This is a genomic window from Couchioplanes azureus (assembly GCF_014648355.1).
In the GTDB taxonomy this organism is placed as follows: Bacteria; Actinomycetota; Actinomycetes; order Mycobacteriales; family Micromonosporaceae; genus Actinoplanes; species Actinoplanes azureus.
Genome location: NZ_BMQY01000004.1, coordinates 581,571 through 639,241, shown reverse-complemented (window position 1 = coordinate 639,241; position 57,671 = coordinate 581,571). Strand labels below are relative to the sequence as shown.

At 74.1% G+C, this 57,671-nt stretch carries 42 protein-coding genes (1 of these 42 only partly in view); 25 read left to right on the top strand and 17 right to left on the bottom strand.

Features of this window, described 5'->3' with window-relative positions; all coding sequences use genetic code 11:
* Both IEY99_RS17970 and IEY99_RS17965 read left to right on the top strand, forming a co-directional pair.
* Positions 1 to 6,835, top strand: partial view of a non-ribosomal peptide synthetase gene (locus IEY99_RS17970; RefSeq protein WP_189204574.1) — the 3' end only. It extends 8,516 nt beyond the left edge of the window; 6,835 of the gene's 15,351 nt are visible here — the last part of the coding sequence; its start codon lies off the left edge, out of view; the stop codon is at positions 6,833 to 6,835.
* Positions 6,832 to 7,053: an MbtH family protein gene (locus IEY99_RS17965; RefSeq protein WP_189204573.1), complete on the top strand. Its 222-nt coding sequence runs from the start codon at positions 6,832 to 6,834 to the stop codon at positions 7,051 to 7,053. The genes IEY99_RS17970 and IEY99_RS17965 overlap by 4 nt, the downstream gene beginning before the upstream one ends.
* A gap of 60 nt (positions 7,054 to 7,113) precedes the next feature.
* Here the strand turns inward: IEY99_RS17965 and IEY99_RS17960 are convergent, their stop codons facing one another.
* The gene (locus IEY99_RS17960) at positions 7,114 to 8,910 is read right to left on the bottom strand and encodes an ABC transporter ATP-binding protein (RefSeq protein ID WP_189204572.1); all 1,797 of its coding nucleotides are present in this window, start codon (positions 8,908 to 8,910) and stop codon (positions 7,114 to 7,116) included.
* Between the two features lie 35 nt (positions 8,911 to 8,945).
* The gene (locus tag IEY99_RS17955) at positions 8,946 to 10,658 is read right to left on the bottom strand and encodes an ABC transporter transmembrane domain-containing protein (protein WP_189204571.1); all 1,713 of its coding nucleotides are present in this window, start codon (positions 10,656 to 10,658) and stop codon (positions 8,946 to 8,948) included.
* Between the two features lie 226 nt (positions 10,659 to 10,884).
* Between IEY99_RS17955 and IEY99_RS17950 the strand changes: the two genes are divergently transcribed.
* The 4 genes from IEY99_RS17950 (at position 10,885) to IEY99_RS17935 (ending at position 14,771) form a co-directional block, all read left to right on the top strand.
* Complete coding sequence (locus tag IEY99_RS17950; RefSeq protein WP_189204570.1) at positions 10,885 to 11,931, top strand: FecCD family ABC transporter permease; 1,047 nt, start codon at positions 10,885 to 10,887, stop codon at positions 11,929 to 11,931.
* A gap of 62 nt (positions 11,932 to 11,993) precedes the next feature.
* On the top strand, positions 11,994 to 13,019 hold the full coding sequence (locus IEY99_RS17945; protein WP_373293383.1) for a FecCD family ABC transporter permease: 1,026 nt from the start codon (positions 11,994 to 11,996) through the stop codon (positions 13,017 to 13,019).
* Between the two features lie 82 nt (positions 13,020 to 13,101).
* Entirely contained in the window at positions 13,102 to 13,947 is an 846-nt protein-coding gene (locus tag IEY99_RS17940) for an ABC transporter ATP-binding protein (protein WP_229798930.1), read from the top strand.
* Positions 13,941 to 14,771, top strand: coding sequence for an inositol monophosphatase family protein (locus IEY99_RS17935; protein ID WP_189204567.1), 831 nt, complete (start codon positions 13,941 to 13,943; stop codon positions 14,769 to 14,771). The genes IEY99_RS17940 and IEY99_RS17935 overlap by 7 nt, the downstream gene beginning before the upstream one ends.
* Here IEY99_RS17935 and IEY99_RS17930 read toward each other — a convergent pair.
* Complete coding sequence (locus IEY99_RS17930) at positions 14,727 to 15,167, bottom strand: DUF1707 SHOCT-like domain-containing protein (RefSeq protein WP_189204565.1); 441 nt, start codon at positions 15,165 to 15,167, stop codon at positions 14,727 to 14,729. The two genes, IEY99_RS17935 and IEY99_RS17930, sit on opposite strands and share 45 nt — an antisense overlap.
* A gap of 173 nt (positions 15,168 to 15,340) precedes the next feature.
* Here IEY99_RS17930 and IEY99_RS17925 point away from each other — a divergent pair, with 173 nt between their 5' ends.
* On the top strand, positions 15,341 to 15,964 hold the full coding sequence (locus IEY99_RS17925) for a DUF6518 family protein (RefSeq protein WP_189204563.1): 624 nt from the start codon (positions 15,341 to 15,343) through the stop codon (positions 15,962 to 15,964).
* On the opposite strand, the gene IEY99_RS17920 is transcribed toward IEY99_RS17925, so the two are convergent.
* Positions 15,961 to 16,851: a LysR family transcriptional regulator gene (locus IEY99_RS17920; protein WP_189204561.1), complete on the bottom strand. Its 891-nt coding sequence runs from the start codon at positions 16,849 to 16,851 to the stop codon at positions 15,961 to 15,963. The two genes, IEY99_RS17925 and IEY99_RS17920, sit on opposite strands and share 4 nt — an antisense overlap.
* Before the next feature lie 79 nt (positions 16,852 to 16,930).
* Between IEY99_RS17920 and IEY99_RS17915 the strand changes: the two genes are divergently transcribed.
* Entirely contained in the window at positions 16,931 to 17,851 is a 921-nt protein-coding gene (locus IEY99_RS17915) for an EamA family transporter (protein WP_189204559.1), read from the top strand.
* On the opposite strand, the gene IEY99_RS17910 is transcribed toward IEY99_RS17915, so the two are convergent.
* Positions 17,832 to 19,379 carry a long-chain-fatty-acid--CoA ligase gene (locus IEY99_RS17910; RefSeq protein WP_189204557.1) on the bottom strand — a complete coding sequence of 516 codons (1,548 nt, stop codon included), beginning with the start codon at positions 19,377 to 19,379 and terminating at the stop codon, positions 17,832 to 17,834. The two genes, IEY99_RS17915 and IEY99_RS17910, sit on opposite strands and share 20 nt — an antisense overlap.
* A 165-nt stretch (positions 19,380 to 19,544) precedes the next feature.
* Here IEY99_RS17910 and IEY99_RS17905 point away from each other — a divergent pair, with 165 nt between their 5' ends.
* On the top strand, positions 19,545 to 21,617 hold the full coding sequence (locus IEY99_RS17905) for a GGDEF domain-containing protein (RefSeq protein ID WP_189204555.1): 2,073 nt from the start codon (positions 19,545 to 19,547) through the stop codon (positions 21,615 to 21,617).
* Positions 21,618 to 21,856: 239 nt separating this feature from the next.
* Positions 21,857 to 23,377 carry a M1 family metallopeptidase gene (locus IEY99_RS17900; RefSeq protein ID WP_189204553.1) on the top strand — a complete coding sequence of 507 codons (1,521 nt, stop codon included), beginning with the start codon at positions 21,857 to 21,859 and terminating at the stop codon, positions 23,375 to 23,377.
* Between the two features lie 85 nt (positions 23,378 to 23,462).
* Here the strand turns inward: IEY99_RS17900 and IEY99_RS17895 are convergent, their stop codons facing one another.
* From IEY99_RS17895 to IEY99_RS17880, 4 genes are read right to left on the bottom strand one after another with little or no spacing between them, the layout of a single operon-like run.
* On the bottom strand, positions 23,463 to 24,734 hold the full coding sequence (locus IEY99_RS17895; protein ID WP_189204552.1) for an extracellular solute-binding protein: 1,272 nt from the start codon (positions 24,732 to 24,734) through the stop codon (positions 23,463 to 23,465).
* Positions 24,735 to 24,747: 13 nt separating this feature from the next.
* A complete protein-coding gene (locus IEY99_RS17890) occupies positions 24,748 to 27,447 on the bottom strand; it encodes a caspase family protein (RefSeq protein ID WP_268245127.1) in 2,700 nt (899 codons plus the stop codon).
* A 17-nt stretch (positions 27,448 to 27,464) separates the two neighbouring features.
* Positions 27,465 to 27,845, bottom strand: coding sequence for a hypothetical protein (locus IEY99_RS17885; RefSeq protein WP_189204548.1), 381 nt, complete (start codon positions 27,843 to 27,845; stop codon positions 27,465 to 27,467).
* Positions 27,846 to 27,892: 47 nt separating this feature from the next.
* Complete coding sequence (locus IEY99_RS17880) at positions 27,893 to 29,041, bottom strand: DUF2786 domain-containing protein (protein ID WP_189204882.1); 1,149 nt, start codon at positions 29,039 to 29,041, stop codon at positions 27,893 to 27,895.
* A gap of 129 nt (positions 29,042 to 29,170) precedes the next feature.
* Here IEY99_RS17880 and IEY99_RS17875 point away from each other — a divergent pair, with 129 nt between their 5' ends.
* Together IEY99_RS17875 and IEY99_RS17870 are read left to right on the top strand one after the other, a co-directional pair.
* Complete coding sequence (locus tag IEY99_RS17875; protein ID WP_229798873.1) at positions 29,171 to 29,791, top strand: RraA family protein; 621 nt, start codon at positions 29,171 to 29,173, stop codon at positions 29,789 to 29,791.
* A gap of 21 nt (positions 29,792 to 29,812) precedes the next feature.
* Positions 29,813 to 30,295 carry an SLOG cluster 4 domain-containing protein gene (locus IEY99_RS17870; protein WP_189204546.1) on the top strand — a complete coding sequence of 161 codons (483 nt, stop codon included), beginning with the start codon at positions 29,813 to 29,815 and terminating at the stop codon, positions 30,293 to 30,295.
* 45 nt (positions 30,296 to 30,340) lie between these two features.
* On the opposite strand, the gene IEY99_RS17865 is transcribed toward IEY99_RS17870, so the two are convergent.
* Positions 30,341 to 32,524 carry an MMPL family transporter gene (locus tag IEY99_RS17865; protein WP_189204544.1) on the bottom strand — a complete coding sequence of 728 codons (2,184 nt, stop codon included), beginning with the start codon at positions 32,522 to 32,524 and terminating at the stop codon, positions 30,341 to 30,343.
* Positions 32,525 to 32,667: 143 nt separating this feature from the next.
* Between IEY99_RS17865 and IEY99_RS17860 the strand changes: the two genes are divergently transcribed.
* The 4 genes from IEY99_RS17860 to IEY99_RS17845 are packed head-to-tail and all read left to right on the top strand — an operon-like array spanning position 32,668 to position 36,526.
* The gene (locus tag IEY99_RS17860) at positions 32,668 to 33,966 is read left to right on the top strand and encodes a sensor histidine kinase (RefSeq protein WP_229798927.1); all 1,299 of its coding nucleotides are present in this window, start codon (positions 32,668 to 32,670) and stop codon (positions 33,964 to 33,966) included.
* Positions 33,963 to 34,640, top strand: coding sequence for a response regulator (locus IEY99_RS17855; protein WP_189204540.1), 678 nt, complete (start codon positions 33,963 to 33,965; stop codon positions 34,638 to 34,640). The genes IEY99_RS17860 and IEY99_RS17855 overlap by 4 nt, the downstream gene beginning before the upstream one ends.
* Positions 34,641 to 34,681: 41 nt before the next feature.
* Positions 34,682 to 36,133: an ATP-binding protein gene (locus IEY99_RS17850; RefSeq protein WP_189204538.1), complete on the top strand. Its 1,452-nt coding sequence runs from the start codon at positions 34,682 to 34,684 to the stop codon at positions 36,131 to 36,133.
* A gap of 30 nt (positions 36,134 to 36,163) precedes the next feature.
* Positions 36,164 to 36,526 (top strand): DUF2203 domain-containing protein, encoded by a 363-nt coding sequence (locus IEY99_RS17845; protein ID WP_189204536.1) that lies wholly within the window; start codon positions 36,164 to 36,166, stop codon positions 36,524 to 36,526.
* 32 nt (positions 36,527 to 36,558) lie between these two features.
* Here the strand turns inward: IEY99_RS17845 and IEY99_RS17840 are convergent, their stop codons facing one another.
* Positions 36,559 to 38,610: a PAS domain-containing sensor histidine kinase gene (locus IEY99_RS17840; RefSeq protein WP_229798871.1), complete on the bottom strand. Its 2,052-nt coding sequence runs from the start codon at positions 38,608 to 38,610 to the stop codon at positions 36,559 to 36,561.
* Positions 38,611 to 38,695: 85 nt separating this feature from the next.
* Positions 38,696 to 39,496: a DinB family protein gene (locus tag IEY99_RS17835; RefSeq protein ID WP_189204535.1), complete on the bottom strand. Its 801-nt coding sequence runs from the start codon at positions 39,494 to 39,496 to the stop codon at positions 38,696 to 38,698.
* A 57-nt stretch (positions 39,497 to 39,553) separates the two neighbouring features.
* Between IEY99_RS17835 and IEY99_RS17830 the strand changes: the two genes are divergently transcribed.
* Positions 39,554 to 40,027, top strand: coding sequence for a nitroreductase/quinone reductase family protein (locus IEY99_RS17830; RefSeq protein WP_189204534.1), 474 nt, complete (start codon positions 39,554 to 39,556; stop codon positions 40,025 to 40,027).
* 9 nt (positions 40,028 to 40,036) lie between these two features.
* Here IEY99_RS17830 and IEY99_RS17825 read toward each other — a convergent pair whose 3' ends face one another.
* The 3 genes from IEY99_RS17825 to IEY99_RS17815 all read right to left on the bottom strand — a co-directional run bounded on the left by IEY99_RS17825 (position 40,037) and on the right by IEY99_RS17815 (position 46,243).
* Complete coding sequence (locus IEY99_RS17825; protein ID WP_308427059.1) at positions 40,037 to 42,238, bottom strand: putative bifunctional diguanylate cyclase/phosphodiesterase; 2,202 nt, start codon at positions 42,236 to 42,238, stop codon at positions 40,037 to 40,039.
* A gap of 78 nt (positions 42,239 to 42,316) precedes the next feature.
* Positions 42,317 to 44,557: a putative bifunctional diguanylate cyclase/phosphodiesterase gene (locus tag IEY99_RS17820; protein WP_308427058.1), complete on the bottom strand. Its 2,241-nt coding sequence runs from the start codon at positions 44,555 to 44,557 to the stop codon at positions 42,317 to 42,319.
* 57 nt (positions 44,558 to 44,614) lie between these two features.
* Positions 44,615 to 46,243 carry an acyl-CoA dehydrogenase family protein gene (locus IEY99_RS17815; protein WP_229798869.1) on the bottom strand — a complete coding sequence of 543 codons (1,629 nt, stop codon included), beginning with the start codon at positions 46,241 to 46,243 and terminating at the stop codon, positions 44,615 to 44,617.
* An 83-nt stretch (positions 46,244 to 46,326) separates the two neighbouring features.
* Here IEY99_RS17815 and IEY99_RS17810 point away from each other — a divergent pair, with 83 nt between their 5' ends.
* The 4 genes from IEY99_RS17810 to IEY99_RS17795 all read left to right on the top strand — a co-directional run bounded on the left by IEY99_RS17810 (position 46,327) and on the right by IEY99_RS17795 (position 49,425).
* Entirely contained in the window at positions 46,327 to 46,938 is a 612-nt protein-coding gene (locus IEY99_RS17810) for a hypothetical protein (protein WP_189204532.1), read from the top strand.
* An 82-nt stretch (positions 46,939 to 47,020) separates the two neighbouring features.
* A complete protein-coding gene (locus tag IEY99_RS17805) occupies positions 47,021 to 47,854 on the top strand; it encodes a hypothetical protein (protein ID WP_189204531.1) in 834 nt (277 codons plus the stop codon).
* 160 nt (positions 47,855 to 48,014) lie between these two features.
* Positions 48,015 to 48,773 carry an MBL fold metallo-hydrolase gene (locus IEY99_RS17800; RefSeq protein WP_189204871.1) on the top strand — a complete coding sequence of 253 codons (759 nt, stop codon included), beginning with the start codon at positions 48,015 to 48,017 and terminating at the stop codon, positions 48,771 to 48,773.
* A gap of 31 nt (positions 48,774 to 48,804) precedes the next feature.
* Positions 48,805 to 49,425, top strand: coding sequence for a TetR/AcrR family transcriptional regulator (locus tag IEY99_RS17795; protein ID WP_189204530.1), 621 nt, complete (start codon positions 48,805 to 48,807; stop codon positions 49,423 to 49,425).
* A 226-nt stretch (positions 49,426 to 49,651) separates the two neighbouring features.
* Here the strand turns inward: IEY99_RS17795 and IEY99_RS17790 are convergent, their stop codons facing one another.
* Positions 49,652 to 51,106, bottom strand: a complete 1,455-nt coding sequence (locus IEY99_RS17790; RefSeq protein WP_189204529.1) for a helix-turn-helix transcriptional regulator — start codon at positions 51,104 to 51,106, stop codon at positions 49,652 to 49,654.
* 122 nt (positions 51,107 to 51,228) lie between these two features.
* On the opposite strand from IEY99_RS17790, the gene aceA reads away from it, so the two are divergent.
* The 3 genes from aceA (at position 51,229) to IEY99_RS17775 (ending at position 55,768) form a co-directional block, all read left to right on the top strand.
* Positions 51,229 to 52,518, top strand: a complete 1,290-nt coding sequence (aceA, locus tag IEY99_RS17785) for an isocitrate lyase (protein ID WP_189204528.1) — start codon at positions 51,229 to 51,231, stop codon at positions 52,516 to 52,518.
* Between the two features lies 1 nt (position 52,519).
* Positions 52,520 to 54,136, top strand: coding sequence for a malate synthase A (gene aceB, locus IEY99_RS17780; protein ID WP_189204526.1), 1,617 nt, complete (start codon positions 52,520 to 52,522; stop codon positions 54,134 to 54,136).
* 159 nt (positions 54,137 to 54,295) lie between these two features.
* Positions 54,296 to 55,768: a mannitol dehydrogenase family protein gene (locus tag IEY99_RS17775; protein ID WP_189204524.1), complete on the top strand. Its 1,473-nt coding sequence runs from the start codon at positions 54,296 to 54,298 to the stop codon at positions 55,766 to 55,768.
* A gap of 78 nt (positions 55,769 to 55,846) precedes the next feature.
* Here the strand turns inward: IEY99_RS17775 and IEY99_RS17770 are convergent, their stop codons facing one another.
* A complete protein-coding gene (locus tag IEY99_RS17770) occupies positions 55,847 to 56,623 on the bottom strand; it encodes a DUF2267 domain-containing protein (protein ID WP_268245124.1) in 777 nt (258 codons plus the stop codon).
* A 254-nt stretch (positions 56,624 to 56,877) separates the two neighbouring features.
* Here IEY99_RS17770 and IEY99_RS17765 point away from each other — a divergent pair, with 254 nt between their 5' ends.
* The gene (locus IEY99_RS17765) at positions 56,878 to 57,615 is read left to right on the top strand and encodes a lytic polysaccharide monooxygenase (protein WP_189204520.1); all 738 of its coding nucleotides are present in this window, start codon (positions 56,878 to 56,880) and stop codon (positions 57,613 to 57,615) included.
* The last annotated feature ends 56 nt before the right edge of the window (positions 57,616 to 57,671 follow it).

Sequence of the window (57,671 nt, the reverse complement as noted above, 5' to 3'; positions counted from 1 at the left end):
CCGGTACGACGTGGTCTTCGGCAGCACGGTCGCCGGACGTCCCGCCGACGTGCCGGGCGCGGAGAGCGCCATCGGCATGTTCCTCAACACCGTCCCGGTACGGATCGCGATGGACCCGCAGGAGTCGGTGCTGCAACTGCTGCGCCGCCTGCAGTCCGAACGCACCGCGCTGATGAACCACGAGTACGTCGGGCTCGGTGAGATCCAGCGGGCCAGCGGGCACCAGCAGCTGTTCGACACGCTCTACGTGCTGCAGAACTTCGGCGACGCCGACACCCTCACCGCCCTGCGGGAGCGGCACGGCATCACCGGCATCGGCAGCGCCGACGCCACCCACTACCCGATGACCCTGGTCGTCACCCCCGCGCGCGACGTGCGGGTGGCGCTGAACTACCGGCCGGACGTCGTCGAACCGGCAGTGGCGGAGAACCTGCTCGAACGGTTCACCTTGCTGCTGTCGCGGCTGGTCGCGGACCTGTCGGCCCGGGTCGGCACCCTCGACCTGCTCACCGAGGACGAGCGGGCCCGGCTCGCCGCGGAGTGGGACGCCACCCGCCGTCCGATGCTGAGCGACACGGTCGCCGACCTGCTGGCCGCCCAGGCGGCGCGGACCCCGGACGCCCTCGCGCTGGTCTGCGGCGACCAGCGGCTCAGCTACGCCGAACTGGACGGCCGGATCAACCGGCTCGCCCGGCTGCTGCTGGCCCGCGGCGCGGCGCCGGAGCGGGTGGTGGCGCTCGCCCTGCCGCGTTCCGTCGAGATGGTCGTGGCGCTGTTCGCCGTGCTGCGGACCGGCGCGGCGTACCTGCCGCTGGACCTCGACCACCCGGTGGACCGGCTGGAGATGATGATCGAGGACACCGGCCCGATGTGCGTGCTCTCCACCGCCGCGGTGGCCCGCTCGCTCACCGGCCCGGCCGTCTGCGTCGACGACCCGGCCGTCCGGGCCGAGCTGGCCGCGCTGCCGGCCACCCCGATCGACGACGAGGAACGGCCGCACTTCGCGCGCAGCCGCCCCGACCGGCTGGAGCACCCGGCGTACATCATCTACACGTCGGGCTCCACCGGCCGGCCCAAGGGCGTCGTCACCCCGTACCGGGGCCTGACGAACATGCAGCTCAACCACCAGGAAGCCATCTTCGGGCCGGCGATCGCGGCGGCCGGCGGGCGGCGGCTGCGCATCGCCCACACGGTCTCCTTCGCCTTCGACATGTCCTGGGAGGAGCTGCTCTGGCTCGTCGAGGGCCACGAGGTGCACGTCTGCGACGAGGAACTGCGCCGCGACGCCACGGCCCTGGTGGCCTACTGCGAGGCGCACCGCATCGACGTGGTCAACGTGACGCCGACCTACGCCCACCTGCTCATCGAGGAGGGGCTGCTGTCCGGCCACGTCCCGCCGCTGGTCCTGCTGGGCGGTGAGGCGGTCTCCGACGCCGTGTGGACGCGGCTGCGCGACACCGAGGGGACGTACGGCTACAACCTGTACGGGCCGACCGAGTACACCATCAACACCCTGGGCGCCTCCACCGAGGACAGCGCCGTCCCGACCGTCGGGCGGGCCATCTGGAACACCCGCGCCTACGTCCTCGACGCGCACCTGCGGCCGGTCCCGCCGGGCACCCCGGGTGAGCTGTACATCGCCGGGATCGGCCTGGCCCGCGGCTACCACCGGCGCTTCGGGCTGACCGCCGAGCGGTTCGTCGCCGACCCGTACGGCCCGCCCGGCGGACGGATGTACCGCACCGGCGACCTGGTGCGGTCGCGGCCGGACGGCATCCTGGACTTCCTCGGCCGCACCGACGACCAGGTCAAGATCCGCGGCTACCGGGTGGAGCTGGGCGAGATCGCCGCGGTGCTGGAGTCGCATCCCGCGGTCTCCCAGGCGGCGGTGGTGGCGGACGGCGCCGGTCCCGGCGGGGCCAAGCGGCTGCTCGGCTACGTCGTCGCCGCCGATGACCCGTCCGAGGCGCTCCCGTCCGAGCTGCGCGAGTACCTCAAAAACCGCCTGCCGGACTACATGGTGCCGGTGGCGCTGACCGCGGTGGACCGGCTGCCGCTGACGGTCAACGGCAAGCTGGACGTGCGGGCGCTGCCCGTCCCGCAGGTGCGCGGCGGCGACAGCCGCCCGCCCGCCTCGGCCGAGGAGGAGCTGCTCTGCGCGCTGTTCGCCGAGCTCCTCGGCGTGCCGCAGGTGGGGGTCGACGACAGCTTCTTCGACCTCGGCGGCCACTCCCTGCTGGCCACCCGGCTGGTCAGCCGGGCCCGCGCCGCGCTCGGCACGGAGCTGGCGATCAGGGACCTGTTCGAGGCACCGACCGTCGCGGAGCTCGCCCTGCGGGCCGCCGGTGCGCGAGGTGCGCTCCGGCCCGCGCTGGTGGCCGGTGAGCGCCCCGACGAGCTGCCGCTCTCCTTCGCCCAACAGCGGCTCTGGGTGATCCAGCAGCTGGAGGGTGCGTCGGCGGCGTACAACTTCCCGCTGGTGATGCGGCTGCGCGGCGCTCTCGACGTGGACGCGTTCGCCGCGGCGCTCGGCGACGTGGTCGCCCGGCACGAGGCACTGCGGACCCTGTTCGGCGAACGCGAGGGCGTCCCGTTCCAGCGGGTCCTGCCCGCCGACGCGGCACGGCCGCCGGTGGAGCTGGTCGCCGCCGCTCCCGAGGAGGTGACCGCGGCCGTCCGCACCGCGGTCGACCGCCCGTTCGACCTGGCCACCGAGCTGCCGCTGCGGGCCACCCTGGTGCGGGTCGGCGAGGCCGAGCACGTCGTGGTGATCCTGCTGCACCACATCACCACGGACGAGTGGTCCGACCGCCCGTTCCTGCGTGACCTCGCCACCGCGTACGCCGCCCGCCGCGGTGGCACGGCGCCGGAGTTCCCGCCGCTGACCGTGCAGTACGCCGACTACGCACTGTGGCAGCAGCGGCTCCTCGGCGAGCGTGACGACCCGGACAGCCTCGCCAACGGACAGCTCGGCTACTGGCAGCGGGTGCTCGACGGCCTGCCGGAGGAGCTGGAGCTGCCGTTCGACCGGCCCCGTCCGGCGCGACCGACGTTCCGCGGCGGTGAACTGGAGCTGGAGCTGGCGCCGGAGGTGTGCGAGCGGCTGCGACAGCTGACCCAGCGGACCGGGGCGAGCATGTTCATGGTGCTGCACGCGGCCACCGCGGCGCTGCTGCACCGGCTGGGTGCGGGCGACGACGTCCCGCTCGGCGCCCCGATCGCCGGCCGGACCGATGCCGGGCTCGACGAGCTGGTCGGATTCTTCGTCAACACGCTGGTCCTGCGGACCGACCTGTCCGGCGATCCGAGCTTCGCCGAGCTGGTGGCGCGCGCCCGGGAAGCGGACCTGGCGGCGTTCTCCCACGCCGACGTGCCGTTCGAGGCGGTCGTGGAGCGCCTGAACCCGACCCGGTCGCTGGCCCGCAACCCGCTGTTCCAGGTGATGGTCGGCTACCACAACCGCGGCGACGACGCCCTGCGGCTGCCGGGCCTCGACGTCCAGTGGGTGCCGGTGGAGCTGCCCACGGCGAAGTTCGACCTGGTGTTCAGCTTCTCCGAGCACTCGGGCCGGATCGGCTGCCGGCTCGAGTACGCCACCGACCTGTTCGACCCCGGCACCGCGGCGCGGCTCGGCGACCGGCTGCACCGGCTCCTCGCCGGCGTCACCGCGGACCCGCAGGCGCCGCTGAGCAGCATCGACCTGCTGGCCGCCGACGAGCGCCACCTGGTGGTGCAGGGCTACAACGACACCGGCCGCGAGGTGCCGGAGGAGACGCTGCCGCAGCTGTTCGCCCGGTGCGTCGCCGCGCGGCCCGACGCCGTCGCGGTGGTCGACCGGTCCCGGTCCGCGTCGTATGCGCAGCTCGACGCGCAGGCCAACCGGATCGCCCGGCTGCTGGCCGCCCGCGGCGTCGGTCGCGAGAGCGTCGTCGCCATCGCGGTTCCCCGGTCGGTGGAGATGGTCGCCACCGTGCTCGGCGTGCTGAAGCTCGGCGCCGCCTACCTGCCGCTCGACCTGTCGCACCCGGCCGAGCGCATCGCGTACATGCTCGGCGACTCGGCCGCGGGCGTCGTGGTCGCCACGACGTCCGAGGCGCCGCGGGTGCCCGAGGTCGACGGCGTGGACCGGCTGCTGCTCGACGGTCCCGCCGTCGCCGGCGAACTGGCCGCGCTGGATCCGTCGCCGCTGCCCACCGGGCCGGTCGGCCTCGACCAGGCCGCGTACGTCATCTACACCTCCGGCTCCACCGGCCGGCCCAAGGGCGTCGCCGTCGGCCACGACGGCATCGCCAGCCTGGCCGCCACCGCGGTGGACCGGATGAGCCTCACCGCCGACAGCCGGGTCCTGCAGTTCGCGTCGGTCGGCTTCGACGTGGCGGTCTTCGAGCTCACCATGGCGCTCTGCGTCGGCGGGCAGCTCGTGCTCGCCCCGGAGGAGGTGCGGGTCGCCGGGCCGGCGCTCACCGAGTTCCTGCACGAGCGGCGGATCACCCACATGATCCTGCCCCCGTCGCTGGTGGCTGCGCTGCCGGCCGACTGCGAACTGCCGGCCGGTGCCACCGTCCTGGTCGGGACCGAGACCGTGCCGCCGGATCTGATCGGCCGCTGGGCGAGCCGGCTCAACCTGCTCGCGGCGTACGGGCTGACCGAGGCGACCGTGAACTCCACCCTGTGGCAGGCGTCGCCCGGCTGGAACGCGGCGGTGCCGATCGGCGTGCCGGACCCCAACACGACCGTGTACGTCCTCGACGCCCGGCTGCGTCCGGTCCCGCCCGGGGTGGTGGGGGAGCTGTACGTCTCCGGCCGGGGACTGGCGCGCGGTTACCTCGGCCGGTCCGCCCTCACCTCGGAGCGCTTCGTCGCCTGCCCGTTCGGTCCGCCCGGCTCCCGGATGTACCGGACGGGGGACCGGGCCCGGTGGCGCGCCGACGGCAACCTGGACTTCCTCGGCCGGGTCGACGAGCAGGTGAAGATCCGGGGCTTCCGGATCGAGCTGGGCGAGATCTCCGGGGCGCTCTCCGGTCATCCGCGGGTGCGGCAGGCCGCGGTCGTCGCGGACTCCGGTGGCGAGCACACCCGGTTGATCGGCTACGCGGTGACCGGGGACGACCCGGTCACCCCGGCGGAGCTCCGTGCCCACCTGGCCGGACTGCTGCCGGACTACATGGTGCCCGCGGCCGTGGTGACGCTGGCCGATCCGCTGCCGCTGACCCCGAACGGCAAGCTCGACCGCCGGGCGCTGCCCCGGCCGGACTGGTCGGCGATGACCGGCGACGAGCGCCCGGTCACCGCCGAACAGCACGCCCTCGCCGAGCTGTTCGCCGAGGTCCTCGGGCTGCCCGCGGTCGGGATCCAGGACAACTTCTTCGCGCTCGGCGGCCACTCCATGGCGGCGATGCGACTGATCGGCCGGATCCGGTCGGCGTTCGGCGCGGAACTGACCATCCGCGAGGTCTTCGACACCCCGACGGTCGCCGGTCTGGCCGGACAGCTCGCCGGTGCCACGTCGGCCCGGCCGCCGCTGACGGCGCGGGAGCGGCCGGCGCTGCTGCCGATCGCCCCGGTGCAGCGGTGGCGCCGGGACCTGCGCCGCGACCGTCCCGGGTACGACCACGCCCTCGCGCTGCGGTCGGCCGGGGGCCTGGACGCCGCGGCGCTCGCGGCGGCGATCCGCGACGTGGTGCTGCGGCACGAGCCGCTGCGCACACTCCTCGTCGAGCGCGACGGCACGGTGTACCAGCAGCTCGTGGACGCGCCGGCCGTGGAGACCGAGCGGGTCGCGGGCGGGGGGCTGGACCGGCGCCTCGCCGAGCTGGCCCACGAGCCGGTCGACCTGGCCACGGCGCCGCCGCTGCGCGCCCGGCTGCTCACCGGCGAGGCGGGCGAGCAGGCACTGCTGTTCACCATGGGCTACACCGGGGTGGACGAGTGGTCGGTGGTGCCGCTCTTCCGCGACCTGAGCACCGCGTACGCCGCCCGGCTGGCCGGGAGGGCGCCGGACTGGACCCCGCTGCCGGTCGGCTACGCCGACTACACCCGCTGGCAGTACGAGCTGCTCGGCGACCCCGCCGACCCGGGCAGCCGGCACGCGCGTCAGCTGACCTACTGGCGTCAGGCGTTGCGGGGCTTGCCGGCCGAGCTCGCCCTGCCGGCCGACCGGCGCCGCACGGGCCGGCCGGGCCACGGTGGCGACTATGTGGAGGCGCCGCTCGACGCGGACCTGCACCGCGCCGTCGACCGGCTCGCCCGGGCGACCGGGACGAGCATGTTCATGGTGTTGCAGGCGGCGTTGGCCGCGCTGCTCACCGGCCGGGGCGCCGGTACCGACCTGCCGATCGGTACCCTCGTCGCCGGCCGTACCGAGGAGACCCTGGTCGACCTGGTCGGCTGCTTCTTCAACACCGTCGTGCTGCGTACCGACACCACCGGCGACCCGACCTTCGGCGAGCTGCTGACCCGGATCCGCCGGACCAACCTCAGCGCGCTCGACCGGCAGGACGTGCCCTTCGCCGACGTGCTGAGCGAGCTCGGCGGCGTCCGGGCACCCCAGGTGATGATCGTGCACCACGAACAGGCGGACCTGGCGGTCCTGGAGGGCGGCCACGGATCGCTGCAGCCGGTGCCGATCCGGGCCACGGCGGCCGAGCTGACGCTCAGCTTCTACGAGCCGCGGGGCGACGGGGCGGTCCAGTGCTACCTCGAGTACGCCACCGACCTGTTCGACCGCGCGACGGTGCAGCGGCTTGCCGGCGACCTGCTCGACCTGCTCGCGGCGGCCGCCGCCGACCCCGACCGGACCTTGTCCCACCTTTCCAGCATGAGGAGCGAGTCATGACCAACCCGTTCGAGAACGCCGACGGCCGCTACCTGGTCCTCGTCAACGACGAGCAGCAGCACTCGCTGTGGCCGTCGTTCGTCGAGGTGCCCGCCGGCTGGACCGTGGTGTTCGGCGAGGACTCGCGGGCCGCCTGCCTCGCCTACGTCGAGGAGAACTGGACGGACCTGCGGCCGCGGAGCCTGCGCGAGCAGATGGCGGACGCCGCCGCGCGGTAGCCGTCACCCCCTCACGAATCGCCGAGGGCACCCCGTCCAGGGGTGCCCTCGGCGACGTCGTCAGTGGGCAGACCCGGTCTCGCGGCTGCCCGACCAGGCGCGCCACAGCTCGGCGTACCGCCCGCCGGCCGCGATCAGGTCCGCATGGGTGCCGCTCTCCACCACCCGCCCGTCGGCGAGCAACACCACCCGGTCCGCGGCCGCGGCCTGGGTGAGCCGGTGCGCCACGACGAGCGCGCTGCGGCCGTCGAGCGCCCGGGCGGCCGCGTGCTCCAGGTCCCGGGCGCTGGCGCTGCCGGCGTCCGCGGTGGCCTCGTCCAGGATCGCGACCGGCGGGTCGGCGAGGACCAGCCGGGCCAGGGCGACCTGCTGGGCCTGGGCCGCGGTGAGCCGGTGCCCGCCCTCGCCGACCACGGTGCCCAGCCCGTCGGGCAGCGCGTCGGCCCAGCCGAGCGCGCCCACCCGGTCGAGCGCCGCGCGCAGCTGCGCGTCGCCCGCGCCGGGGCGCGCGAGCCGCAGATCCTCCGCCAGGGGACCGGCGAAGACGTGGACCTCCTGGGTGACCAGGGCGATGGTGCGTCGGACGAGGGCGGGATCGAGCTCGGTCAGCTCCACGCCGCCGAGCCTGATCGAGCCGTCGGCCGGCCGGTGCACCCCGGCGACGAGCTTGGCGAGGGTGGTCTTCCCGGCGCCGCTCGCGCCCACCAGCGCCACCCGCTCTCCCGGAGCCAGCTCGAGGTCCACGCCGTGCAGCACCTCGTGGCCGCTGCGGTAGGCGTACTCGACGCCGGCCGCCTTGACGGACGTGTCGACGGGGGGTGCCGTGGCGGCGCGCGGCGGCGCGGCCGGCTGGTCGGCGACCCCGACGAGCCGGGCGAGGCTCGCGGTGGCCGCCTGCGCGGTGTCGGCCAGGGCCAGCGCCGCATTGATCGGGTTGAACAGGTTGTGCACGTACAGCGCCGCGGCGGTCGCCGTGCCGATGGTCGCGGATCCGGTGCGCACCAGCAGGAACCCGGCGACGAGCACACCCGCCAACGCCACGAACTCGGCGGCGTTGAGCCGGCCGTAGAAGCCGGTGAGCAGCCGGATGCCGCGCATCGCCAGGTCCACCACGGCGCGCGAGCGCTGCGCCACCTGCCCGACGTGCCGGTCGCCGAGCCGGAACGCCCGGACGGTCGCCGCGCCCGCGATGCTGTCGAGGAGCTGTTGCTGCTGAGCGCCGTCGGCGACCCGGTGCGCGGCGTAGATCTTGCGGGCATGGCCGCTGTACCAGCGGACGGTGTGCAGCTGGATCGGCACGGCGAGCAGCGCGGCGAGCAGGAACCGCCAGTCGAGCACCGCGAGTCCGGCCAGGGTGAGGGCCACGGTCAGGCCCGACCGGACCAGGACCGGCAGGGCGTGGCGGACCGCTTCGGTGATGGCGGTCACGTCGCGGGTGACCCGCGCGGTGAGATCGCCCGCGCCGGCCTCCTCCAGCCGCTCCAGGGAGAGCTGCAGGGCCCGCTCGACGAAGCGTTCCCGCAGCCGGGCGAGCATCGCCTCGCCGAGACGGGCGACGAGGGAGACCCCGGAGGCGGTGCAGACCCCCTGCGCGATCGCGACCACCGCGAGCGCGACGACCGGCGGGGTGAGCGCGGCGGCCGGGCGGCCGGCGGCGACGAGGTCGATGAGGTGGCCGAGCAGCGGCGCCGTGAGCAGTCCGATCGCCGTACCGGCGACCAGGACGACCAGACCGGCCGCGGCCAGCGACCGGTGCGGTCGCAGCAGCCGGCGCACCGCGGCGCGGGTGTCGGCACCGGTCGCGGTGGGCAGCAGCTGCCGGACGGCTCCCGGCGTGGCGTCGTGCGGAACGGTCATCGACATCTCCTGATCGATGGGGCGGCTCGGCCGGCTCAGGTGAGGACGGCGGCGCGGTAGCGCGGGTGGGCACGGAGCAGGTCGCCGTGGTGGCCGGCGGCGGCGACCGAGCCGCCGTCGACGAAGACCACCCGGTCGGTGATCGTCAGGAGCGCGGGGCTGGTGGTCACCAGCAGGGTGGTACGGCCCTGGCGGGTCCGCCGGATCCCGCGCGCGAGGGCGGCCTCGGTGACGGCGTCGACGGCCGTGGTGGGGTCGTGGAGCACCAGGACCGGCGGGTCCGCGGCGAGCGCCCTGGCCAGGGCCGCCCGCTGGCGCTGGCCGCCGGAGAGCGACCGGCCGCGTTCGCTCACCGCGGTGTCGAGGCCGTCCGGCAGCGCGCCGGCCAGCTCGTGCACTCCCGCCGCGGCCAGCGCCTGCTCCAGGGCCTCCGGCGAACGGGCCGCGGCGGCGACGTTGTCGAGCAGGCTGTCGGCGAAGAGTTCCGCGTCGTGCGCGGCGACCAGCAGCGTCGCGCGGATGTCGTCCGGGTCCAGTCCGGACAGTGAGCTGCCGTCGAGCGCGATGCTGCCGTCGGCCGGATCCGTCTCGCGCGCGAGGCACCGCACCAGGGCGGTCGCCTCGGCGGGCTCGGTCGTCACGACACCGACCAGCTCGCCGGGAGCCACGTCCAGGTCGAGATCGCGCAGGCCGGCGTGCGAGACACCGCGCAGCCGCAGCCGCCCGCGCACCGGTCGCGGCACGGCGGCGCCGCCCGGGGGCACCGCCGGGGGAGCGGACAGCACGGCCGCTATCCGGGTGGCCGAGGCGCGGGCCTGGGCGAGCTGCCCGTTCACCCAGGAGAAGAGAGACAGTGGCCAGACCAGGAACTGGGCCAGACCGACGGCGGTGACCAGCTCACCGACGCTCAGCTCACCGCGCGCGGCGAGCCGGCCGCCGACGAGGGCGATCGCGGCCAGGAACAGGCCGTTGACGGCGAGCATGGCACCGTCCAGCCAGGCCTGCGCGCCGGCCGCCCGTACCGCCGCCGCCATCGACTCCCGGCTCGTACGCCGGTACCGGTCGGCCGCCGTGGCCTCGGCCCCGATTCCCTTGAGCGAGCGCACGCCGGCGATCAGGTCCGCGGCGATCCCGGAGGCCTGGGCGGCGCGCTCCTGTTCGACGTGGCTGCGACGCTCCAGCGGCCGGCCCAGCAGATGTGCCAGGAGCAGCAGGACGGGCGAGCCGAGCAGGACGAGCAGCCCGAGCGGGACCGAGATGCGCAGCAGGGCCACCGCGGCGACGAGCAGGCCGAAGACGGCCGCCGCCGCCCGGGGCAGGGCGAGGTTCACGTCGCCGGCGCGCTGGGCGTCGCTGGTGGCGGTGCTCGTCAGCTCGCCGGCCAGCCGGCCGCGCTCGGCGCCGCCGGCCGGGTCCAGCACCCGGGCGGCGAGCGCGATCCGCAACCGGTGCGCCCCCTCGAACGCGGCGCGCTCCTCCATCCGCAGGCTGTACCGGAAACACAGGGACAGGGCGGCGATGACCGCGGCGAGCAGGAGCAGCCCCCGGATCAGCTCGGCCGGGCGTCCGCTCGAGATCGCTTCGTCGATGACGACGCCGACGAGGATCGGTACGCCCGCCTCGCCCGCCTGATGGGCGGCGGCGAGCACGGCGCCACCGGCGACCAGCCGCCCGTGTCCGGCGATCGTGCGGCGCAGCAGGCTCGGCCCCGATCGTGTCGTGGCGCGCACCGACCACCTCCGGTCCATCGTGGTTTCCTCCGACAGATGCGCCGGATCGGGTGAGTTCAGCCACCGCGGGTCACACCGCGCGTCCCGGAGGCGGAAGGTAAGGCTAGCCTAAGGTACGCTCGGGCGGCGGTGCACACCTCGCCTCGGCGGCCGGCAACGGAGGGACACGGATGCGCGACGTACGCCCCGGGCCGGTCCTGTCCGGACCACGGCGAAGCCCCGTACGACGGCCGGAAGGAGCCTCGTGAGCGCGGTTGATCTGGCGACGGCCGGGGTCGTCCGGCGCCCCGGTGGCCACCTGCGCCGCCGGACCGGTGGGCTGGTGCTCGCGGTGGTGGTGCTCGCCGTCGTCGTCGTCGCCAGCCTGGGAATCGGGGCGAAGGACGTCTCCGCCGCCGCCACCTGGGCCGCGCTGTGGCACGACGACAACTCCACGGAGGCGCTCGTCATCCGCGAGTTCCGGCTGCCCCGCGCGCTGCTCGGACTGCTGGCCGGGGCGGCCCTCGGGCTCGCCGGCGCGCTGATGCAGGCGCTCGCCCGCAACCCGCTGGCGGACCCCGGCCTGCTCGGCGTCAACATGGGCGCCTCGGCCGCGGTCGTGGTGGCCATCTCCTACCTGGGCGTCTCGGCGATCACCGGCTACGTCTGGTTCGCCTTCGGCGGGGCCGCAGTGGCCAGCGTCGTGGTGTACCTGCTCGGTTCCGCCGGCCGGGCCGCGGCCACCCCGGACCGGCTCGTCCTCGCCGGGGCGGCGGTCAGCGCCGTGCTGATCGCCTTCACCTCGGCCGTGCTGCTGCTGGACCCGAACGCCTTCAACGAGTTCCGGTTCTGGAACATCGGGTCACTGGCCGGACGCAAGCTCGACGTGGTCGCGCAGATCGCGCCGTTCATCGCGGCGGGGATCGCGCTCGCGCTGGCCCTCGCCCGGCCGCTGAACCTGCTCGCCCTCGGCGAGCAGGCCGGCCACGCCCTCGGCGCCCACATCGGCCGGACGAGAGCCCTCGGCGCGCTCGCCGTGGCGCTGCTCTGCGGTGCCGCCACCGCCGCGGCCGGCCCCATCGGCTTCGTCGGCCTCGCCGTACCCCACCTGGCCCGGCTGCTGGTCGGCCCGGACCAGCGCTGGGTGCTGGCGTACTCCGCGGTGCTGGCGCCGATCCTGCTGCTCGGCTCCGACGTCGCCGGCCGGGTCCTGATCGCCCCGGCGGAGCTGCAGGTCGGCATCGTCACCGCCTTCGCCGGTGCCCCCGTCTTCATCGCCCTGTGCCGCCGCCGGAAGCTGGCCGAACTGTGAACCCGCCCGCGGTGACCGCCCCCGCCGACGACGCCCGGCCGGTCCGCGTCGTGCGCGGTCACGTGCTGCGCGACCGGCGCGACCGGCTGTCGGTGCGGGTACGGCCGCGTCCCGCGATCGTCGCCGCGGCCCTGATCGCCGCGCTGGCCGGCGTCACGGTGGCGACCATCACCACGGGCGACTATCCGATCTCGGCGCTCGACGCGGTCCGGGCCCTGTGGGGCGCGGGTGATCCGGCGTCCGAGTTCATCGTGACGACGCTGCGGCTGCCCCGGCTGGTCACCGGCCTGGTCGTCGGCATCGCCCTGGGGGTCAGCGGCGCGATCACCCAGAGCTTGTCGCGCAACCCGCTGGCCAGCCCGGACATCATCGGCCTCACCAGCGGCGCGGCCACCGGCGCGATCCTGGTCGTGGTGGTCCTGCACGGCAGCATGATCGATACCGCCCTCGGCGCCGTCGCCGGTGCCGTCGGCACCTCCGTCCTGGTGTACCTGCTCGCCTTCAAGAACGGGGTGCAGGGCTTCCGGCTGATCCTGGTGGGTATCGGCGTCAGCGCGATGATCCTGTCGGTCAACTCCTACCTCATCGCCCGCGCCGCCTGGCAGGACGCGATCGCCGCACAAGCGTGGCTGGTCGGCGGACTCAACGGCCGTGGGTGGGAGCATGCCGAGCCCGTACTCGTCGCCACGGCGCTGTTGCTCCCGGTCGCCCTCCTGCAGGCCCGCCGGTTGTCCCTGCTGGAGATGGGCGACGCCGCGGCGACCGCTCTCGGCGTACCCGTCGAGCGCAGCCGGCTACTGCTGCTCGGGGTGAGCGTCCTGCTGGCCGGGGTGGCCACCGCGGCGGCCGGCCCGATCGCCTTCCTCGCCCTCGTGGCGCCGCAGCTGGCGCACCGGCTGACCAGGTCCGCCGGGCCCGGGCTGCTCGCGGCGGGGCTGATGGGCGCCCTGCTGCTCACGGCGAGCGACCTCGCCGTCCAGCGTCTGTTCGCCCCGGCCCAGCTGCCCGTCGGCATCGCCACGGCGGGCATCGGCGGGTCCTACCTCGCCTGGCTGCTGGCCCATCAGTGGCGGCGTGGCCCCCGGTGACCTCGACGACCCCGCACGGCAGAAGGGACCACGACATGTGCGACACCAGGGTGCGGTCATGACCCGGCTGCGCGCGGAGAACATGACGCTCGCGTACGAGCGGCGCACCGTGGCGACCGGGCTCGGCGTCAGCATTCCGGACGACTCGTTCACCGTCATCGTCGGACCCAACGCCTGCGGCAAGTCCACCTTGCTCAAGGCGCTCGCCCGGATGCTCAAGCCGGCGACCGGGGCGGTGTACCTCGACGGCAAGCTGATCTCTTCCTACCGCAACAAGGAGGTCGCGCGCCGGCTGGGACTGCTGCCGCAGACCTCGGTCGCCCCCGGCGGCATCACCGTGGGAGACCTGGTGGCCCGCGGCCGCTACCCGCACCAGCGCCTGCTGCGGCAGTGGTCCCGCGACGACGAGTCCGTCGTCGCCGAGGCCATGCGGCGCACCGGCGTGCTCCCGCTGGCGGACCGGCTGCTCGACGAGCTCTCCGGCGGTCAACGGCAGCGGGTCTGGCTCGCCATGGTGCTCGCCCAGCAGACCCCCGTCCTGCTGCTGGACGAGCCGACCACCTTCCTCGACATCGCCCACCAGGTGGAGGTCCTCGACCTCTGCGCGGACCTCCACGAGACGGGCGGGCACACGCTCGTCGCCGTGCTGCACGACCTCAACCAGGCGTGCCGCTACGCCAGCCACCTGATCATCATGCGGCCGGGTGGGACGATCGCCGCCCAGGGCGACCCCGGCCGGATCGTCACGGCGGCGCTCGTCGAGGAGGTCTTCGGACTGCCGTGCCGGGTCATCCCGGATCCGGAGACCGGCACGCCGCTGGTCGTGCCGCGGCGCCGGCAGGGGTCCCCCGGCGCGGTCGCACCGCCGCCCACCGCCGAGGTCTTCGCCGGGGACCCGGCGGGGCAGGGCAGTATGGGGGCGTGCTGAGTGATCTCGACCTGGCGCGGCGGGCCGCGCTGACGGGTGCGTCCGTCGCCCTGCGGCACTTCGACGCGCTGGCGGATCTGCCCCGTGAGCGCAAGCCGGACGGCAGCGTGGTCACCGCCGCCGACCGGGACACCGAGGCCGCGATCCGCGAGGTCCTGCGCGCCGCCCGTCCCGCCGACGCGGTGCTGGGCGAGGAGGGCGGAGAGGTCGGGGCGGGCGGCCGCCGGCGCTGGATCGTCGATCCGATCGACGGCACCGCCCAGTTCGTCTCGGGCGACGACCGCTGGCTGGTGCTGGTCGCCCTTGAGGTGGACGGCGAGATCGCGGTCGGGGCCGCCGCGGTCCCGGCGCAGGGCACGCTCTGGTGGGCGAGCCGCGGCGGCGGCGCCTTCCGCTCCGCCCTCGACGGTACGGCCCGGCAGCGCGTCACCGTGGCCGCCGGCCGCCCGGACGTGCTCGACGGCGCCCGCCTGGGCGTGGTCCCGGCACCGCCCAACTACCTCGACACCGACCGGCGGATCGCCGCCCCGCTGGCCGAGCGCGCGACGACCGCCGAGTGGGACGTGCACGCCCCGCTGCTGGTCGCGAGCGGCGGCCTCGACCTCGCGGTGCAGACCCGCGGCGAGCTGTGGGACTTCGCCGTGACGTCGCTGATCGTCACCGAGGCGGGCGGTGCCTACGGCGGCGCCGACGGCATCCGGGGACCCCGCGCGGGCACGTCGCTGTTCGCCCGCAGCCCGCAGCTGTGGAGGCAGGCGCACCGCGCCCTGTGGAGAGACTCAGGAGCGGGCGGCGAAGATCAGCGCGGCCAGCGCGCCCAGTGACAGCACGACGCTCGTGATGCCCAGCACCCGCCCGATCAGCGCCGGTCCCACCCCGTGCGCCCCGCGCCCGCGGGTGCTCAGCACGATGGCGACGATCCCGAGGATCCCGCCGATCAGGCAGAAGGAGAAGGGCACGGAGATGAGCCCGAGCGCCAGTGCGCCCCGCCCGGCGCTGGCGTCGGGAGGAGTCGGCGGCGCCGCGTTGCGCGGGTCCCACTGCAGGCGCGGCGGCAGGTCCTGCACCTGGGCGAGGAGGTCGGAGGCGTACGTCGCCGTGCTCACCGCCACGATCCGGGAGTCGTAGGCCGGCTCGGCCAGGTGACCCTCGGCGAGCGCCTGGTTCAGCAGGTCGATCACCTGGGTGCGGTGCACGGTACCGATGCGCTCGTCCTTCATCGCGCGCTGACCGTATCGCGCGCCCCGCCCGGCCCGGGCGCAAATCGACGAGCTCGGCGCTTCCTCCGGTTCGCCGCAGCGGCCGCGGTCCGCCTTTCGGCCGGGTGGGGCCGGGCCGGAGTCCGTCCGCAGGCCCATGCCGGCAGAGCGTGGCGACCGTACGATCGGCCGCCATGAAGATCATGCGCGAAGTCGCCGTGGCGGCCCCCGTCGCGGGCTGCCTGTGGGGATTCCTCGACTTCGTCTGGATCAAGTACCTGCCGTTCCCGGTGGGCGGGCTCGGCAACTCCGTCGCCGCCTGGGCGGTGGCCGCCTTCCTGTTCGCCTACGGCACCCGGTGGACCCTGCTGCGCGGCATCGTCGCCGCGGTGGTGATGCTGGTGGTGGCCGTTCCGAGCTACTACGTGGCGGCGGCGCTGATCCAGGACGACGCCTGGTCGAACGCGGTGAGCACGGTCGCGTTCGCGTGGATGGGGCTCGCGGTGGTCGCCGGCGTCCTCTTCGGCGCCGGCGGGGTGGTGGCGCGGACCCCCGGACGGCTGCGGCTTGCGGCCCTCGCGCTGCCCGCCGCCGTCCTGCTCGCCGAGATGGCCGTCGATCTGGGCCGGTTCGGCGACCCGAACTACCGGACGGGCGAGATCTGGAGCTACGCGGTCGTCCTCGCCGTCCTCGCCGTCGTGGTCACCGTGGTGGTCGCGAAGACGTGGCGGGACCGCGTGATCGCATCGGCCTGCGCGGTCCCGCTGTCGGCGGCGGGACACCTGCTGATGATCACCACCGCGTTCGGGCCCGGCTAGGACGGGGTCTGCGCCACGGCGAGGTTCAGCTCGGCAAGGAAGGCCGACGCCGCCGGGGTGAGCGAGGAGCGGTTCCAGACCAGGTACTCGTTGCGGGTGGGCGCGTCCCGGACTCCGACGGTGACCACGCCGGTCAGGTGCGGGGTGTACATCGACGGGAGCAGGGCGACGGCGAGGCTGTCCCGGATCAGCCGGAGCATGAGGATGTCCACGGTGGTCACCTCGAAGGCGACCTCGCGGCGCAGGCCGGCGGCGGCGAAGGCGAGGTCGGACTGGGCGCGCCCGGCCGTGCCCGCCGGCAGGTCCACGAACGCCTCGGTGGCCAGCCGGGCCAGATCCACCTCGCCCTCCCCGGCCAGCGGATGTTCCGGGGCGACCACGGCCACCAGCCGGTCGTGGGCCAGCAGCCGGCTGCCGACCCCGTCCGGCCGCGCCGTCACCGGCAGACCGAGGAAGGCCACGTCGACCGCGCCCTCCTTGACCTGCTCGACGAGCTGCTCGCTGCCGCCGACGCGCAGCCCGATCCGGACCTGCGGGTAGCGCCGGTGGAAGGCGTGCAGGGCGGGCGGGATGTCGACCGCCGCGACGGTGGGGATCACGCCCACGGTGAGCCGCCCGCGGACCTCCCCGACGGCGGCGGCGACCGCGGCGGTGGCGCGCTCGGCGGCGTCCAGGCACTGCCGCGCCACCGGCAGGAACGCCGCGCCCGCCGGCGTCAGCCGCACCCGCCGGCTGGTACGCGCGAAGAGCCGGGCGCCGAGCTCGCGTTCCAGGCGGGCGATCTGGTGGCTGAGGGCGGACTGCACGACGAGGCAGCGTTCGGCCGCCCGCGTGAAGCTGTTCGTCTCCGCCACCGCGACGACGTACCGCATCTGCTGGAGTTCCATCGATTCATCGTGAATCACGATCGCTGGCCTGACAACGATGTGTTGGACTCATTGATGCCGCACGACCAGGCTGGCACGCATGAGAATCCGGACGACGTTGCTCACCGCCCTGGCACCCCTGGTGTGGGGCACGACGTACGTGGTGACCACCGAGCTGCTGCCGCCGGGACATCCGCTGTTCGCGGGGCTCATGCGGGCGCTGCCGGCCGGCCTGGTCGCCATCGCGCTCACCCGTACGCTGCCCCGGGGAACCTGGTGGCTGAAGGCCTCCGCGCTCGGGGTGCTCAACATCGGCGTGTTCCTGCCGCTGCTGTTCGTCAGCGCCGGACGCCTGCCCGGCGGCGTGGCCGCCACCCTGGGCGCGGCGCAGCCGCTGCTCGTGGCCGTCCTGGCCGTGGCGGTGCTGCACCAGCGTCCGTCGGCCTGGAGCCTGGCCTGGGGGATCGCGGGCGTGGCCGGCGTCGGCCTGGTGGTGATCGGGCCCGGCGCGGGCTTCGACCCGGCCGGGGTCGCGGCCGGTCTCGCCGGGACCGGCGCGATGGCGCTGGGCGTGACGCTGACCAAGCGGTGGGGGCGCCCGGCCGGGGCCGGCCCGACGGCGTACGCCGGCTGGCAGCTCGCCGCGGGCGGGCTGTTCCTGGTGCCGGTGACCTGGCTGGTGGAGGGCGCCCCGCCGGCCGTCGGCGCGCCCGCCGCGCTCGGCTACCTGTGGCTCGGCCTGCCCGGTGGGCTGATCGCCTACGTCCTGTGGTTCCGCGGCATCACCACGCTGCCGGTCACCTCGGTCGCCGTGCTCGGCCTGCTGTCGCCGATGGTGGCCGCGCTGCTCGGCGCGGTGCTGCTCGGCCAGCTGCTCGGCCCCGTCCAGCTGGCCGGTTTCGCCCTCGGGCTGGCCGCGATCGTCGCCGGCCAGCTCTCGCCGCGCCCGCGCCGGCCCGGACGCGCCCGCGGGTTGCCGCCGCGGGCGCGTCCGGCCGGGCTCAGCTCAGAGCCCGCTTGAGCAGCTTGCCCGTGGCCGTCATCGGCAGCGAGTCGACGAAGGCGACGACGCGCGGGTACTTGTAGCTGGCCATCTGCTCCTTCGACCAGGCCACGAGCTCCTCCTCGGTCACGGTGGCGCCCTCCTTGCGGATGACGTACGCCTTGATCTCCTCGCCGTGACTCGGGTGCGGCACGCCGATGACCGCGGCGAGCGAGACGGCCTCGTGGGTCATGAGAACCTCCTCGATCTCGCGCGGGTAGACGTTGAAACCGCCCCGGATGATCATGTCCTTGGCGCGGTCGACGATGTAGTAGAAGCCGTCCTTGTCGCGGCGGGCCAGGTCGCCGGTGCGGAACCAGCCGTTGTTCATGACCTCCGCGGTGGCCTCCGGGCGGTTGTAGTAGCCGCGCATGATGTTGTGGCCCCGGATGGCGATCTCGCCGATCTCGTCGGCGCCCTCGACGGTGTTCCAGGACTCGTCCACGAGCCGGACCTCGACGCCCCAGATCGGGATGCCGATCGAGCCGGGGCGCGGCTCGCTGTCCGGGTCGCTGAAGGTGGCCACCGGCGAGGTCTCGCTGAGGCCGTACCCCTCCAGGATCTGCACCCCGAAGCGGGCCTTGACCTCCTTGATGATCTCCACCGGCAGGCTGGAGCCGCCGCTGACCGCGACGCGCATGGTGCGGGCGATGCGCTCGACGTCCACGTCCTCGGTCAGGGCGTTCAACAGCCCCCAGTACATCGTCGGGACGCCCGCGAAGAACGTGACGTCCTCCTTCTGCAGGAGCTGGACCGCCCCGGCGGCGTCGAAGCGCGGCATGAGCACCAGCGTCGACGCCGAGGCGAAGCCGGCGTTCATGTTCACCGTCGAGCCGAACGAGTGGAACAGCGGCAGCACCAGCAGGTGGGTGTCGGTGCCGGGCTGGGTGCCGAACAGCCGGTTGCAGGTGAGCGCGTTGAGCACGAGGTTGGAGTGACTGAGTTCGGCGCCCTTGGCCTGCCCGGTCGTGCCGCTGGTGTAGAGGATCACGGCCGGGTCCGTCTCGGCGGCCAGAACCGTCTCGAAGACCGGCGACCGGCCGGCGAGGGCCCGTCCCAGCGTCTCGGCGCCCTCGATCGGCGACGGCGCGGCCGGGTCGGCGGTGATCAGGAAGAAGTGCTCACAGCCGGGCGTCCCGGCGAAGCCCGCGTGGCCCTCGGCGCCCATCGGCAGCTCGGCCGTGCCCTCGAAGCAGAAGTACGCGCGCGCCTGCGAGTCGGCCAGGTGGTAGGCGACCTCCCGGCCCTTGAGCAGGACGTTCAGGGGCACCACGACCGCGCCGGCCTTGAGGATCCCGTAGTACACGATCGGGAAGTAGGGCAGGTTCGGGCAGGACAGCGCCACCTTGTCGCCCGGCCGGATGCCCCGGCTGACGAGCAGGTCGGCGACCTGGTTGGCGGCGGCGTTCACCTGCGCGTACGACAGCCGCTGGTCGCCCAGGACGACCGCCGCGCGCTCCGGATAGTGCCGTGCGCTGTCCTCCAGGAGGACGGAGAGGTTGAGCATGCGTGGTCTCCTCGACAGATGGGGCGTGACGTCGATGTCGATCCCAGCATGCCGACCTGCGGAACGTAAACCTCGGGTTGCTCCGGCGCCTCCTCACCTCGGGCCCCGGGCTGCCGATGGGAGGAGATGCCGCCGTCCGACCGCCGTGCCGAAGGGATCGTCGCCATGCCGAGCCCGCTTCCGCACGCCCGCGTCCGGGCGGTGCGGAACAGCGCGCTGCGCGCCGGTGTGGTACCCCTGCTCTGCGTGCCGTACCTGGTGAGCACCTGGCCGGGCGAGCACCACCCGGCGATGGCGGTCGTGGTCGCCGTGCTGCTGGGCGTCTCCGTGCTCACCGCGGCCGCCGCGCGGCTGATCGCCCGGTCCCGCCTGCGCCGGGTGGTGCAGCTCACCACCCTGGTCGCGACCGTGGAGGCGTACGCCGCCCTGGCCTGGCTCGACGGCGGCGTGTTCAGCACCATGGGCGGGCTGCTGCCGTTCGCCGTCATGCTCTTCGCCGTCACGATGCCGCCGCGCGCGTTCGTGGTCACCGGGGCGTTCAGCGCCGTCGCCTACTGGGTGGTGGTGCTGACCGGGGGACCGGCGCCGCCGGGGTACGCGGCCATCTACACCGCCGGCATCGCCTGGGTGGCCTTCGCCTGCCTGCGCTACGCCGGCGCCATGGCGTCGCTGCGGCGCCGGCTGGCCGAGCAGTCCCGGATCGACCCGCTCACCCAGTGCCTCAACCGGCGCGGGTTCGACGAGCGCCTCGCCGGGGAGCTCGCGGAGGCCGAGCGCACGGGCGAGCCGGCCGTGCTGCTGCTGATCGACCTGGACTCCTTCAAGGCGATCAACGACACCTACGGCCACCGCGCCGGCGACGACCTGCTGGCCTTCACCGGCCGGACGCTGACCGACCAGCTGCGGGCCCACGACGCGGTCGGCCGGGTGGGCGGCGACGAGTTCGCCGCGGTGCTCAGCGGGATCGACGCCGCGGGCGCCGAGGTCGTGGTGTCCCGGCTGTACGCGGCCCTCGACGGGACCGCGTCGGCCAGCATCGGCTACGCCTGCTACCCGGCCGAGGCGACGACCGTCGAGGAGCTCAAGCACCTCGCCGACGAGCGGGTCTACCAGGACAAGGCCCGGCGCCACCGGGAGGTGCCGGCCGCCGAGGCGGTCTCCCGCGTGCTCGGTGTGCCGTCCGCGCCGGTGCGGGCGACCGTCTCACCGCTGGAGCGCCGCCGCCGGGCCATCGCCGCCGGCGGCCTGCTGGGCATGGCCGACCCGTTCGTCGGCCTGGTGTGGGTCCTGGTGTTCGCCGCCGGTCATCCGCACCGGCTGGCCCTGGGTGTGCTGCTGGTGATCGCGATCGCCGTCGGCGCGGTGGTTCGGGGGCTGGCGACCCCCCTGAGCCGGCTCGCCGCCGCGGGGCCCATCGTGATGGCGGCCACGGCACTCGAGTTCGCCATCGCCCTGGCGGTGGTGGCCCTGGACGGCGGGGTGGGCAGCCCCCTCGCCTTCGGCCTGTTCGCGCCGATGCCGTTCGTCGTCATGACGACGCCGCGCCTGGGGCGCCCGCTGATCGCCGCGATCGCGGTCGGATACCTCGGCATCGCGGTCTTCGTCGGCTCGCCGGGCATCTGGTTCGCCCTGACCCACCTGACCGGCGCGCTGGCGGTCACGGCGGTGTGCGCGACCAAGGCCGAGGAGGCCGCACGGCAGCGCCGCCGGCTGAGCGAGCTGTCCCAGACCGACGCGCTGACCTCGGCCCTCAACCGGCGGGGGTTCACCGAGCGCTTCACCGCCGAGCTGTCGCACGCCCAGCGCCACCACCGGGCGCTGGCGCTGCTGCTGATCGACCTCGACGGTTTCAAGCAGGTCAACGACTCGCGCGGGCACGCCGCGGGGGACGAGCTGCTGGTGTGGGTGGCCACCGTCCTGAAGGACAACCTGCACTCGCACGACGTCGTCGGGCGCCTCGGCGGCGACGAGTTCGTCGTCCTGCTCACCTCGCACGACGCGCCGGACGTGGCGCAGGCCGCGGCCGCGCTGCGGTCGGCGATCTCGCCGCGGATCGGCGCGAGCATCGGCACCGCCGTCCTGGGCGAGCACGGCGAGGACTTCGACGCGCTGTACACGCACGCCGACGCCGACCTGTACGCCCACAAGAGCGCGGCGGGAGGCGGCCGGAGCCGCCGCCCCTCCCCGCCGGCGGTGTCCTGCGAGCACAGCGAATATCGACAAGCGTCGAAACAATAGCGCGTTCTCCCGCGTCCCTCGGCAAGGGCGCCCCGTCGATCGGCCGGCCGCTCGTCGACACGTACCGGCACGGCAAGGTCCCGCCGTGACACCGCGGCCGGACTGCGCCGTCCAGGCCGCCCGGGGACCGCCGGGCGGAGGCCGGCCGTCACCCATTCGTCGATGTCTTTCGATAGGTTCGGGGCTGACTGATCCACGTCGGACCGTGATCCGGTCCGCCGACGGAAGGAATCCCGACCGTGCGACGACTACTGGTGGCGACGCTTGCCACGGTGTTGACCCTCGCCGGCACCGCCACCCCCGCTGTTGCCGCGCCCGCTCCCGGGGGCCCGGGCCTGGGGGACGAGTACTTCCCCGACTACGGCAACGGCGGCTACGACGTCTCCCACTACGACGTCCGGCTGCGCTACTACCCGGACACCGACCAGCTCACCGGCACGACGACCATCCTCGCGACGGCCGGGCAGGACCTGAGCTCCTTCAACCTCGACTTCGTGCTGGACGTCGCCTCCATCAAGGTGAACAACCGGCCCGCCGCCTTCGCCCGGCAGGGCGATCACGAGCTGGTCGTCACGCCGGCGCGGTCGGTCGCCGCGGGGCAGGCCATGACCGTCGTCGTGCAGTACTCCGGGGTGCCGTCGAACAAGGTCGCCGCCGGGTTCACCGCCTGGATCCGTACGCCCGACGGCGCGCTGGCCGTCGGTGAGCCGGAGGAGGCGTGGTGGTGGTTCCCCAGCAACGACCACCCGTCGGACAAGGCCAGCTTCGACGTCTCCGTCGCGGTGCCGGACGGCGTCGAGGTGATCAGCAACGGCGTGCAGCCGCGCAACCCCACGCGGGAGACGCTCGGCTGGACCCGCTGGTACTGGCGCTCCGCCCAGCCGCAGGCCACCTACCTCGCCTTCATCGCGATCGGGCAGTACGACATCACCCGGGACGTCATGCCCGACGGCGAGCCGGTGATCAACGCGTACTCCGAGCTGCTGCCGGACGACTTCGACGCGGCCGCGCGGTCCAGCGTGGAGCGCACCGCCGAGATCACCGACTGGCTCGCCGGCAAGTTCGGCCCCTGGCCGTTCACCGCGCGCGGCGGCGTGGTGGCGCCGCCCGGCACGCTGACCTTCGCGCTCGAGAACCAGACCCGGCCCACCTACGGGTCCGGCTTCTTCCGGGGCGGTTCCAACACCTCGGTGGTGGTGCACGAGAACGCGCACCAGTACTTCGGTGACTCCGTGTCGGTGGCCCAGTGGAAGGAGATCTGGCTCAACGAGGGCTTCGCCAGCTACGCCGAGTGGCTGTGGTCGCAGGACCAGGGCGAGGGCACGGCCGACGAGATCTTCGACTTCCTGTACGCCACCCAGCCCGACGAGTTCTGGACCGTGCGGCCCGGCGACCCCGGCCCGGACCGGATCTTCGACGGCGCGGTCTACGACCGGGGCGCGATGACCCTGCACCAGCTGCGCCGCACGGTCGGCGACGACGCCTTCTTCGAGATCCTGCGCACCTGGGTGGCCGACCACCGGCACGGCGACGCCACCACCGCCGAGTTCGTCGCGCTCGCGGAGAAGGTCTCCGGGCTGCAGCTCGACGACCTGTTCCAGGCCTGGCTCTACACCCCGTCCAAGCCGGCCCTGGCCGCCCCGTCCGCGCAGGCGCCCGGTGCCTCGGCGGCGAAGGCGGCGACGGCGGCGAAGGCGCCCGCGGCGCCGAAGTCCTGGGCCAAGATTCAGCGGACCCACGAGCTGCTGCACCGGCACTGACGTCCGCCGGCACCGACGTCCGCCGGCACCGACGTCCGCCGGCACCGACGTCCGCCGGCACCGACGTCCCGCGGCCCTGCGGGGATCACCTGCCCCGCAGGGCCAGCGTCAGCTGGTCGGCCAGATCCCGCGGCAGCTGCGGCTGCCGTCCGCTCAGGACCTCCGAGACCAGCTGGTGCAGCCGCTGGCTGAACGCGACGTAGTGCGGCGACACCGGGCGCAGCCGCGCGGTCTCGACCGCCTCGCGCAACAGCGGCGCGTACGGATACTTCTGCTTGATCGTCTCGTCGTCGTAGACGGCGGCCCGGGTCGCGGCGAACCCGCCCGGGTCGAAGAGGATCTGCTGGCTGCGTTGGCTGGTCAGGAACTCGATGAGCGCCTGGGCGGCACGCGGCTTGCGGCTGCGCTCCGAGATCGCCAGGTTCTGCCCGCCCAGCACGCTCTGACCGGGCAGCTTCGCGACGTCGAACGGCACCCGCGCGCCGGACTGCGGCTGGTCGCCGGCGCGCATCGCCCGGTACGCGACCGGCCAGTTGCGCATGAACAGCACCCGGCCGTCCTGGAAGGCGCCGCGGCTGCCGGTCTCGTCGAACGTCGTCGACTCCGGCAGCACCACGGGCGGTCCCTGCCGCCGCGGGGTCAGCCGGCGCACGGCCTCGTCCCACGCCGCGAGGTCCAGGCCGACCCGTCCGTCGGCCGCGACGTCCAGGCGGCCACCGGCGGCCCAGACCGCCTCCAGCACGTTGACCGTCAGCCCCTCGTACCCGGCGAGCTGGCCGGTGTAGGCGGCGGCGAACCCGTCGCGCCCGGCCGCCTGCTCGATCGACGCCCAGGTGAACGGCGGCTTCAGCCCCTGGTCGGTGCGGTAGTAGAGCAGGCCCGCGTCGGTGTTGAAGGGCAGCGCCCACAGCTCGCCGTCGTAGCGGCAGGTCTGCAGCGGCTTGGCCATGAACGCCGTGTCCGGCTTCTCGGCCAGCAGCGACTCGTCGATCGGCCGGATCAGCCGGCGCCCCTGGGGCGGCCGGGCGAAGTACGCCGTCCAGGCCACGTCGAGGTTGAAGATGTCGGTCCCGGCGTCCTCGGCCCGGTTGGCCATCTCGAACCACTGCCCGTCGGCGGCCTGCGGCACGGTGACGATCCGGGCCGGGTTGCGCGGATGGCTGTCGTTCCACAGGTTGACGAGCTGCTGCCGCTGCCCGCCCGTGCTGTCGTCCTGGCCGCTGAGGATGACCAGCTCGCCGGGCTCGAGCTCGGCCGGCCCGGCCAGCGGCCCGACCAGGAACACCGACGCGGCCAGGGCGGCGCCGGTCAGGTTGCCGGCGGCGAAGAGCCACCACGGTCTGCCCCGGAAGCGCACCTGCGGTTCCTCCTCACTCCCAGATCTCGCGGAACATGCGGGTCAGCACCGGCGCGGGCGAGCCCAGCCCGGCGTCGTAGCAGCGCCCCGCGGTGTCCTCGGTGAGCCGGCGCAGACCCTCGTCGGCGCAGGCCACGTCGCCCACCGCGATGACCACGATGCGAACCCCGGCGGTCTGCGCGGGCGTCGGCCGCGGCTGAGCGCCGGTGTCCTTGCCGTCGGTGAGCACCACCAGCGTGCGGCGCGGGTCGGCGCCGCCCGGACCGGCCCGCAGCGTCGCCGCGCCGCGCCGGATGGCCTCGTGCAGCGGGGTCCCGCCGCCGGGCCGCACTCCGGCGGTCGCCCGGCGCACGGCGCCGACCGGGTCGTCGCCGGGCGCGGCGAGCGGCAGCAGCTCGCGCGTGCCGCCTGTGCTCCCGCCGGCGCCGGTCTTGCCGCCGGTCTTGCCGCTGCCGCTGCCGGCGAAGGTGATCAGCCCGAGCCGGTCCCGCCCGCCCAGCCGGCTGACGGCCTGCTCCACGGCGGCGACGGCGACCTCCCACCGGGTCCGGGTCGGATCGGCGGTGACGGTGTTCATCGAGCCGGAGGAATCCAGCGCCACCAGGAAGTGCCCCGGCCGGCGGGCCCGGGCGTACCGCTCGGCGACCGCGCGGCGCACGAACGCGTCCGGCTCGGGCTGCACCACGCGCGCGAACGGCCAGTCGGCCAGCACGCCGTTGCCGGTGCCGAGCGGCTCGCCGACGTCGTACGCGTACGGCCGCAGCCCGATCCGCAGCAGCGCCGCCCGGCCGGGATCGGTGCGCAGCCAGCGGTGGAACCATCCGGCGTACGCCCGCGTCGTGCCCGCCTGCACCTGCCGCGGCCAGTCCAGGGTCACGACGGCCTGCCGGACCGCCGGGGTGTCCGAGGGGTAGTAGGCGCGCAGCCGGTCGCCGCCCTGCGGCACCGTGGCCCGCGGGCACGCGTCGCCGGCCGGATCGCCGCGGTTGAAGCGCACGAGCTGCTGCTCGGTGAGGATCGTCGCGGTGCTGCCGCGCGCCAGCGAGCGGCAGAGCAGGCGCGCCTCGTCGCCGACCGGATAGCCGCCGCTGTCCAGCGCCTGTTCGAGGCGGTGCTCGTAACGGGTGCGCGCGGTCGCGGCATCGATGGTGCCGTCGGCGTAGAGCTTGGCGGTGGCCATCCGGGCCACCGGCGACAGCGCGAAGTCGCCCCGGACGATGCCCGCCCCGCCGCCCTCCGGGTCGCCGCCGCTCGCGCGGTCGGCGAGGTCGAACAGCTGCGGCCAGGTCCGGGTGGCACGCCGCGCGTCCTCCGGGACCGCCGACCGCAGCGGGACGCCGAGCACGATCGGGGTGCGCGCCACCTCGGCGACGGCGGTCACGATCTCGGAGGCCGGCGGGCTGAACGCCGGCACGTCGGTCGCGGCGCCGGGCAGCCAGACGTCCGGGTGCGGGCCGACGTCGCGCAGGAACGCCCGCCCGTCGCGGTCCTGCCCCCAGCCGTGTTCGAGCCCGTCGACCATCTCCTGGGCGGTGACCGGGTAGACGTACAGGTCGACCGACCGGCAGCCGTGGCGCTGCCCGGCCACCCAGTCCTCGAACGCCGCGGCCAGCTCCCGGTACGCGCTCAGCCCGGCCGGCGCGGCGGCGACCCGCAGGTGCGTCGGCAGCGGGCAGCCGTCGCGGGCGAGCGGGCTGTCGGCCTGGACCCCGCAGCCGGACAGCAGCAGGGCCGCGACGAACAGCGGCATCCGCGTCCACCGCCGGCTTCCCGCGCGAGCGCGACCCGCCCCGCCGCCGGGATGCGGCCCGGGAGGCCCGCCCTCGGGCGCCCCCGGATCGCAGGATTCGGCGTCGGCAGGGTCGGGTTCGGATGAGCCGGGCGAACTGGCGGGCTCCGCCTCGGCGGGGGGCTGCCGCAGGAGCGGGACCGGCGGCGGGCTGGTCGCCCGGTGCGCGACCCGCAGCATGCCCTGCAGCCGGTGCACCGAGTACGTCGGATGCTGCTCCACCCCGGCGCCGAGCGTGCGCATCCGCGCGTCCACGTACAGGTGCAGCTCGTGGGCGTCCACCTCGCCGTCGCGGTTGAGGTCCGCCTCGCCGGTCCGCAGCCCGTGCACCACGCACCGGGTGAACAGGCCGCCGGTCTTGCCCTCGATCGCCTGCTGGATGCTGGTCGCCGCGGCGATGACCACCTGCCCGCGGACGTGCGCGTCGTCGGCGGGCGGTGCGGTGAAGGCACCCGGGCCGGCGGTCTCGGCGGACCCGACCGGCGGCGCGGCCGGGGCGGGGCGGGGGCCGGCGTGGTCCAGGTCCTTGCGGTCGTCGAAGGCGCCCGCATAGCAGCAGTCGAGCAGGACCACGATCCGGCGGGCCGGGCTGGTCTCCATCTCGTGGGTGATGTCCTTGGCCGCGAGCGCCGTCACCCACAGCAGGTCGGGCACGGTGTCGCTGACCGCGAAGTAGAGGTTGCCCTCGTCGTTGCGGACGCCGTGCCCGGCGATGTAGAGCAGCAGGATGTCGTCCGGGGCGGCGCGGGAGAAGAACCGCTTGATCTGGTGGCCCGCGGTGAGGACGCCCGGATCGCGCAGGACGGTGACCTCGAAGTCGCCGACGCGCGGATCGCCGAGGACCTCCCGCAGGCCCTCGGCGTCGGCGGTGGTGCCGGGCAGCTCGGAGTAGGCGGGGTCGCGGTAGTGCTCCGAGGCCAGGATGAGCGCGTGTCGGTGGGTCAGCGTCGCCTCAACTCCCTGAGGAACGCGTCGATGAGCCGCTTGCGCTCGGCGGGGGTGGCGTTGGTGATCTCCAGCTCCTTGTCACCCAGCCGGAACTTGAGCATGCCGCGGTCGTTGCCCTGCCGCTGCAGCCACTCGACGAGGTAGGTCAGCACCGTGCCGAGCACCTCGGGGGTGGCGGCCATGGTGAGCAGCAGGGCGCCCACGGCGAGGGCGTCCACGGACCGCCCGCCGTCGGCGCCGGGGATCGCCGCCGGTTCGACCGCGACGACCTCGCTCAGGCCGTGCAGCTCCTTCATCAGCCGCTGGGCGGCCTCGTCGGAGGCGGCCGGGTCGCCGGCCACCACTGTGATGCGCGCCACGGATGTCGTCTCCACGCTGTGCACCATACACAGTGGAGTCAAGATCCGACTGTCCGTGATCTTCAGTGCAGGGTCGCGCGGTCCGCGGCGGTGCGCCCGGACTCCCACCCCTCCTCGCTGGCGACCCGGAAACCCCGGCCGCGCACCGTACGCGGAAACGCCCGCTCCCGGGCCTCGCGCACCTGGGTCTCCCGCGACGCCAGGACGGGCAGCAGCGCGGCGGCGTCCGTGGAGTGCGCCAGTGCCGCCCGGTCGGCCTCCGCGAGGCGCTCGCCGATGCGGACGGCGTACCCGATCAGGAACGACTGCCGGAACGATCTGAGCCGGGCCCGCCCGGCCTTGCCGCCGGGCGGCTCGGCCCGCGCCATCGCCCGGTGCGCCTGTACCAGCAGTGAGGCGTGCAGCAGATCCACCGCGTCGATGTCGGCGTCGAAGCCGAACACGGTGGCGAAACCGAACTCCGGCGACCACACGACCTGGCAGCGGTTGGCCCGGGCCACCGCGTCCAGCAGGGACGCCTTCTCGCTCTCGTACGGATGGTCGACCCCGATCCGGCGCGCGAACGGCGTGACCTCGGTGTCCCCGGCCCCGACCAGCGCCTCGTCCAGGCTGTGCCGCGAGATTAGTTCCTGCGCCTTGGCGCTGAACGCCTCCGCCTCGGCCGGGAACGTCGTCGCCTCCGCCTTCGCGAGCAGGGCCCGGACCCGGTTGAGCAGCGCCTCGTTGCGGGCACCGGGCGCGTCGCGCACGACCCGCCCCGGCGGCGGGATGAGCACGTCCAGCCGCGGCAGGCCGCCCAGCACCCGCAGCACCCCGAGGAAGGCGTCGATCAGCGCGATCCGGTCGGTGCGCCGCCGCCGCACCACCTGGGCGGGGAAGCCGTCGTCGTCGCCCCACCACACCCGCGCCCCGAGCTCCTCGGCCTGGGCCCGCCACCGCGGATCCACCGCCCGGGCGGGGAACCCCCGCAGGTGCGCGGCGATCGCGTCCACCACCAGCTGCGCCTGGACCGCGTCGCCCCGGCGCGCCACGACCCGCTGCAACTCGGCCGGCTGCCAGCCCTGCCCGGCGAGGCGCGCCACGGCCTCGAACAGCGCCCGGGTCAGCACGGGGTCGACCGCACCCGCGGGCGCGACGGTCAGCAGATCCAGGCCGTCCTCGTACCCGACCCGGCCGGCCAGCACCTCGGCGACCGTCTCCCGCACCGACATCACCCGACCAGGCTAGTAGGGTCACTTCGCGACCGCCCCGGCGCAGGTGCGCCGTGCCCGGGCAGCCCGGCCGCGCCTCGCCGGCCCGACCGGGCGGGCAGCGGTCCCGACCGCGAAGAAGGGGACGACGTGGGTAGCGACGACTTCCGGAAGATCCCGCCGACGACGCTGGCCGACGTGCTCGGCCGGGAGCAGGTCATGGACATCGGCATCCGGCCGCTCTGGGCGCCGGTACCGCGGGTCGCCGGGCCGGCGTTCACGGTGCGGTGCCCGCGCGGCGACAACCTCATGCTGCACGCGGCGATCTACCAGGCGGAGCCGGGTGCCGTCGTCGTCGTGGAGTCCGGCGATCTCGACTACGCCCTCGCCGGCGGCAACGTGTGCGCGGTGGCACAGCGCCGGGGCATCGCCGCGTTCGTGCTCGACGGGCTGATCCGGGACCTGGGCGAGGTGCGGGAGGCCGGTTTCCCGGTCTTCGCCCGCGGGGTCGTTCCCATCCCGGGGACCAAGACGGCGCTCGGCGAGCACGGCGGCACGGTGCGCTGCGGTGGCGTCGGTGTCGCGGCCGGTGACGTGGTGGTCGCCGACGAGGAGGGCGTCGTGGTGGTGCCGCACCGCCGCCGGGACGAGGTGCTCGCCGCCGCCCGCACCCGGCTCGCCAAGGAGGAGGGCGAGTCGCTCGACGACTGGGAGGCCGCGCACCGCACCCGGGTCGAGAAGGCGCTGCGGGACCACGGCCGGCACCTCTGACCGGCGCGGGAGGAGGACGGCGTGGCCCGGCAAGTGGCCGTGTGCGGGCCCCGGGCCTGCACGGGCGCCGAGGCCGAGAACGCCCGGCGGGTGGGTGAGCTGCTCGCCGAGCGGGGCGTGGTGGTCGTCTGCGGCGGGGGAGAGGGCGTCATGGCGGCCGTGGCGGCCGGTGCCCGGTCGCGGGGCGGGCTGGTCGTCGGCGTCCGGCCGGACGACGGCCGCGCGGGCGTGCCGGGCGACCTGTCGGCCACCGTCGTGACCAACATGGGCGAGGCCCGGAACGCGATCATCGTGTGGAGCGCGGACGCGGTGATCAGCGTGGGCGGCTCGTGGGGCACCCTCAGCGAGATCGCCCTCGCCATGCGCCGGGGCGGCATCCCGGTGGTCGCGCTCGGCGGCTGGCGGGTCGTGCAGGAGGACGGCCAGGCCGTGCCGGGCATCCGGTACGCCGGCACGCCGGAGGAGGCGGTCGCCGAGGCGCTCGCCGCCGGGCCGCCGCCGTAGGACCCCGGCCGCCCCGGGGCCGCCTGCCGGCGGCCCGGGGCCCGGTCAGCGGTCCGCGGCGACGAGCTCCGGCTCGGGCCGCGGGGCGTGCGGCCCGGCGCGCAGCCGGTCGCCCTCGACGTCCACGTCCGGCAGGATCCGGTCGAGCCACCGGGGCAGCGCCCAGGCCCGCCGCCCCAGCAGCGCCATCGCCGCCGGCACGATGGTCATCCGCACCACGAACGCGTCGAGGAGGATGGCCGCCGCGAGCGCGAAGCCGATCGACTTGATCATCGAGTCGTCGGAGAGGACGAAGCCCGCGAAGACGCTGATCATGATGACGGCCGCGGCCGTGACGACCCGGGCGCCGTGGCCGAAGCCGTTCACCACCGCACGCCCCGGCGCGGCGCCGTGCACGTGTTCCTCGCGCATGCGGCTGACGAGGAAGACCTCGTAGTCCATCGCCAGGCCGAACACGATGCCGATGAGGACGACCGGCATCAGGCTCACCACCGGGCCGGTCTGCTCCACGCCGAGCGGACCCGCCAGCCAGCCCCACTGGAAGACGGCCACGACCGCGCCGAAGGTGGCGGCCACGCTGAGCAGGAAGCCCGCGATCGCCTTGAGCGGCACCAGCAGCGCCCGGAACAGCACGGTCAGCAGGAGGAACGCCAGAATCACGATCACCGCCAGGTACGGACCCAGCGCCGCACCCAGCTTCGCGGACATGTCGATGTTCAACGCGGTCGTCCCCGTCACCAGGATCTCGCCCGGCAGGGCCTCGTCGGTGTCCCGGATGGCGTGCACGAGGTCGGTGGTCTCCCGGCTGTCCGGCGCGCTGCGCGGGACGACCTGGAGGATCGCCGTGTCGCCGGCCGGGTTGACGGCGGCCGGGCCGACCTTGGCGACGTCCGGCAGGCCCGAGACCGCGGTGCCCACCTCGGTGGCCACCGCCTTCGCGTCGGCGCCCGGGCCCGCGTCCACCACGACCAGCAGCGGTCCGTTGAAGCCCGGGCCGAACCCCGCGGTGAGCATGTCGTACGCCCGCCGCTGGGTGGTCTGTGGCCCGGACATGTTGTCGCCCGGCAGTCCCAGCCGCAGGTCCAGCGCCGGGATGGCGACGACCAGCAGGGCCAGCGTCGCGCCGAGCAGGGCCGGCACCGGCCGGCGGGTGACCAGCCGGGCCCAGCGCCGTCCCGCCGTGGGCCGGGCGTCGTCGCCCTCCGGATCGCGCGCGCGGCCGTGCCGGCCCGTGACCCGGCCGCCGGCGAAGCCCAGCAGCGCCGGGAGCAGGGTGAGGGCGATCAGGACGGCGACGGCGACGGCGGCCGCGGCGGCGAGGCCCATCTGGGTCAGCACCGGCACGTTCACCACGGCCAGGGCGGCCAGGGCGATGATCACCGTCAGGCCGGCGAACGTCACCGCGGACCCGGCGGTGCCGACCGCCCGGCCGGCCGCCTCGATGCCCGCCCGCCCCGCCGCCACCTCGTGGCGGTAGCGCGAGACGATGAACAGCGCGTAGTCGATGGCGACCGCCGTGCCGAGCATCAGCGCCAGCGTCGGCGTGTTGCTGCTCAGATCGACGAAGCCGGAGACGATCTGGATGCCGGCCATCGCGGCGCCCACCCCGATGACCGCGGTCACCAGCGGCAGGCCCGCCGCGACCAGCGAGCCGAAGGTGACCAGCAGCACCACGGCGGCGACCAGGAAGCCGACCACCTCGCCGACGCCCTGACCGGCCGGTTCCCGCAGGGCGTCGCCACCGGTCTCGACGGTCAGCCCCGCGGCCCGGCCGGCCGCGGCGGCGCCGCTCAGCACCTCCCGGTCCTGCCCGGTCAGGGCATCCGCCCGCACCTTGTACGTGACCTGCGCGTACGCGACCGTCCCGGCCGGGTTGATCCCGGTGGGCAGCGGATCGGTGACCGCACCGACCCGGGCGCCGGTACGCAGCCGGGCGACGGTGGCCTCGATCGCGGCGCGGTTCTCCGGGTCGGTGAGCTTCTCCCCGGCCGGTGCCGCGAAGACGACCCGGGCCTCCGCGCCGCCGGCGCCGGCCTGCGGGAACCGTTCGGCGAGCAGATCCTGCGCCTGCTGCGCCTCGGTGCCCGGGATGCTGAAGCTCTCGGCGGTCGGCCCGGACAGCGTGGCCGCGCCCACCCCCAGGACCGCGAGCAGGGCGAGCCACATCGTGAGGACCAGCGCCCGGCGGCGGAAGGCGAACCGGCCGAGGCGATAGAGGTAGGTAGCCATCGCTTCACCGTGCCGCCGGAGGGGCCGCAAAGCGTCGTCCGGACGCAGGCACCGCCGTACCATGGTGGCGGTATCTCCGCCTGCTCCGGCTACCACGAGGAGAGGACGTGCGGGCGCCGCCGTCCGCGTAGGGTCCTCAGGTGATGCAGACCAGACACATCGCGCGGCTCCGCGCGGTCAAGGACGTGGCGGACCAGCCGCTGCTGCTCGACGTCCTGCTCGCGCTGGTGCTCGCCGCCGCGGTGTTCAAGGCCACGGTCGACGACCTCGTGTCGCCCAACGACGTGGTCGTGGCCGGGGTGGCCTTCGTGGCGGTGCTGATGCGCCGGATCCGGCCGTACCTCGCGCTCGGCGTGTGCACCGCCGCCTCCGTCGGCGCGGTGCTGCGGGAGGTGCGCAACCCCGGCCTGATCGCGGCGCTGGGCGTCATCACGTACTCCATCGCCGCGCACACCGGCCGCCGCCAGGGCTGGATCTGCGCGCTGGTCTCCTCCTCGCTGATCTACGGGACCGGGCTGGTCGTCTCCGCCGGCGACTGGTGGCGGGTGGAGACGCTCGGCCTGTTCGCCTGGATCTTCCTGGCCGCGGCGGCCGGGGACGCGGCGCGCACGCACCGCGCGTACGTGCGTGAGGTGGAGGAGCGCGCCCGCCGGGCGGAGCAGAACCGCGAGGAGGAGGCGCGCCGGCGGGTCATGGACGAGCGGGTGCGCATCGCCCGGGAGCTGCACGACGTGGTGGCCCACCACATCGCGGTGATCAGCGTGCAGGCCGGTGCCGCGGCGCACGTGCTGGAACGCCGCCCGGAGCAGGTCGCTCCGGTGCTGGCGCACATCCGCGAGGCCTCCGACGCCGTGCTGCAGGAGATCCAGTCCGTGGTGGGCGTGCTGCGTGGCAGCGACGAGGGGGAGAGCACCGAACCCGCGCCGGGCCTGGCCCGGCTGCCGGAGCTGCTCGCGGGCCTGGAGACGGCCGCCTTCACGGTACGCCTGCGGCGCCGCGGCGAACCCCGGGAGCTGCCCGCGATGGTGGACCTGGCCGCGTACCGGATCGTGCAGGAGGCGCTGACCAACGCCCACCGGTACGGCGACGGCTCGGCCGACCTGCTCGTCGAGTACGCGCCCAGCGGCGTCATCCTCGAGATCGGCAACGGCCTGCGGCTGGTCCCGGCCCCGGCGGGCTCGGGCTACGGCCTGCTCGGCATGCGGGAACGGGCGGCGTCGGCGGGCGGGCAGGTCACCGCGGGGCCGACGGACGACGGCCGGTTCCGGGTCCACGCCGTCCTGCCCACCGAGGCCGCGGCGCCCGCCGGGCCCGCCGCCGCAGCGGCCGCCGGGCCGGCTGCCGCAGCGGCCTCGCGGCCCGCGGCCCGGCCGGCCGGCGGGCCGGGTTCCCGGGTCGTGTCCGGTCTGCGTGCCCGCCTGCCCGGCGAGGAGCCCGCGTGACGATCCGGGTCCTGCTCGCCGACGACCAGGCGCTGATCCGCGCGGGCTTCCGGATGATCATCGACTCCGAACCGGGCCTCGAGGTCGTGGCCGAGGCGGGCGACGGCCGGGAGGCGGTCGAGCTGGCCCGCACGGCGCGGGCCGACGTGGTGCTCATGGACATCCGCATGCCCCGGATGGACGGGCTGGAGGCGACCCGCCGCATCGCGGCCGACGACAGCCTCGCCGGCGTACGGGTCCTGGTGCTGACCACCTTCGAGAACGACGACAACGTCGTGCTGGCCCTGCAGGCGGGCGCCGGCGGCTTCCTCGGCAAGGGCGTGCCGCCCGAGGAGCTGCTGCACGCCATCCGGGTGGTGGCCGGCGGCGAGGCGCTGCTGTCGCCGAAGGCCACGCGCGGCCTGGTGAGCCGCTTCCTGACCAGCCTGCGGCCCGAGGGTGCGCCCCGGCCGGCGGCGCTGAACCTGCTCACCGAGCGGGAGCGGGAGATCCTGGTGCTGGTCGCCCACGGACTGTCCAACGACGACATCGCCGAGCGGCTGCACCTGTCCCCGCTGACCGCGAAGACGCACGTGAACCGGGCCATGACCAAGCTCGACGCCCGCGACCGGGCGCAGCTGGTCGTGCTCGCGTACCAGAGCGGGCTGGTCCGCCAGGGTGACGCCCTGCCCTAGGCCCGCGCCTGTGTCATCCTGGGATGCGGGAGGGGGCCGCCATGACCGTGTCCTTCGAGTACGCCGGCGCCACCGTGGAGATCGTCGAGGCCGGCACCATCCTCGCCGCCGCCCGGGTCAACCCCGTGGAGCTGCTGCGCCGGGCCACGTTCCCGCCGCCGGTCCGCCGGGTCGAGCTCACCGTGTCCAGCGCGGACACGCCGGCCGGTCCGGTGCACGTGTTCGCCGCCGAGATCGGCACCACGGCCGCCGACCTGCCGCACAAGGAACGCATCCGGGCCGTGGTGCTCGGCAACGACCCGGTCGGCACCCTGCTCGCCAGGCGCATCGCCGCCGGGGACCCCATCGCCACCCGCATCGTGGACGGGGTCGGTACGGTGGCCGTCGCGGCGTACCGGAAACTCGGTCTCGACCGCCCGGGCGACCCGGCCGCCGAGCCGCAGACGGCGGTGCTGGCCGACGCGGCCGCCGGGCTGCAGGCGGCCGTGACCCACGAGTCCGGCGGCGGCCTGGTGCGCCTGCGCGCCGAGGTGCCCCGCGACGAGGTCCGCCCCGAGCACCTCACCGCCATGGTCCGGCTGCTCCTGCAGGCCGTCGCCGAGCTGCTGCCGCCGTCCGCCGAGCCGCTGGCCGGGCGCCGCTACGTGGTGACCCGGGAGAACCTGCCGACGGTCGCGACCACCACCCGGGAGGTCACCCTGGACCAGGTGGGCGGGCTCGCCGACGTGGTCGCGCAGCTGCGGCAGATCGCGGTCTCGTTCCGCCATCCCGAGGCGATGGCCCGCTGGGGCGCGCGCCGCCCGCAGGGCATCCTCATGTACGGGCCGCCCGGCACCGGCAAGACCATGCTGTCACGGGCCCTGGCGAACGAGATCGGCGCCGACTTCCGCGAGATCCGCACGCCCGAGATCCTCGACAAGTGGCTGGGCGGCTCGGAACGCAACATCAAGCAGATCTTCCGCGACGCCCGCCGCTACCGTGTGCCGACGCTGCTGCTCTTCGACGAGTTCGACTCGATCATCAGCTACGCCGGCGCGGGCGGCGACGCGGCCAGCCAGGCGATCAACGCGGTGGCGGGCATCTTCAAGCAGGAGATGAACGACCTCATCGAGGCCAACCCCGCCGTCATCGTGGTCGCGACGACCAACTTCCCGCACCGCGTCGACGACTCCCTGATCCGCTCCGGACGGTTCGACGTCAAGATCTCCGTACCGAAGCCCGACGAGACCGGCCGGGCGGAGATCTTCCGCAAGATGATCGCCCAGCTGGCGGCGGCCCACGAGGAGCCGGGCTTCACGATGTTCGCCGGCGACCTCGACCTGGGCGAGCTCGGCCGGCTCAGCCACGGCATGACGGGCGCGGACATCAAGGAGGCGCTGCGCCGGGTCCAGCTGGCGAAGGCGATGCAGGACGCCCGCACCGGCGGCGTGGTCGACCCGATCGGCCAGCGCGACCTGACGTCGAGCATCCGGGACCTGCTCGGCCAGCGCTGACCCGCCCGGCGGGGGTGACAGACTCTCACCATGGGTCTGTTCACGCCGGCGGAGGCACGTGAGGAGCTGGCCCGGCTGCGGCCGGTGCTCGACGAGATCGTCGTGGTCCGGGCGGACATGGTGGAACTCACCGCCGCCCTGACCGTGGGAGGCGAGCCGACGCCGCTCGGCGGCCTGCCGGAGCGCAAGGCCGCGGAGGCCCGGCTCAACGAGCTGATGACGCAGGTCCAGCAGACCGGGGCGGAGCTCAAGGGCGTGGCCCCGCTGCTGGTCGACTTCCCCGCCGACCTCGACGGCGTACCGGTGCTGCTGTGCTGGCTGGAGGGCGAGGCGGAGCTCTCCTGGTACCACCGCGCCGACCTCGGCTTCGCCGGCCGCCGCCGGCTGCCGTGAGGCACGCGGCGACGCCGGCCGTGCCCGGGCGGTCAGCGGCCGTCCGCGGTCCGCGGTAGGCGGGTGGGCAGCCGGACGGTGAACACCGTGGCCGACTCGGCGGGGTCGTTGACGCTGATGCTGCCGCCGTGCTGCTCGACGATGGCCCGGGCCAGGGTCAGGCCGAGACCGGCGCCGGGTACACCGCAGTGGCGGGCGGCGTCGCCGCGGAAGAAGAGGTCGAACAGGTGGGCGCGTTCCTGGGCGGGGATCCGGTTGCCGGTGTTGGACACGGCCAGCGTGGTCGCATGCTCGTCGGTGTGCACGGTGATGCCGACGGTGGAGCCGTCCGTGGCCCAGGTGAGGGCGTTGTGCAGCAGCTCGTCGACGACCTGGCGCAGCCGGTGCGGGTCGCCGTCGACGGGCACGGCGGCGGGCGCGTTGACGTCGACGGTGATGCCGTCGCCGGTGCGGGCGTTCCGGGCGGCGGCGCGCACGATCTCGGCCAGGTCGGTCCGGTCCAGATGCAGGTCGATGTGGCCGGAGCGCAGCCCGGCCACATCGAGCAGCTTGGCCACGACGGTCTGCAGGCTCGCCGCGTTGCGGTGGATCACCTCCAGCATCTGCCGGTGGTCGCCGGCGACGCCCGGATCGTCCAGCAGGAAGTCGGCGTAGGACTGCACGTTGGTCAGCGGCGTGCGAAGCTCGTGGCCGACCAGGGCGATGAACTCGTCGCGGGTGCGGTCCAGCTCGGCGGCGAGGCTCTGCGCGCGGCGGCGTTCGAGGAATCCGCCGACCTGGGCGCCGATGCCGGTCAGCAGGGCGGTGCGGGTGTCGTCGGGGACCTCGGGGGTGTCGCTGTAGCAGACCAGCACGCCGAGCATGTCGGACCCGCTGGGCACGGGGACGGCCAGGGCGGCGCGCAGCGGCCCCCAGTCGGCGGCCTGGCCGGCGTCGGCGGACAGGTCCGTGGTCCACGCCGGCTGCTGGGTGCGCCAGGCGCGGCCGGGCAGGCCCCGGTAGGCCGGCAACGGGTCGGGCAGCCGGCAGGGGAGGTCCCTGCCGGGGGCGGCCCAGCAGGTGGTGCGGCGCAGGACCTGGGCGACCTCGTCGACGGTCCAGAACTCCGTCGCCTCCCAGCCGGTCATGGCGCCGATCACCCGGACGACGTGGGTCATGACGTCGTCGGTCGGCGCCGCCGCTGAGATGATCTTCCCCACCTGGAGCTCGCACTCCTTCAGCCGCGCGGTGCGGCGGTGCACGGTCACGTCGTGCATCGTCACGACCGCGGCGAGCCCGGGCCGGCCGGTGACCGGCCGGCCGTGCATGCGGAAGATCCGCGGCGGCGCCCCGGGCGGCCGCATGACGACCTCGGCGTCGCGGACGTGCTCGCCGTGCAGGGCACGCACCAGCGGGTGGTCCGTGGCGGACAGGGGCCGCCCGTCCGGCTCGTGCAGGTGCAGTCGCCGCGGCCACTGCTCGGCGGGTGCGCCCCGGAGGCGGTCCCCGGTGAGCGTGCGGGCGGCCTCGTTGGAGAGCACGGGCCGGCCGGTGGTGTCGCACCCGATCACCGCGGTGTCCAGGCTGTCGGCCAGCGCCTGCAGGGTGCGGTGCTGTTCCTGCAGGCGGCTGCGGTCGAAGGCCTCGGTCTCCAGCTGGTCGGCGCGCTCACCCGGCCCGGCTTCCTCCTGCCGCCCCTGCACGTAGGCGGTGACGTCCTCCACGCGGTGCACGACATACGCCAGCCGGGCGTCCGGGCCGAAGACGGGCGCGCTGACCGGCGCCCAGTAGCGCGTCTCGAACCCCCCGCCCGGTCGCGGGATGTCGTACTTCTGGATCGCCATCATGTCGGTGACGCCGTCGCGCAGCACCCGCTGCAGGGAGTCGTCGAGGGCGGCCACCCCGCCCGCCGCGGGGTCGGCGGGATTGTCCGGGAACGCCTCGAACAGCGGCCGCCCCACCAGCTCCTCCCGGGTCCGCATGGTGGCCGCCAGGTACGCGTCGCTGACGTCCATGATCACCAGCTCCGGGCTCAGCGCGACCATTCCCGCCGGCGAGCCGCGAAACAGCGCCCGGTAGTCGATGTCAGGCTGGCTCTCGCCCACGCTGCCGCCTCATGAAGATCAACAGATCTCCCCCATACTACGCAAAAGAGACGCATGCCCACCGGCGTAAACGCTGATCCGGGCGTCAGCCGGCCTCCAGGATCTGTAGGTCGCGCTCGGCGTAGAGGCGGTGCTCCCATTCCTCGGTGAGGATGCAGAGCAGGCATTCGCGCACCGGGAAGCTGAAGGACGCCGGCCAACCCGGCGCCTCGACCGGTTCGGTGTGGCCGTCGAGCGTCTCGTCGCTGAGACCCTCCATGACCCGGCGCACGGTGGCCATCCGGTCGCGGCGCAGCGCGAGCACCACCTCCAGGTCGGGCCGGACGGTGCGGTCGCGGGGTATCCCGGGGGTGTCGGGCATCTCGTCCCAGGGCAGGTCCAGCGGGTCCCAGGGGGACGGGTCGCCGAGGATCACCCGGCGGATCCAGGAGTCGGTGGCGAACACCAGGTGCCGCAGGGTCTCGATGAAGGACCACTCGCCGTCGACCGACTCGTGCAGCAGGGCCGGGTCCAGGCGGCGGGCCCGCTCGACCGTGCCCGCCCACAGGCGCTCGACGACGTCCCAGGCCCGGCGGAAGCCGTCCGCGTCGACCGGGCGCATCGCGGCCCGGTCGGGATAACGCCGGTCGAGCTCGGCGTTGACGTATCCGCTGACCTCGACGCCGTTGATGGTGAGGGTGCCGAGCTCGCCGTAGATGTCGACACCCTCCAGGCGCGCCCCGCGCAACACGGCGCCGCTGAGATCCACGCCGTGGAAGCGTGCGTCGATCAGATCCGTGGCGCGGAACTCGGCGCCGTTGAGGGTGATACGCCGGAAGCGCGAGCCGGCCAGGTCGACACCGTCGAACCGGGAACCTCGGAGATCGTCACCGACGAATTCGGCCATGGGCACGACCCTAACGTCAACGTCGGTCCCGTGGCGGCCGGGGACGATACTGAGCGGATGTCGCGTTACACCGCCCTCCTGCGGCGCCTCGGCAGCCGGCGCTGGTTCGCCTCCCTCGGCCGGCGGCTGGCCCCGCTGGACGGCCGGCTCTACCGGCTCACCGGCGGCCGCTGGTCCGTGATCGGCCGCCACGAGCTGCCCTCGCTGCTGATCACCACGACCGGGCGCAGGTCGGGCCTGCCCCGGACACATCCGCTGCTGTACGCCACCGACGGCGACGCGTACGTGGTGGTCGGCTCCAACTGGGGCCAGGCGCACCACCCGGCCTGGTCGGCGAACCTGATCGCGGACCCCGCCGCCCGGGTGACCGTCGGGGACCGGGAGTTCGGCGTGCGGGCGACGCTGACCACCGGCGCCGAGCGCGACCGCCTCTGGCGGATGGTGCAGGAGATCTGGCCGGGCTACGCCGCCTACGCGCGGCGGGCCGACGGCCGGGAGATCCGGATCTTCCGCCTGGTGCCCGCGGACTGACCCGCGACCCTAGACCGCCCCGGTGACGGTGTCCGGGACGCCGAACGACGGCTCGGCGGCCGGCCGGCCGAAGTGGTAGCCCTGCGCCAGCTCGTAGCCGAGCCGGTGCAGCTCCGCGGCCTGCTCCGGGGTCTCCACGCCCTCGGCCACCGCGGTCAGGCCGAGCCCGGCGCTGACCTGGATGAGCGCCGTGGCGATGACCGCGTGCCGGCCGGCCATCGTGATGGTGTCGACGAAGGACTTGTCCACCTTGATCACGTCGACGGGCACGGTCTGCAACAGCCCCAGCGACGAGTGGCCGGTGCCGAAGTCGTCGAGCGCGATGGCCACGCCCAGGTCGTGCACCTCCTGCAGCGACTGCACGGCCTGACCGCCGCCGAACACCGCGGTCTCCGTGACCTCGACCGCGAGCGCCCCCGCGGGCAGCCCCGTCTCCCGCAGCACGGCCGCCACCATCGCGGCGAAGCCGGGCTCGGCGAGCTGGCGGGCGGACACGTTGACGCTCATCCGCACCGGGGACGCGGCGCCCTGCTCCGCGCGCCACACGACCGCCTGCAGGCAGGCCGTCCGCATGATCCATTCGCCGAGCTCGACGATCAGGCCGTTGCGCTCGGCCGCGGGGATGAAGCGGTTCGGCGGGATCACGCCGCGCTCCGGGTGGTCCCAGCGCACCAGCGCCTCGACGGCGACGGTCTCGCCCGCCGGGAGCGACACGATCGGCTGGTAGACCACCCGGAACTGCCCGGCGTCCAGGGCGGTGCGCAGCTCGGCCCCGAGGCGGGCCTGCTCGTCGGCCGTCTCGTCGAGCTCCGGGGTGTAGCGGCGCGGACGGTCGTGGGTGGCCTTGGCGGCGTACATGGCGACGTCGGCGCGGCGCATCACCTCGTACGGGTCGCTCGTGCCGTCCCCGCAGGTGACGCCGATGCTCGCCCCGACGAGCAGGTCGTGCTCGCCGGCGGTGACCGGGACGGTCAGCGCCTGCGCGAGCCGGGCCACCAGCTCGTCGGCCCGGGCGTCGGTCGCCTCCGGCATCAGCACGGCGAACTCGTCGCCGCCCATCCGCGCGACCAGGACGTCGGGGGGCAGGGCGGCGCGCAGCCGCTGCGCGACCACGGTGAGCAGGCGGTCGCCGACACCGTGGCCGAGCCGGTCGTTGACGCCCTTGAAGTCGTCGAGGTCGAGCAGCGCCACCTGGAGCCGTCCGGCCGCGAGGGCCGCGCCGAGCGCGTGCTCGAAGCGGCGCCGGTTCGCCAGCCCGGTGAGCTCGTCGGCCATGGCCAGATCCTCCAGCTGGCTCGCCTGGCGCTGGACCTCGCCGACGAAGCCGGACATGCGCACCACGACGAGCAGGAAGAGCAGCACCGCGCCGGCGGCGATGGTGAGCCGGTCGACCTCGTCGGCGCCGATGCCCGGGATGAACAGCAGGCCGGGCGCGAGCAGCGAGCACACGGCCAGCAGCACCAGCCGGGCCCGGCCGACGCGGGCCCCGCCGGCCTGCTCGTCGGCCGTGCCGGCGCCGCGCATCGACGGGTGCAGGGCGGCGGCGCCCCAGCAGATGTAGGACAGCAGCCAGCCGACGTCCAGGGCCGAGATCTCGACCTGCACGTACAGCGCGACGAGCGAGTAGGTCACATCGCTGACGAGCAGCAGCAGCGCGGCCAGGCCGAGCAGCCGGACGCTCGGGGAGAGCCGGCCGACCCCGGTGTAGAAGCGGGCCAGCATGGCCAGCAGCAGCGTGTCGGCGGCCGGGTAGGCGACGCCGACCACCCGTTCCATGGTCGACGCGGTCGCGTCGGTGGCGATCGGGTGCATCACGAACACCCAGAACACCAGCCCCAGACCGACCGCCACGATGGCGGCGTCCACCAGGGCCGAGAGGTCGCGGACGCCCCGCTGCCGGTCGCGGATCAGCATCAGCATGCCGGCCACCAGCATCGGGTACGCGCTGAGATAGACGTAGTCCGCCGGCGACGGGTACGGATCCTGCTCCAGGACGTACAGGTAGTACTCCCACACCAGGTCGCCGATGACCCAGGTGAACTGCCCGGCGGCGAACCAGTACCACATCGCCGGGCGGTGCGGCCGGTGCAACCGGACGCCGGTGATGATCAGCGCGGTGGAGACCAGGCCGATGGCGTCGTACGTGAGGTTCGAGGGGAGCCCGTCGGGCGGCAGCAGGAAATAGCCCGCCGTGGCCAGTGACCCCGTCACCAGCCAGATCCACCACAACCGTTCGCGCCGCACACCCTGCCATCGGCCGCGCCGGGTTTCAGATGAGGTGTCCATGGGTCACGAGACCGTCGCCGCGCCGGTGCCCGTGGTCACACCGGCGCCGTCGAAGCGGGGTTGCGCCACCGGCTCGCCGAAGAGGTTGCCCTGGGCGAAGCGATAGCCGATCCGGTGCAGCTCCGCGGCCTGCTCGGCGGTCTCCACGCCCTCGGCCACGGCGGCCATCCCGAGGCCGTCGCTGACCTGCAGCAGTGCGGTGGCGATGACCGCGTGCCGGCCGGCCCGGGTGATCGAGGCGACGAAGGACCGGTCGACCTTGATCACGTCGACGGGCACGCTCTGCAGCAGCCCGAGCGAGGAGTGGCCGGTGCCGAAGTCGTCGAGGGCGACCGGCACGCCCAGGGCGCGCAGGTCGTCGAGCGCCCGGACCGCCTCGCCGCCGTGGATCAGGGCGGTCTCGGTCACCTCGAGGGTCAGGTGGTCCGCCGGCAGCCGGGTCTCGGCCAGGGTGGCGGCGACCAGCGCCGGGAAGCCGGGATCGGCGAGCTGGCGGTCGGAGACGTTGACGTGCAGGCGCCCGGGCGCGCCCGCGCCGAGCGTGCGCAGCCAGCCGGCGGCCTCCGCACACGCGGTGCGCAGGATCCAGTCGCCGAGCTCCACGATGAGCCCGCTGCGCTCGGCGACCGGCAGGAACTCGGCCGGCGCCAGCGTGCCGCGGACCGGATGCTCCCAGCGCACCAGCGCCTCGACGGCCACCATCCGGTGGTCGGGCAGCGAGACGACGGGCTGGTAGACCAGGCGGAACCGGCCCTCGTCCAGGGCGGCGCGCAGCTCCGCCCCGATCCTGGCCTCCTCGGCGGCCTGCACGTCCAGGTCGGGCAGGTAGCGCCGGTGCCGCTCGCCGGCCTGCTTCGCGGCGTACATCGCGACGTCCGCGCGGCGCAGCACCTCGAAGCCGTCGGTGGTCCCGGCGCCGTCCGCGGTGCCGATGCTGGCGCCCACCAGCAGGTCCTGCCCGTCGAGCGTGATCGGCTCGCGCAGTGCCGTGCCGATCCGGCGGACGATGCGGTCCATGACGGCCGCCGACCCGCCGGGCACGAGCACCGCGAACTCGTCGCCGCCCATGCGTGCGACCACGTCGCCGTCGCGCAGCGCCCCGAGCAGGCGGCCGGCGACCACCTCGAGCAGCCGGTCGCCGACGCCGTGCCCGAGCCGGTCGTTGACGTCCTTGAAGCCGTTGAGGTCGAGCACCGCCACCTGCGGCGAGCCGGCGGCGACGGCCGCGCCGAGGCGCTCCTCGAAGACCCGGCGGTTGGGCAGTCCGGTCAGCGCGTCCCGCAACGCGAGATCCTCCAGCTGACCCGCCTGGCGCTGGATCTGCGTCACGAAGCCGGACATGCGGGCGAGGACCAGCAGGAACAGCAGCACCGCGCCGGTGCCGATGGCCGGCCAGCTGATCTCGCCCGAGCCGGTCGCGCCCTCGATGAACAGCAGCGCCGGGACCAGCAGCGTGCAGGCGGCCAGCAGGACCAGCCGGCCCCGTCCCAGGCGCGGGTCCACCGGGCGGGCCGGCGGGGCCGCCGCGCCGGCCGAGCGGTGCAGGGCGGCGGCGCCGTAGAGCACGTTGCCCACCATCCAGCCGGCCGAGACGGAGCCGTCCAGCGCGGGGGCGTACACGGAGACCAGCTGGAACGCCACGTCGGAGATGAGCATGGCGCCGGTGCCTGCGGTGATCAGCAGGAGGCTGGCCGAGGCCCGGCCGGAGCGGGTCAGCAGCCGCGCCACGATCGCGAGCAGCACCAGGTCGAACGCCGGGTAGGCGGCCCCGACGAGGCGTTCCAGCGGCGCGATGGACTCGTCGGCGGCGACCGGGCCGATGACGAACACCCACCACACCAGCCCCAGCCCGGTGGCGATGATCGCGGCGTCGAGCCGCCCGGCCAGGTCGCGCAGCAGCCGGCCGCGCGCCAGCATGATGCTGCCGATGATCAGGGGCGGGCACGAGACGAGGTAGAACACGTCCGCCAGCGACGGGAACGGATCGCGGTGCAGGACGTGCAGGTCGATGTCGTAGCTGATGTCGCCGGCCATCCGGAACAGCACCGACGCGGCGAAGAGGTACCAGGCCAGCCGGGGCTCCGGCCGGTTGCGCCGGATGCCGGCGAGGACCGCCACCAGGGTGGCGGCCGCGAGCACGTCCCAGAGCGCGGCGCCGGCGACGGTCCCGCCGCCGCCCAGCAGCGGGTACGCGACGTACGCCAGCAGTCCCGCGGACATCCACGCCGCGACCGTCCGGTCCACCCGTACGCTCCGCACGCCAGGTCATCGGCGGCCGCCCGCGGCACCTGAGCGTTCGGCTCATGCGGGCATGGCGCGCGCCAACAGGACGGCGGTGCCCGAACCGGACGGCAAGGTGCCGAACGTGCGGCCCCAGTCCCCGGCGAGGCGGGTCGCGCAGAAGGCGTCGGCGACCTCGGCGGGGGCGTGGCGCACCAGCAGCGAGCCCTGCAGCACCACCGCCATGCGCTCGACCGCGCGGCGGGCCTGGAACTCCAGGTCGTCGCCGCCGAGCAGGGCGGTCAGGCCCGCCGCGGCCTCGTCGAGGCGCCGGTCGGCCCCCGCGGCCGCCGCGATCTCGGCCCGGAACGCCTCCAGGCTGCCCGGGTCGCGGCGCAGCGCCCGGAGCACGTCCAGGGCCTGCACGTTGCCCGAGCCCTCCCAGATCGAGTTCAGCGGGGCGTCGCGGTACAGCCGGGGAAGGCCGGACTCCTCCACGTAGCCGTTGCCGCCGAGGCATTCGAGGGCCTCGCCGACCACGGCCGGCTGGCGCTTGCACACCCAGTACTTGCCGACCGCCACCGCCAGCCGGCCGAAGGCACGCTCACCGTCGTCCCCGCGTACGCCCCGGTCGACGGCCCCGGCCAGCCGCAGCGCCAGCGCCGTCGCGGCCTCGGTCTCCACCGCCAGGTCGGCGCAGACGTTGCGCATCAGCGGCTTGTCGATCAACCGGCCGCCGAAGGCGGACCGGTGCCGCACGTGGTGCAGCGCCTGGACCAGCGCGGCCCGCATCCCGGACGCCGAGCCGGTCACGCAGTCGAGCCGGGTCATGGCGACCATCTCGATGATCGTGCGCACGCCCTGGCCCTCGTCGCCGACCCGCCACGCCACGGTGTCGTCGAACTCGGGCTCGCTGCTGGCGTTGCTGCGGTTGCCGAGCTTGTCCTTGAGCCGCTGGATCCGGAAGGTGTTGCGCTCGCCGCCGGGCAGCACCCGCGGCACGAGGAAGCACGTCAGCCCGGCCGGTGCCTGGGCGAGCACGAGGAACAGGTCGCACATCGGCGCGCTGGTGAACCACTTGTGGCCGCGCAGCCGGTAGGTGCCGTCGGCGGCGGGGGTGGCGGTGGTCGAGTTGGCCCGTACGTCCGAGCCGCCCTGCTTCTCCGTCATGCCCATGCCGGCGAGCAGGCCACGCTTGGTCAGCGGCGCCCGCAGCCCCGGATCGTACGCCCGGCTGGTGAGCAGCGGCTCGTACGCGGCCGCCAGCTCCGGGGCGTGGCGCAGGGCGGGAACCACCGCGTACGTCATCGACACCGGGCACGAATGACCGGCCTCGACCTGGCTCCAGACGAACATCCCGGCGGCCCGCGCCACGTGCGCACCCGGCCGCGGATCGGCCCACGGCGCCCCGGCCAGCCCCTCGCCCACGGCGACGTCCATCAGCCGGTGCCAGGACGGGTGGAACTCCACCTCGTCGAGGCGGTGACCGTAGCGGTCGTGGGTCGCGAGGCGCGGCTCGTGCCGGTTGGCCTCCTCGGCCCACCGCTGCGGCTCGGCCTCCCCGGCCAGCTTGCCGAGCCGGTGCAGGTCACCGGCGGCCCACCCGGCACCCTCCCGCTCGACCGCGTCGAGCAACGCCGCATCGGCGGCGACGTCGTAGCCGACGAGCGGCGGGGGTTGGTTGACGACCTCGTGCGTGGAAGCGCTCACGCGCCGAATCTAGACCGTATCGATGGTCCTCGCGACCGCCCGTATCACCGCGCGGCCCGTACCCGGCACGCGATGATGAACCGATGATGGCACGCGCGGCCCTGGTCACCCTGGCACTGGCCGGCTGCGCCGGACCGGACGCCCCCGCACCCGCCCGGACCGTTCCGCCCGGCTGCGACGCTGCGGCCAGCCGCGTCGAGTGGTCGGGCTACACCAAGCAGCCGAAGCTGACCAGCGTCCGTCTCTACCGCGGAGCGGCCGTCACCGCCGACCCGGGTACGCCGGTCCTCGAGGAACCGTACGTCTCCGCGATCACCGGACCGACCGCTCCGGCGGACTGGCTGGCGCGGCTGGCCACGTCCCTCGCCGCCGAGACCGGCGACGAGATCCACACCGAGCCGGCGGTCCTGGAGGACGGCGTCCGCTGGGGCAGCAGCGGCGTCCTGGACGACCCCAGCATCGAGGAAACCCTGCACTACGAGGGCGTGCAAGCCGTGTCCGCCGCCTTCACCGTGCACTGCGCGCCGCCGGTGCAAGGCGCCCTCACCGCGTGGACCACCTTCTCCTACGGCGGCGTGACCTGCGGCCAGCTCGAACCCCCGGCCGATGAGCTCGGCCGGCTGGCCCGCAGCTACTGCCCCCGCACGCCGGTCCCCGGTCCACCGAGTCCCGCCATCGAGGCCGGCGTCGACTGAGCGCCCGCGGCGCCTCGATGACTACGCGCGAATATCCGCGATCATGCCGCGGGCTCCCCGGGACGCCCCTAGCATTCCCGCCATGACGGCGGACTCCGCAACGCTTCACGGCGACGAGCAGACGCTCTTCCTGGCGCTTGCGCCGGATGGAACGGCCGCCAGCAACCCGACTGTCCAGAAGAAGCTGGGATGGGATACCGACCGCTACTTCCGAGCCCGCGATGCCCTGGTGGATGCGGCGCTGATCGTACGGGGTAGAGGCCGGGGCGGCGTGGTGCGGCGCGTGCCGGCGGACACGTCGGCGGAGGAGACGACGGTCGCCGTGGTCGTCGAGACGACCTCCGACCCGGCGACCACTGTGGCCGCCGTCGAGGCTGTCATCAAGAACGAGATCGCCCTCTACGAACCGATGCGCCATGTCATCGCGAACGACTGGGCCAGGGACCACCGGCGGGATCCTCTCGCGGTGGAAATCACCGCGTTGCAGGGCCGCCGTGCGACCGGCGGTACGTGGTCGCGCCCGGATATCGTGAGCGTCGAAGTGCGCACTTTTGCCTTTGTGCCCGGCAAGTACCTCGAAGTCGCCTCGTTCGAGGTCAAGGCCGCGAACGCCATCAACGTCCAGGCGGTGTACGAAGCGCTGGCGCACCGGCGCTCGGCCACCCATTCCTACGTCCTCCTTCATGTACCCGCCGACCAGGCCGAGCAGCTCGAAGAGGATGTCGCCGACGTGGCGGAGGCCGCCCGGACACACGGGATCGGTGTCATCACGGCGGCGGACCCCGACGACTACGACACCTGGGAAGACCGCGAAGAGGCCCGCCGGATCGAACCGGATCCGGAGCGGCTCAACAACTTCGTGGCGACGCAGCTTTCCGAGAAGACGCGTGATCTGATTTCTCGCCGCCTGCGGTAGGGCCATTCGGAATGGATCAGCATCTGTCGCCCATCTCCCGCGGACCGGGGTAGCGCCGAGCCAGTTGACCGATCAGTCAAGAGACCCCTAGGGTGAGCGCGCAGTTGACCGATCAGTCAACTGATTGAGGAGAGGGAAACCCATGGGAGACGGAGCTGCGGTGCGCAAGACCAAGGTGCTCGCCGTGCCGGTTGCGGGCAGTCACCACATCAACACCTATCTGGTGATCGGGCGGCGGCCGATTCTCGTCGATGCGGGCATACCCGGCAGCGCCCGGCGGATCCACGACGGCATCGCCCGGCACGGCGTCGACCCGGCGGACCTGGCGCTGATCGTGCTCACCCACGCCCACCTCGACCACTTCGGCGCGGCGGCCGAGCTGCGGCGGCTGACCGGCGCTCCCGTGGCCGGGCATGCCGCCGACGCCGCGCAGTACCGCAGCGGGCGGGTCCGGGAGCCGTACCTGCCCACCGGGCCGATGGGCCGGCTGATGGCGCGGGCCCGGGCCCTGCACGTGCGGGCCGAGCCGCTCGAGCCGGACATCCTGCTGGACGGGCCGGCGCCGCTCGGCGAGTTCGGCGTGGACGGCCGGATCATGCCCACCCCCGGGCACACCGCCGGGTCGGTCTCCGTGCTGACGGACGCCGGCGACCTGGTCGCGGGCGACCTGATCGCCGGTTCCTTCTTCGGGCTCGTGCCCCGCCGGCCGGCCAATCCGCCGTTCCACGACGATCGGGCGGGCAACCTGGCCAGCCTGCGGGCGATGCTCGCGCTGCGGCCGCGCACGCTGTACGTCGGGCACGGCGGCCCCCTCGACCCCGGCCGCGCCGCCGGCTGGGCCGCCCGGGAGCAGCGGCGCCTGGACCGGCTGGCGCGCCGGGGGCGGCTGACCCGGCGGGCGGCCGAGCGGGACGCGTAGAGTTCGCCGCGGCTGTGAAGGAGGCGCCGAGATGGCGAACGACACCCGCGAACGCATCGTCACGGTGGCTCGTGACCTGGTGCACGGCGCCTCGCTCGCGCAGGTCAGCACCGAGGACGTCTGCAAGGCCGCGGGCGTGCACAAGGGCAGCCTCTACCACTTCTTCCCGTCCAAGAACGCGCTCGCCGCCGCGGTGCTGGAACGCAACTGGGACATGATGAGCACGGTGCTGGAGGAGTCCTTCGCCACCGACGTGGGGCCCCTGGAGCGCATCGACCGGTTCGTCGACGGCTTCGCCGGGATGCTCGCGCTGATGCGGCAGCGGATGGGTGCGACGCCCGGGTGCCCGCTGGGCGGTCTCGCCGCGGAGATGGCCGGCCTCGGCGCCGAGGCCCGGGCCCAGGTCGGCCGGATCCTCACCGGCTGGACGCGGTACTTCACCTCGGCCATCGGCGAGGCCAGGGACCGGGGGGAGATCGAGGCGTCGACCGACCCCGGCGAGGCCGCGACGCGGCTGCTCGCCCACCTGCAGGGCCACGCCCTGATGGCCCGGGCGTACGACGACCCGGACATGCTCCGCCGCGCCAAGCCGGGTCTGCGGATGCTGCTCGGCGCGCGCCCGTCCGCGGCGGAGCGGCCGTCCGGCGGTTGAGGCGACCGTGACGGTTCTGGACCTGACCTCCCGGCCACGTTGTCGGCGGCGGTACGCACCGACCCGTGGGGTGACCACCCGGTCCGGAAGACACCGTCTTCTCCCGACGTGTCCACGGTGGCCGGTGTGAACGACGTGCGCCAGCTCGGGGTGCGCTTCGAGCCTGCGGAGACCGGAGCGCACGGCGGCTCGGCCGTCCACATCGACACCGTGGAGCTGGTCCGAGTCAGTCCTGGGCGCGGCGCTCCAGGAACTCGTAGACGTCCTGGGCGTCGACCCCCGGGAAGGTGCCCGGGGGGAGCGCGGCGAGCAGGTGGGAGTGGACCCGGGCGCTCGGCCACGCGTGCCCGGCCCACTGCTTCACCAGGTCGGCCGGCGGGCGGCGGCAGCAGTCCGGGTCGGGGCAGCGGGACACCGTGCGGCGGGTGGTGTCGCCGCCGCGGAACCAGCGGGCGTGCTCGTACGGCGTGCCCACCGTGACCGAGAACTCCCCGGAGCGGGTCGACTCGACGTGCACGGTGCACCAGTACGTGCCGCCCACGGTGTCGGTGAACTGGTAGAAGGACGAGTACGGGTCGTCGGCCTGGAAGACCGTGCGCGACGCCCAGTTGCGGCAGACCGGCTGGCCCTCGATCGCGCCGGTGACGTCGGCCGGGAAGCGGACGCCGTCGTTCTCGTAGGCCTTGTAGACCGTGCCGCTCTCGTGGACCCGGCAGAAGTGGACCGGGATGCCGAAGTGGTGGGTCGCCAGGTTGGTGAAGCGGTGCGCCGCCGTCTCGTACGAGACGCCGAAGGCGTCCCGGAAGTCGTCGATCGCCAGGGCGCGGTCCGCCTTCGCCTCGCGCAGGAAGTCGACGGCGAACTTCTCCGGCATCAGCAGCGCCGCCGCGAAGTAGTTGGCCTCCACCCGCTGGCGCAGGAAGTCGCCGTAGTCCGACGGGTCCTCGTGGCCGAGCACGAAGTGGCCCAGCGTCTGCAGGACCACCGCGCGCGGGTCGTGACCCTTGTTGCTCGCGACCTGCGGCAGGTAGATGCGGCGGTTGCGCAGGTCGGTGACCGACCGGGTGGAGTCGGGCAGGTCGGGCACGTAGTGCAGGGTGAAGCCGAGCTGGACCGCGATGTCCAGGATGCCGCGCTGCGACAGCGGGCCGGTGGTGTGCCGGACCGACTGCAGGATCTTCGCCGCCGCCTCCTCGATCTCCGGGAAGTAGTTGTCGCGTTCGCGCATCTGCTCGCGGAGGTGCTGGTTGGCCCGGCGGGCCACCTCGGGGGTGGCGCTCTGCTCGGTCAGCAGGCGGGTCAGCTCGCGGTGCAGGCCGATCAGCGACTCCAGGGCGTCGGCCGGCAGCCGCCGCCCGCCGCGCACCACCGGCAGGCCGAGCGCCTGGTAGGCCGGCTCGCGCTGGAAGTGGGCCAGCTCGATCTCCAGCCCGGCGCGCCGGCTCGGCGCCTCGGGGCGCAGCAGATCCTGCATCGGTACGCCCAGCGCCGCCGCGATCGCCTGCAGGACGCTGAGCTTCGGCTCGCGTTTGCCGTTCTCGATGAGGGAGAGCTGCGAGGGTGCCCGCCCGACCGCCGCGCTGAGCTGGTCGAGGGTCATGTTCTTCGACCGTCGCAGATGCCGCAGCCGCTGGCCGAGGGTCACCAGGTCGACCGAGCCGTCAGAAGATGAAGCCGTCACGGGTTTTTACGTTAGCAGAAGATTCTCAATTCTTCTCCTCACATATGCCTGCCAGAGGGGTTGCGCGGTGCGCGAGAGTCGAGTTCTTCCCGCACGGAGCAGGGCTGGAAAGGAAACTTGAGATGACTGATCAGCTGACCGACGTCAGGGGCGGTACCGCCGCGGACCTCACTCGGGCTTGGGCCGGCGATCCCCGATGGCTCGGCATCAAGCGCGACTACACCGCGCAGGACGTCGTGCGTCTTCGTGGCAGCCTCCAGGAACGGCACACTCTCGCCGAGCGCGGCGCCCAGAAGCTCTGGGACCTGCTGCACTCCGAGGACTACATCAACGCCCTCGGCGCCCTCACCGGCGGCCAGGCCGTGCAGATGGTCCGGGCCGGCCTGAAGGCCATCTACCTCTCCGGCTGGCAGGTTGCGGCCGACGCGAACCTCTCCGGCCACACCTACCCGGACCAGAGCCTCTACCCGGCCAACTCGGTGCCGGCCGTGGTGCGCCGGATCAACAACGCGCTGCTGCGCACCGACCAGATCGAGGTCGCCGCCGGCCGCACGGACAAGGACTGGTTCGCGCCGATCGTCGCCGACGCGGAGGCCGGCTTCGGTGGCCCGCTCAACGCGTTCGAGCTGATGAAGGGCATGATCGCCGCCGGCGCCGCGGGCGTGCACTGGGAGGACCAGCTCGCCTCCGAGAAGAAGTGCGGCCACCTGGGCGGCAAGGTGCTCATCCCGACCCAGCAGCACATCCGCACGCTGAACGCGGCCCGCCTGGCGGCCGACGTGGCCGGCGTCCCGACCCTGGTCATCGCCCGCACCGACGCCCTGGCGGCGGACCTGCTGACCACCGACGTGGACGAGCGCGACAAGCCGTTCCTGACCGGCGAGCGCACCGCGGAGGGCTTCTTCCGGGTCCGCCCGGGCGACGACGCCGCGATCGCCCGCGGCATCGCGTACGCCGACTACGCCGACCTGCTCTGGGTCGAGACCGGCAAGCCGGACCTGGAGTTCGCCAAGAAGTTCGCCGAGGCCGTGCACGCCAAGCACCCGGGCAAGATGCTGGCGTACAACTGCTCGCCGTCGTTCAACTGGAAGCGCAACCTGGACGACGACACGATCGCCCGGTTCCAGAAGGAGCTCGGCGCGATGGGCTACAAGTTCCAGTTCGTCACGCTGGCCGGCTTCCACGCCCTCAACCACTCGATGTTCGAGCTGGCCAAGGGCTACTCGACCACCGGCATGAGCGCGTACGTGAAGCTGCAGGAGGCCGAGTTCGCGGCCGAGGCCGACGGCTACACCGCGACCAAGCACCAGGCCGAGGTCGGCACCGGCTACTTCGACGCGGTCTCGACCGCGCTGAACCCGGAGAGCTCCACCACCGCGCTGTCCGGCTCGACCGAGGAAGAGCAGTTCTGACATGGGCACCGAAGAGGTCACCATCTGCGGCGAAAGCGGGGGTCGGTACGCCGAGATCCTGACGCCCGAGGCGATCGACTTCGTCGTGGCGCTGGACCGTGAGTTCGGCGCCCGCCGGGTGCAGCTGCTCGAGCGCCGCCGGCGCCGGCGGGCCACCCGCACCACCGAGCTGGACTTCCTGCCGTCGACCGAGCACATCCGCAAGGACGACTCCTGGACGGTCGCGCCTCCGGCGGAGGACCTGACCGACCGGCGGGTGGAGATCACCGGTCCGCCGGAGCGCAAGATGACCATCAACGCGCTCAACTCCGGCGCCAAGGTGTGGATGGCGGACTTCGAGGACGCCACCGCACCGACCTGGGAGAACATCATCCTGGGCCAGCTCAACCTGCGGGACGCGCTGGACGGCAAGCTGGACTACACCGCGCCGGACGGCAAGGAGTACAAGGTCGGCGACACCATGCCGACCATCATGGTCCGTCCGCGTGGCTGGCACCTGCCCGAGTGCCACCTGCGGATCGGCGGGCGGGCGGTGTCGGCGTCGCTGTTCGACTTCGGCATGTACCTGTTCCACTGCGGACGGCGTCAGCTCGAGCGCGACAGCGGGCCGTACTTCTACCTGCCGAAGCTCGAGAGCCACCTCGAGGCCCGGCTGTGGAACGACGTGTTCGTCTTCGCGCAGCAGCTGCTCGGCATCCCCCGGGGCACGATCCGTGCCACGGTGCTGATCGAGACCATCACCGCGGCCTTCGAGATGGAAGAGATCCTGTACGAGCTGCGCGAGCACTCGGCCGGCCTGAACGCGGGCCGGTGGGACTACCTCTTCAGCATGATCAAGAACCGGCCGGACGTGGTGCTGCCGGAGCGCTCGCAGGTCACGATGACCGCGCCGTTCATGCGGGCGTACACGGAGCTGCTGGTCCAGACGTGCCACAAGCGCGGCGCCCACGCGATCGGCGGCATGGCCGCCGTCGTGCCCAGCCGTGACCCGGTCGCGGCCAAGCGGGCGCTCAACCAGGTGCGGCAGGACAAGCGGCGCGAGGTCGGCGACGGCTTCGACGGCTCGTGGGTGGCGCACCCCGGCCTGGTCGAGACCTGCAAGGAGGTCTTCGACCAGTGGCTCGGCTTCGAGCCGAACCAGCTCGTGCGCCGCCGCGACGACGTGCGGGTCACCGCCAAGGAGCTGCTCGACGTGCGGGCGACCGCCGTCACGGTGACCGAGGTGGCGTTGCGCAACAACGTCAGCGTCGCCCTGCGCTACACGGCCGCCTGGCTCGGCGGGCGGGGCGCGGTGGCCCTCGGCGGGCTGATGGAGGACGCGGCGACCGCGGAGATCTGCCGGGCCCAGCTCTGGCAGTGGATCTCCCACGGCACCCCGACCGACTACGGCGTGCCGGTCACGGCCGGACTGGTGACCCGGATGCTGCGCGAGGAACTGGACGTCCTCGCGGAGACGGGCGCTCTCGACGAGGACGCCGCCCGGCGCTTCGGGCAGGCCCGCACCCTGCTCACCGTGTTGCTCACGGAGCGGACCTGTCCGGAGTTCCTCACCCTGCCCGCGTACCTGCGGCACATGACCGGGGACAAGCCCACGCCGGCTCCGGCGATGAGTGTCTGACCTGCGGGAAGAGTACGGCCCGGCGGCGATCTGCCGCCGGGCCGTGCCCGTGTTGGCGCCCGGTGGGAAAGGCGCCGGGTCCCGGCCCCGGCGCGGCTCTCTCCCGGATGCGATGCTGAGGTCCTCACGAGGCTTCTAGCAGCGCTGGGAGGACCCACCATGGTGCCGCTCACTGCCGAGAACCTGTCATCCCTGCCGGCCGGCCTGCCCGTACCGTCCTACGACCGCGCCGCGCTGCGGACCGGGATCGTGCACTTCGGAGTCGGCGGTTTCCACCGGGCCCACGAGGCGATGTACCTCGACCGTCTGATGGCGCGCGGCGCGGCGCGGGACTGGGCGATCTGCGGCGTGGGCGTGATGCCCTCCGACGAGCGGATGCGCGACGCGCTCGTCGCGCAGGACGGCCTCTACACGCTGGTCGTCAAGGCGCCGGACGGCACCCTCGAGGCCCGGGTCATCGGCTCCATCACGGAATACCTGTACGCGCCGGACGACCCCGAGGCCGTCGTCGAGAAGATGGCCGACCCGGGCGTGCGCATCGTCTCGCTGACCGTCACCGAGGGCGGCTACCACATCGACGCCGTCACCGGGGAGTTCCTGGCGGACGATCCCGGCGTGCAGCACGACCTGGTCCCCGGCGTCCGGCCCCGGACGACCTTCGGGCTGGTCACCGAGGCGCTGTCCCGGCGCCGCGCGCGCGGTGTCCCCCCGTTCACCATCATGAGCTGCGACAACATCCAGGGCAACGGCCACGCCGCCCGCCGCAGCTTCGCCGCCTTCGCCACGCTGCGCGATCCCGAGCTGGGCGCCTACGTCCGCGAGCAGGTGGCGTTCCCCAACAGCATGGTGGACCGCATCACGCCCGTGACCACCGCCGAGGACCGCGAGGAGGTCCGCCGGCGCTTCGGGGTGGACGACGCCTGGCCGGTGGTCTGCGAGCCGTTCGCCCAGTGGGCCCTGGAGGATGTGTTCCCGCTGGGACGCCCGCCGTTCGAGGAGGCGGGGGTGCAGATGGTGGCCGACGTGGAGCCGTACGAGCTGATGAAGCTGCGCCTGCTCAACGCGAGCCACCAGGCGCTGTGCTACTTCGGCTACCTCTGCGGCTACCGGCTGGTGCACGAGGTCGCCCAGGACCCGCTGTTCGCCCGGTTCCTGCTCGCCTACATGGACCGCGAGGCGACGCCGACCCTGGCCCCCGTGCCCGGCATCGACCTGGACACCTACCGGCACCAGCTCATCGAGCGTTTCTCCAACGCCCAGGTGCGGGACACCGTGGCGCGGCTGTGCGCGGAGAGCTCCGACCGGATCCCCAAGTGGCTGCTGCCGGTGATCCGCCACAATCTGCGCACCGGCGGCGAGATTCTGCGCTCGACCGCGGTGGTGGCCTCCTGGGCCCGCTATGCCGAGGGCGTCGACGAGCAGGGGCAGCCGATCGAGGTGGTCGACCGGCTGCGCGACAGCCTGGTGCCCCGGGCCCGGCGCCAGCGCGAGGAGCCGCTGGCCTTCGTCGCACACCGCGAGCTCTTCGGCGACCTCGTGGACGACGAGCGCTTCGTCGCGACGTACCGGTCGGTCCTCGCCTCCCTGCACGGCAAGGGCGCCCGGGCGACGCTGGAGGACCTGGCCGCCTAGCCCGGCCGGCGGCCCCGGACGTGGGCGGAGATCCACCCGGGCGACGAGCAGGCGCCCGGGGAACCCGAGCGCCTGCGCTCAGAGCTGTTCGGCGGCACCCGTACCGGGGGGATCGGGCTGCTCCGCGACCTGCAGGATCTCAACCTCGTGGCCGCCGAGTGCGACATCGCCTGGACCGTCGTGGGGCAGGCCGCCCGGGACGCGCCCGACGAGGAGCTGGTCCCGGTCGTCGGCCGGTGCGAGGGTGCGGCCGCCATCCAGGTGCAGTGGCTGCGTACCCGGCTGAAGCGGGCCGCTCCGCAGGCCCTTCTCGTCGCTCGTCGACCGGATCCGGCCGGGGCGCCGGGGCGGCAGCGCGGGTGCGGGAGTGATTGCCGGCGCAGCGGGACGACGACCCAGCACCGCGCCGGCCGAGCCCAGGGTGGGGAGCAGGAGCCGGTACCGCCGGGCCGGGTCGTCCGGGCGGGCCGACAGCAGGGGGCGTACCTCGGCCGGCGCCCACGGGGCGAGCGACGCGGGTGTGACCCCCCGGCAGTAGCTGTTGAGCTGTTCGAAGACCACCCGCGACAGGAACGCCGCGTTCGGCTCGTCGATGTGCAGTCCCTGCGCGACGGACCGGATCAGGGTGCGGCACGCGTCGCCGGCGATGTGCTGCCGCCCGGCGCCGTCGTCGGCGGGTGCCACCCGGGGCGGGGCGAGCTCGGCGGGGAGCTGGACGATGACCTGCTGGAGTGTCCGATCCGGAACCAACTGCCGGCACGCCTGCAGCACGGTGCGGATGACGCGCCGTGCCTCGTTGCGTCCGTGCAAGCGACCACGAGCTCGTACGTGAGACACCAGGTCGTCGCGATGCATGAGACCACGCCTTTCCCCCGGGGGCGTCCTCGGCTCCGGGGCCGGCCGAATACCCCATCGAAGCACCGGGAAACGTCCACGAGGTTGCTCTCACGTATCGAAATATTTCTCTAAATGTATTTACTGTTAACAATCTTTAACTTATGTTGGCCCCACGGCCGGAAGGCGCCCCCACGCCTGCCGTCCCGTCCCCGCGGTGGGCCGGGGTTCCCCCTCGTCCCCGGCCTGCCGTTCCCCGTGAAGAGGAGCCCTTCATGAGACGCAGAGTCGCCCTACCCATCCTCAGCACCGCGGCCGTCGGCGCGTCGCTCTTCGTCGCCGTGGCCCCCGCCTCGGCGCACGGCTACGTCTCCTCGCCGCCCAGCCGCCAGGCGAACTGTGCCAGCGGTGCCGTCGCGAACTGCGGCGACATCATCTACGAGCCGCAGAGCGTGGAGGCCCCCAAGGGTTCGATGCAGTGCAACGGCGGTGGCAGCCGCTTCGCCGTCCTCAACGACGCCGGCAAGGGCTGGCCGGCCGCCTCCGTCGGCAAGACGGTGACCTTCACCTGGACGTTCACCGCGCGGCACGCCACCCACTCCTGGGAGTACTTCATCGGCGGCACCCGGCTGGCCGTGTTCTACGACGGCGGCGCGCAGCCCGGCGCCACCAAGTCCCACTCGGTCGGCATGGGTGCCTTCAGCGGCCGGCAGACGGTGCTCGCCCGCTGGAACGTCAACGACACCCCGATGGCGTTCTACGCCTGCGTCGACGTGAACATCGGCGGTGGCGGTGGCGGTGGCGGTGGCGGTGGCGGTGGCGGTGGCGGTGGCGGTGGCGGCGGTGAGCCGCCCACCACCCCGCCGGACGGTGGCACCTGGCGCGCGGGGACGGCGTACGCGCCCGGGACCACCGTGACCTACGGCGGGTCGGCGTACCGGTGCCGGCAGGCGCACACCGCGCTGACCGGGTGGGAGCCGCCGAGCGTCCCCGCCCTGTGGGAACGGATGTGAGGTGGCGCCGGACCGCCGCGGCGGTCCTGCTGGTGGTCGTGGCCGGCTGCGGGTCC

Bases quoted from the DNA above. Each gene is read 5' to 3' on its own strand.
- IEY99_RS17965 (WP_189204573.1), top strand. From the start codon at position 6,832: ATGACCAACCCGTTCGAGAACGCCGACGGCCGCTACCTGGTCCTCGTC.
- IEY99_RS17960 (WP_189204572.1), bottom strand. From the start codon at position 8,910: ATGACCGTTCCGCACGACGCCACGCCGGGAGCCGTCCGGCAGCTGCTG.
- IEY99_RS17955 (WP_189204571.1), bottom strand. From the start codon at position 10,658: ATGGACCGGAGGTGGTCGGTGCGCGCCACGACACGATCGGGGCCGAGC.
- IEY99_RS17940 (WP_229798930.1), top strand. From the start codon at position 13,102: ATGACGCTCGCGTACGAGCGGCGCACCGTGGCGACCGGGCTCGGCGTC.
- IEY99_RS17930 (WP_189204565.1), bottom strand. From the start codon at position 15,167: ATGAAGGACGAGCGCATCGGTACCGTGCACCGCACCCAGGTGATCGAC.
- IEY99_RS17925 (WP_189204563.1), top strand. From the start codon at position 15,341: ATGAAGATCATGCGCGAAGTCGCCGTGGCGGCCCCCGTCGCGGGCTGC.
- IEY99_RS17920 (WP_189204561.1), bottom strand. From the start codon at position 16,851: ATGGAACTCCAGCAGATGCGGTACGTCGTCGCGGTGGCGGAGACGAAC.
- IEY99_RS17915 (WP_189204559.1), top strand. From the start codon at position 16,931: ATGAGAATCCGGACGACGTTGCTCACCGCCCTGGCACCCCTGGTGTGG.
- IEY99_RS17910 (WP_189204557.1), bottom strand. From the start codon at position 19,379: ATGCTCAACCTCTCCGTCCTCCTGGAGGACAGCGCACGGCACTATCCG.
- IEY99_RS17905 (WP_189204555.1), top strand. From the start codon at position 19,545: ATGCCGAGCCCGCTTCCGCACGCCCGCGTCCGGGCGGTGCGGAACAGC.
- IEY99_RS17880 (WP_189204882.1), bottom strand. From the start codon at position 29,041: ATGTCGGTGCGGGAGACGGTCGCCGAGGTGCTGGCCGGCCGGGTCGGG.
- IEY99_RS17865 (WP_189204544.1), bottom strand. From the start codon at position 32,524: ATGGCTACCTACCTCTATCGCCTCGGCCGGTTCGCCTTCCGCCGCCGG.
- IEY99_RS17860 (WP_229798927.1), top strand. From the start codon at position 32,668: ATGCAGACCAGACACATCGCGCGGCTCCGCGCGGTCAAGGACGTGGCG.
- IEY99_RS17850 (WP_189204538.1), top strand. From the start codon at position 34,682: ATGACCGTGTCCTTCGAGTACGCCGGCGCCACCGTGGAGATCGTCGAG.
- IEY99_RS17845 (WP_189204536.1), top strand. From the start codon at position 36,164: ATGGGTCTGTTCACGCCGGCGGAGGCACGTGAGGAGCTGGCCCGGCTG.
- IEY99_RS17835 (WP_189204535.1), bottom strand. From the start codon at position 39,496: ATGGCCGAATTCGTCGGTGACGATCTCCGAGGTTCCCGGTTCGACGGT.
- IEY99_RS17830 (WP_189204534.1), top strand. From the start codon at position 39,554: ATGTCGCGTTACACCGCCCTCCTGCGGCGCCTCGGCAGCCGGCGCTGG.
- IEY99_RS17810 (WP_189204532.1), top strand. From the start codon at position 46,327: ATGATGGCACGCGCGGCCCTGGTCACCCTGGCACTGGCCGGCTGCGCC.
- IEY99_RS17805 (WP_189204531.1), top strand. From the start codon at position 47,021: ATGACGGCGGACTCCGCAACGCTTCACGGCGACGAGCAGACGCTCTTC.
- IEY99_RS17795 (WP_189204530.1), top strand. From the start codon at position 48,805: ATGGCGAACGACACCCGCGAACGCATCGTCACGGTGGCTCGTGACCTG.
- aceA (WP_189204528.1), top strand. From the start codon at position 51,229: ATGACTGATCAGCTGACCGACGTCAGGGGCGGTACCGCCGCGGACCTC.
- aceB (WP_189204526.1), top strand. From the start codon at position 52,520: ATGGGCACCGAAGAGGTCACCATCTGCGGCGAAAGCGGGGGTCGGTAC.
- IEY99_RS17775 (WP_189204524.1), top strand. From the start codon at position 54,296: ATGGTGCCGCTCACTGCCGAGAACCTGTCATCCCTGCCGGCCGGCCTG.
- IEY99_RS17770 (WP_268245124.1), bottom strand. From the start codon at position 56,623: ATGCATCGCGACGACCTGGTGTCTCACGTACGAGCTCGTGGTCGCTTG.
- IEY99_RS17765 (WP_189204520.1), top strand. From the start codon at position 56,878: ATGAGACGCAGAGTCGCCCTACCCATCCTCAGCACCGCGGCCGTCGGC.